At 38.1% G+C, this 57,671-nt stretch carries 44 protein-coding genes (1 of these 44 running past the window's edge); 33 read left to right on the forward strand and 11 right to left on the reverse strand.

Going from position 1 to position 57,671, the window contains the following annotated elements; genetic code table 11:
• Positions 1 to 837 precede the first annotated feature (837 nt).
• Positions 838 to 3,111 carry a catalase/peroxidase HPI gene (katG, locus tag AC13EX_RS21700; RefSeq protein ID WP_482894309.1) on the forward strand — a complete coding sequence of 758 codons (2,274 nt, stop codon included), beginning with the start codon at positions 838 to 840 and terminating at the stop codon, positions 3,109 to 3,111.
• 199 nt (positions 3,112 to 3,310) lie between these two features.
• Here the strand turns inward: katG and AC13EX_RS21705 are convergent, their stop codons facing one another.
• Complete coding sequence (locus AC13EX_RS21705) at positions 3,311 to 4,486, reverse strand: dicarboxylate/amino acid:cation symporter (RefSeq protein WP_482894310.1); 1,176 nt, start codon at positions 4,484 to 4,486, stop codon at positions 3,311 to 3,313.
• 1,208 nt (positions 4,487 to 5,694) lie between these two features.
• Between AC13EX_RS21705 and AC13EX_RS21710 the strand changes: the two genes are divergently transcribed.
• The 21 genes from AC13EX_RS21710 (at position 5,695) to AC13EX_RS21810 (ending at position 30,254) form a co-directional block, all read left to right on the forward strand.
• Positions 5,695 to 6,429, forward strand: a complete 735-nt coding sequence (locus AC13EX_RS21710) for a metal-dependent transcriptional regulator (protein ID WP_482894311.1) — start codon at positions 5,695 to 5,697, stop codon at positions 6,427 to 6,429.
• A gap of 59 nt (positions 6,430 to 6,488) precedes the next feature.
• Positions 6,489 to 7,265, forward strand: coding sequence for a FeoB small GTPase domain-containing protein (locus tag AC13EX_RS21715; protein ID WP_482894312.1), 777 nt, complete (start codon positions 6,489 to 6,491; stop codon positions 7,263 to 7,265).
• Positions 7,255 to 7,608 carry a hypothetical protein gene (locus AC13EX_RS21720; protein WP_482894313.1) on the forward strand — a complete coding sequence of 118 codons (354 nt, stop codon included), beginning with the start codon at positions 7,255 to 7,257 and terminating at the stop codon, positions 7,606 to 7,608. The genes AC13EX_RS21715 and AC13EX_RS21720 overlap by 11 nt, the downstream gene beginning before the upstream one ends.
• Before the next feature lie 60 nt (positions 7,609 to 7,668).
• Positions 7,669 to 8,673, forward strand: coding sequence for a nucleoside recognition domain-containing protein (locus AC13EX_RS21725; RefSeq protein WP_482894491.1), 1,005 nt, complete (start codon positions 7,669 to 7,671; stop codon positions 8,671 to 8,673).
• A 769-nt stretch (positions 8,674 to 9,442) separates the two neighbouring features.
• Positions 9,443 to 11,368: a PAS domain-containing sensor histidine kinase gene (locus tag AC13EX_RS21730; protein ID WP_482894314.1), complete on the forward strand. Its 1,926-nt coding sequence runs from the start codon at positions 9,443 to 9,445 to the stop codon at positions 11,366 to 11,368.
• Positions 11,369 to 11,759: 391 nt separating this feature from the next.
• Complete coding sequence (locus tag AC13EX_RS21735; RefSeq protein WP_482894315.1) at positions 11,760 to 14,099, forward strand: glycoside hydrolase family 20 zincin-like fold domain-containing protein; 2,340 nt, start codon at positions 11,760 to 11,762, stop codon at positions 14,097 to 14,099.
• A 2-nt stretch (positions 14,100 to 14,101) separates the two neighbouring features.
• Positions 14,102 to 15,052, forward strand: coding sequence for a dihydrodipicolinate synthase family protein (locus AC13EX_RS21740; protein WP_482894316.1), 951 nt, complete (start codon positions 14,102 to 14,104; stop codon positions 15,050 to 15,052).
• Between the two features lie 124 nt (positions 15,053 to 15,176).
• Positions 15,177 to 16,376, forward strand: a complete 1,200-nt coding sequence (locus AC13EX_RS21745; protein WP_482894317.1) for a TIGR03862 family flavoprotein — start codon at positions 15,177 to 15,179, stop codon at positions 16,374 to 16,376.
• 682 nt (positions 16,377 to 17,058) lie between these two features.
• Positions 17,059 to 18,780, forward strand: coding sequence for a purine-cytosine permease family protein (locus AC13EX_RS21750; RefSeq protein WP_482894318.1), 1,722 nt, complete (start codon positions 17,059 to 17,061; stop codon positions 18,778 to 18,780).
• A gap of 79 nt (positions 18,781 to 18,859) precedes the next feature.
• On the forward strand, positions 18,860 to 20,344 hold the full coding sequence (locus AC13EX_RS21755; protein ID WP_482894319.1) for a mannitol dehydrogenase family protein: 1,485 nt from the start codon (positions 18,860 to 18,862) through the stop codon (positions 20,342 to 20,344).
• Between the two features lie 44 nt (positions 20,345 to 20,388).
• Entirely contained in the window at positions 20,389 to 21,651 is a 1,263-nt protein-coding gene (locus AC13EX_RS21760; protein ID WP_482894320.1) for an MgtC/SapB family protein, read from the forward strand.
• 93 nt (positions 21,652 to 21,744) lie between these two features.
• Positions 21,745 to 21,846 carry a hypothetical protein gene (locus AC13EX_RS21765; RefSeq protein WP_482894321.1) on the forward strand — a complete coding sequence of 34 codons (102 nt, stop codon included), beginning with the start codon at positions 21,745 to 21,747 and terminating at the stop codon, positions 21,844 to 21,846.
• A gap of 460 nt (positions 21,847 to 22,306) precedes the next feature.
• Positions 22,307 to 23,116: an HpcH/HpaI aldolase family protein gene (locus tag AC13EX_RS21770; protein ID WP_482894322.1), complete on the forward strand. Its 810-nt coding sequence runs from the start codon at positions 22,307 to 22,309 to the stop codon at positions 23,114 to 23,116.
• Positions 23,113 to 24,060, forward strand: a complete 948-nt coding sequence (locus AC13EX_RS21775) for an aldo/keto reductase (protein ID WP_482894323.1) — start codon at positions 23,113 to 23,115, stop codon at positions 24,058 to 24,060. The genes AC13EX_RS21770 and AC13EX_RS21775 overlap by 4 nt, the downstream gene beginning before the upstream one ends.
• A gap of 115 nt (positions 24,061 to 24,175) precedes the next feature.
• Positions 24,176 to 25,108 (forward strand): Gfo/Idh/MocA family protein, encoded by a 933-nt coding sequence (locus AC13EX_RS21780; RefSeq protein WP_482894324.1) that lies wholly within the window; start codon positions 24,176 to 24,178, stop codon positions 25,106 to 25,108.
• Entirely contained in the window at positions 25,098 to 25,874 is a 777-nt protein-coding gene (locus tag AC13EX_RS21785) for an SDR family oxidoreductase (RefSeq protein ID WP_482894325.1), read from the forward strand. Before AC13EX_RS21780 ends, AC13EX_RS21785 begins: the two co-directional genes overlap by 11 nt.
• A complete protein-coding gene (locus AC13EX_RS21790) occupies positions 25,867 to 26,673 on the forward strand; it encodes an SDR family oxidoreductase (protein ID WP_482894326.1) in 807 nt (268 codons plus the stop codon). Before AC13EX_RS21785 ends, AC13EX_RS21790 begins: the two co-directional genes overlap by 8 nt.
• Before the next feature lie 31 nt (positions 26,674 to 26,704).
• The gene (locus AC13EX_RS21795; protein WP_048644263.1) at positions 26,705 to 27,094 is read left to right on the forward strand and encodes a RidA family protein; all 390 of its coding nucleotides are present in this window, start codon (positions 26,705 to 26,707) and stop codon (positions 27,092 to 27,094) included.
• Positions 27,091 to 28,179: a dipeptidase gene (locus AC13EX_RS21800; protein ID WP_482894327.1), complete on the forward strand. Its 1,089-nt coding sequence runs from the start codon at positions 27,091 to 27,093 to the stop codon at positions 28,177 to 28,179. The genes AC13EX_RS21795 and AC13EX_RS21800 overlap by 4 nt, the downstream gene beginning before the upstream one ends.
• Before the next feature lie 30 nt (positions 28,180 to 28,209).
• The gene (locus AC13EX_RS21805; protein WP_482894328.1) at positions 28,210 to 29,574 is read left to right on the forward strand and encodes a hypothetical protein; all 1,365 of its coding nucleotides are present in this window, start codon (positions 28,210 to 28,212) and stop codon (positions 29,572 to 29,574) included.
• 26 nt (positions 29,575 to 29,600) lie between these two features.
• Positions 29,601 to 30,254, forward strand: a complete 654-nt coding sequence (locus AC13EX_RS21810; RefSeq protein WP_482894329.1) for a transcription elongation protein SprT — start codon at positions 29,601 to 29,603, stop codon at positions 30,252 to 30,254.
• A gap of 41 nt (positions 30,255 to 30,295) precedes the next feature.
• Here the strand turns inward: AC13EX_RS21810 and AC13EX_RS21815 are convergent, their stop codons facing one another.
• The 3 genes from AC13EX_RS21815 to AC13EX_RS21825 are packed head-to-tail and all read right to left on the reverse strand — an operon-like array spanning position 30,296 to position 33,635.
• Positions 30,296 to 31,642 carry a DNA recombination protein RmuC gene (locus tag AC13EX_RS21815; RefSeq protein WP_482894330.1) on the reverse strand — a complete coding sequence of 449 codons (1,347 nt, stop codon included), beginning with the start codon at positions 31,640 to 31,642 and terminating at the stop codon, positions 30,296 to 30,298.
• An 11-nt stretch (positions 31,643 to 31,653) separates the two neighbouring features.
• On the reverse strand, positions 31,654 to 32,439 hold the full coding sequence (gene rlmB / locus AC13EX_RS21820; protein ID WP_048644262.1) for a 23S rRNA (guanosine(2251)-2'-O)-methyltransferase RlmB: 786 nt from the start codon (positions 32,437 to 32,439) through the stop codon (positions 31,654 to 31,656).
• Entirely contained in the window at positions 32,412 to 33,635 is a 1,224-nt protein-coding gene (locus tag AC13EX_RS21825; protein ID WP_482894331.1) for a GWxTD domain-containing protein, read from the reverse strand. Before AC13EX_RS21825 ends, rlmB begins: the two co-directional genes overlap by 28 nt.
• A gap of 75 nt (positions 33,636 to 33,710) precedes the next feature.
• Here AC13EX_RS21825 and AC13EX_RS21830 point away from each other — a divergent pair, with 75 nt between their 5' ends.
• Positions 33,711 to 34,487, forward strand: coding sequence for a class I SAM-dependent methyltransferase (locus AC13EX_RS21830; protein ID WP_482894332.1), 777 nt, complete (start codon positions 33,711 to 33,713; stop codon positions 34,485 to 34,487).
• 106 nt (positions 34,488 to 34,593) lie between these two features.
• On the opposite strand, the gene AC13EX_RS21835 is transcribed toward AC13EX_RS21830, so the two are convergent.
• A complete protein-coding gene (locus tag AC13EX_RS21835; RefSeq protein WP_482894333.1) occupies positions 34,594 to 37,572 on the reverse strand; it encodes a glycosyltransferase family 117 protein in 2,979 nt (992 codons plus the stop codon).
• A 399-nt stretch (positions 37,573 to 37,971) separates the two neighbouring features.
• Between AC13EX_RS21835 and AC13EX_RS21840 the strand changes: the two genes are divergently transcribed.
• The 6 genes from AC13EX_RS21840 (at position 37,972) to AC13EX_RS21865 (ending at position 44,317) form a co-directional block, all read left to right on the forward strand.
• Positions 37,972 to 39,162, forward strand: a complete 1,191-nt coding sequence (locus AC13EX_RS21840) for an NAD(P)-dependent oxidoreductase (RefSeq protein WP_048640051.1) — start codon at positions 37,972 to 37,974, stop codon at positions 39,160 to 39,162.
• A gap of 420 nt (positions 39,163 to 39,582) precedes the next feature.
• The gene (locus AC13EX_RS21845; RefSeq protein WP_482894334.1) at positions 39,583 to 40,785 is read left to right on the forward strand and encodes a tetratricopeptide repeat protein; all 1,203 of its coding nucleotides are present in this window, start codon (positions 39,583 to 39,585) and stop codon (positions 40,783 to 40,785) included.
• Between the two features lie 210 nt (positions 40,786 to 40,995).
• Positions 40,996 to 41,478 (forward strand): Lrp/AsnC family transcriptional regulator, encoded by a 483-nt coding sequence (locus tag AC13EX_RS21850; RefSeq protein ID WP_014018107.1) that lies wholly within the window; start codon positions 40,996 to 40,998, stop codon positions 41,476 to 41,478.
• Positions 41,479 to 41,540: 62 nt separating this feature from the next.
• Entirely contained in the window at positions 41,541 to 42,080 is a 540-nt protein-coding gene (locus tag AC13EX_RS21855; protein ID WP_482894335.1) for an NUDIX domain-containing protein, read from the forward strand.
• Between the two features lie 13 nt (positions 42,081 to 42,093).
• A complete protein-coding gene (locus AC13EX_RS21860) occupies positions 42,094 to 43,452 on the forward strand; it encodes an MATE family efflux transporter (protein ID WP_482894336.1) in 1,359 nt (452 codons plus the stop codon).
• A 133-nt stretch (positions 43,453 to 43,585) separates the two neighbouring features.
• Positions 43,586 to 44,317 carry an SDR family NAD(P)-dependent oxidoreductase gene (locus AC13EX_RS21865; RefSeq protein ID WP_482894337.1) on the forward strand — a complete coding sequence of 244 codons (732 nt, stop codon included), beginning with the start codon at positions 43,586 to 43,588 and terminating at the stop codon, positions 44,315 to 44,317.
• On the opposite strand, the gene AC13EX_RS21870 is transcribed toward AC13EX_RS21865, so the two are convergent.
• From AC13EX_RS21870 to sucD, 6 genes are all read right to left on the reverse strand, one after another.
• Positions 44,304 to 44,807, reverse strand: a complete 504-nt coding sequence (locus tag AC13EX_RS21870; RefSeq protein ID WP_482894338.1) for a SixA phosphatase family protein — start codon at positions 44,805 to 44,807, stop codon at positions 44,304 to 44,306. The genes AC13EX_RS21865 and AC13EX_RS21870 overlap by 14 nt on opposite strands.
• 345 nt (positions 44,808 to 45,152) lie before the next feature.
• A complete protein-coding gene (locus tag AC13EX_RS21875) occupies positions 45,153 to 46,628 on the reverse strand; it encodes a PhoPQ-activated pathogenicity-related family protein (protein WP_482894339.1) in 1,476 nt (491 codons plus the stop codon).
• Positions 46,629 to 46,681: 53 nt separating this feature from the next.
• Positions 46,682 to 48,181: a c-type cytochrome domain-containing protein gene (locus AC13EX_RS21880; RefSeq protein ID WP_482894340.1), complete on the reverse strand. Its 1,500-nt coding sequence runs from the start codon at positions 48,179 to 48,181 to the stop codon at positions 46,682 to 46,684.
• A gap of 77 nt (positions 48,182 to 48,258) precedes the next feature.
• On the reverse strand, positions 48,259 to 49,644 hold the full coding sequence (locus AC13EX_RS21885; RefSeq protein WP_482894341.1) for a DUF1552 domain-containing protein: 1,386 nt from the start codon (positions 49,642 to 49,644) through the stop codon (positions 48,259 to 48,261).
• A 188-nt stretch (positions 49,645 to 49,832) separates the two neighbouring features.
• A complete protein-coding gene (locus AC13EX_RS21890; RefSeq protein ID WP_482894342.1) occupies positions 49,833 to 51,791 on the reverse strand; it encodes a DUF1592 domain-containing protein in 1,959 nt (652 codons plus the stop codon).
• A 199-nt stretch (positions 51,792 to 51,990) separates the two neighbouring features.
• On the reverse strand, positions 51,991 to 52,872 hold the full coding sequence (gene sucD / locus AC13EX_RS21895) for a succinate--CoA ligase subunit alpha (RefSeq protein WP_482894343.1): 882 nt from the start codon (positions 52,870 to 52,872) through the stop codon (positions 51,991 to 51,993).
• Positions 52,873 to 53,421: 549 nt separating this feature from the next.
• Between sucD and AC13EX_RS21900 the strand changes: the two genes are divergently transcribed.
• The 4 genes in view from AC13EX_RS21900 to AC13EX_RS21915 are tightly spaced (at most 37 nt apart) and all read left to right on the forward strand, a layout consistent with a single transcriptional unit that may run on beyond the window.
• Positions 53,422 to 54,783, forward strand: a complete 1,362-nt coding sequence (locus tag AC13EX_RS21900; protein WP_482894344.1) for a PAS domain-containing sensor histidine kinase — start codon at positions 53,422 to 53,424, stop codon at positions 54,781 to 54,783.
• Between the two features lie 37 nt (positions 54,784 to 54,820).
• Positions 54,821 to 55,999 (forward strand): hybrid sensor histidine kinase/response regulator, encoded by a 1,179-nt coding sequence (locus AC13EX_RS21905; protein WP_048640042.1) that lies wholly within the window; start codon positions 54,821 to 54,823, stop codon positions 55,997 to 55,999.
• A gap of 6 nt (positions 56,000 to 56,005) precedes the next feature.
• Complete coding sequence (locus AC13EX_RS21910) at positions 56,006 to 56,644, forward strand: ABC transporter ATP-binding protein (protein WP_482894346.1); 639 nt, start codon at positions 56,006 to 56,008, stop codon at positions 56,642 to 56,644.
• On the forward strand, positions 56,641 to 57,671 hold the 5' portion of the coding sequence (locus AC13EX_RS21915) for an ABC transporter permease (RefSeq protein ID WP_482894347.1). It continues 190 nt past the right edge of the window; only the first 1,031 of its 1,221 coding nucleotides appear in the window; its start codon is at positions 56,641 to 56,643; its stop codon lies off the right edge, out of view. The genes AC13EX_RS21910 and AC13EX_RS21915 overlap by 4 nt, the downstream gene beginning before the upstream one ends.

Below are 57,671 nucleotides of genomic sequence, written 5' to 3' on the forward strand. Positions count from 1 at the left end.
TGCTGAAATCGCTTCAAAATCAGCCACTTCGTTGCTGCTTTCAATTTCACCATAGCGGTGCTATGCTAAAATCTCCAAACAGCCTGATTTTCTTGCGATTGCAACACTTCCCGTAAACACGGGACAGGCATCACCCCTGACCTTGTCAGGGCGGAGAAATCCTATTACATAATCCGGGTTTAATCCATTACTACTTGGAAAAATAATGAAATCCGATCTTACAAAAGGGCTTTTGCTAATCTTGAAAAGACTCTAAAAATAGAAAAACTTATAATTAAAACCATTAGGCATGATCCTAAAAGGATAAACTTCGCTAGTAATTTAGAATTGTGGAGTATAATAAAAAATAGCCTTAAAGTGATCCATCAAAATAGTTGTGAAATGCAGTTACTAAAGTAGTATGATTTCGGTCCCTGGATCAAAAAAAATTGAACCAAGAATTGTATAGATTAATACTGAATATGCAATTGGTGTTCTGTATTGAAAAGGGTTTTAAATAACAATTTATTCGATCTCTTGCTGAAATTCTGTAAGAAATTACTATTTTGTAATTGACAATGAACAGCTTAAGGGATTGTACCCGGGAATAGCTTTTTTATATGGGGTACTGTGGGAGTTAAGAATAATCTATTCTAATATTTAACTTCGAAATTGGTGTTTTTAGGTTAAATGTCCTGTCTTTTAATTGGGCCTCACAGGAGTATAAAATTGCCAAGTTGCGGTTTATTTAGAAAACATAAAACCAGAGAAAGTGTTATAAATACTATTTGCAATGATAAATGAGCAAAAACTCAAATTAAGTTTATAAATGAATGTAAAACAATAAACCTTTTGAATATGGAGAATAATAAAAACCCGAAATCATCACAGGAAGAAAGCAAATGCCCGCACCATGAAAAACAGGATGAAGGCGTAACCATTGCTGAAGGCAACGACAATACCTCTGCCAATGGTAGTTCGGCCGGTAAATGCCCTGTGATGCATGGCGGAAATACTTCAGTCAACGCCTCAGTTATGAGTTGGTGGCCAAATGCCCTCAATCTCGATATTCTGCATCAACACGACAGCAAAACAAATCCTTTGGGACAGGATTTTGATTACCAAAATGAGTTAAAAAAGCTAGATGTAGAGGCATTAAAAAAAGACATGCATGCGCTTATGACTGATAGTCAGGAATGGTGGCCGGCAGATTGGGGACATTACGGTGGCTTATTTATTCGTATGTCTTGGCATTCAGCCGGATCCTATAGAATTTCTGACGGGCGTGGTGGCGGTGGTGCAGGAAACCTTCGTTTCGCACCCTTAAATTCTTGGCCCGATAACGTTAGCTTGGACAAAGCCAGAAGATTGCTTTGGCCCATTAAGAAAAAATATGGCAATAAAGTCAGTTGGGCGGATTTAATTATACTGGCAGGAACCATAGCCTATGAGAGCATGGGGTTAAAAACCTATGGTTTCTCCTTTGGAAGGGAAGATATTTGGCATCCTGAAAAAGATACTTATTGGGGAGCTGAAAAAGAATGGTTGGCACCAAGTGATGAGCGATATGACAATGTGGAGAATCCATCAACCATGGAAAACCCTTTGGCTGCAGTGCAAATGGGTTTAATATATGTGAATCCGGAGGGAGTCAATGGTAAACAAGATCCTTTAAAAACAGCGGCACATATCCGTGAAACCTTTGCCCGGATGGCCATGAATGATGAAGAGACTGCTGCCTTAACTGCCGGAGGACATACGGTAGGCAAAACACATGGCAACGGTGATGCAAGCATTTTGGGCCCGGCACCTGAAGCTGCGGATGTTGAAGAACAAGGCTTGGGATGGCACAATCCTACCAAAACCGGAAAAGGTCGCTATGCAGTGACAAGTGGCCTAGAAGGTGCATGGACAACCCACCCTACCAAATTTGACAATGGGTTTTTTGAAATGCTGTTCAACCATGAATGGGAGCCTCGGCAAAGTCCTGCAGGAGCTTGGCAGTGGGAACCGGTAAGCATAAAAGAAGAGGACAAACCTGTAGATGTTGAGGATCCTAGTATCCGTCTAAATCCAATGATGACGGATGCTGATATGGCAATGAAGGTGGACCCTATCTACAAAGAGATCTGCTTGAAATTTATGAATGATCATGAATATTTTTCAGAAACCTTTGCTCGTGCTTGGTTCAAATTAACTCACAGGGATATGGGACCAAAAGTTAGGTATTTTGGCCCTGATGTGCCGGAGGAAGATTTGATATGGCAAGACCCTGTTCCTGCCGGAAAAGCGGATTATGATGTGGAAGCTGTAAAGGAAAAAATTGCCGAATCCGGCTTGTCAATTGCAGAGATGGTGGTTACCGCATGGGACAGTGCACGAACCTATCGGGATTCTGATAAGCGTGGTGGAGCCAATGGGGCCAGAATTCGTTTAGCCCCTCAAAAAGACTGGGAAGGCAATGAACCTGAGCGTTTGGCCCATGTATTGTCTGTACTCGAGCCTATCGCTGCTGAATTTGGGATCAGTATTGCTGATACCATTGTATTGGCAGGGAATCTAGGTGTAGAGCAAGCCATCAAAGCGGCAGGTTTTGATATTACTGTTCCTTTTTCACCCGGTAGAGGAGATGCTACCGATGAAATGACAGATGCAGATTCATTTGATCCACTAGAACCATTGGCTGATGGATATCGCAACTACAGCAAAAAAGACTACGTCGTAAGTTCTGAGGAATTGATGCTCGATCGAACCCAGCTAATGGGACTAACTGCACCGGAAATGACGGTGCTTGTTGGTGGTATGCGTATGTTGGGTACCAATTATGGCAATACTAAACATGGTGTTTTTACCGATAATGTCGGAGCTTTAACAAACGATTTCTTTGTTAATCTGACAGATATGGGGAACACATGGAAACCGAAGGAGCAGGGGCTTTATGATATTTGCGACCGAAATACGGGTGAAGTAAAATGGACCGCTACGCGTATGGATCTGGTTTTTGGTTCCAATTCTATTTTACGTTCGTATGCCGAAGTATACGCACAAGACGATAGCAAGGAAAAATTTGCAAATGATTTTGTAAAGGCTTGGACGAAGGTAATGGATGCTGATCGGTTTGATTTGAAATAATCAAGTTGCTTCAGTTTATAATAAAAATCGGCTTTGATGATCTATCCAAGCCGATTTTTTATTGTTTTACGTAATGATTCTTAGGATTTCCCTATTGAAATCAGCTGTTTATTAAACCCGAAATAGGCAATAGAATTAGTTGTGATTGATTGTGAAGAAGAGGCTCCACCTATATAGAAAGATAAATCTTATTTCAGTATTAAGCGGCCAACTTTTCTTTGGTTACCTTATCCATCACTATAGCTATTGCCCCGTCTCCGGTCACATTGCAGGCGGTGCCAAAACTATCCATGGCAATGTACAAAGCGATCATAATGCCAATCATTTCTTCGTTAAACCCTAACATGGATTGAAGGATACCAACAGCGGCCATAATGGCCCCGCCGGGCACTCCCGGTGCAGCAATCATAGCTATACCTAAAACAAAAATGAATCCGGCAAAGAGTGTGAAACCAAAAGGCATTCCGTACAGAATCATCAATGCCATGGCGCAAGCAGTGATTTTCATAATGCTGCCGGATAGGTGAATGGTGGCACATAAAGGGATAACAAAGCCAGCGATTTTCTCAGAAACACCATTTTTAAGTGCTTGTTCTAAGGTTACCGGGATGGTAGCCGCAGAAGATTGTGTCCCCAATGCGGTGAAATAGGCAGGCATCATTGTGATCAGTAACTTAATAGGATTTTTCTTTGAAACCAATCCTGCTATGATGTATTGAAATAGCAATAGTAGAACGTGCAAGGCAAAAATTACCCCAATAATGCTAATGAATACGGAAAGTATTGAAAAGACTTGTCCGCTAAAGGACATTTTTGCAAAAATACCCAAAATGAAAAGCGGCAAGAGTGGGATGATTACATTTTCAATCAATTGCATGATGATTTTTTGAAAGTCTCTCACCATCCATTTTAGGTTTGATTCTTCCTGAGTAGAAAGACCTATTCCAACTACAAAGGCTAAAACAAGGGCTGACATGATGTCGAGTATGGGAGGAATGCTAATACTAAAGTAAGGTGTTAATTGAGGTCCCTCTTCAGCAATTGGAGCAGCTCCATTGACATGCGATTCCAAGAGCATGGGGAATATCCCGGAAGTAGTAAGATAGGTCATAAAACCTGAGAACAAGGTGGAACCATATGCAATGGCAGCAGTCATTAACAATAATTTTCCTGCACCTTTTCCTAAATCAGCTATTGCAGGCATTATTAATCCCATAATAATTAAGGGTATAGCGAAATTTAGAAACTGTCCGAAAAATGCATTAAAGGTGGTGAAAATTCTATTTATAGATTCAGGTAAATACTGTCCGAAAACAATGCCCAATACTATGGCAAGAAAAACTTTAAAGAGTAAGTTTGAAAATATGCGCTTCATAATTTATGCTAATTGATATGGGATTTCTTCCCGAAAGTATTTTTTACGTTTGCTAATATACAGCCATTGTCAGAAAGGAGCATTTTATGACATGGCTTATTTTGTTTGAAATACTTATTATATGCTCTTGTTTTCATGCCAATTTCTCAATGAGATCGTATTTCTACATTACTTTCATTAAAACCAAAAATTCAATAGACCTTGGGTTATAGGCTGTAAAAAATTATAAGTCAGGTTATTGTATGTTGTTTCCGCTCTGGCAATTAAGCAAGGCGAAACTATGGTTCAGTCCTCAAATGACCTGCTTTTATTGTAGTTACAGTAATTCCTCTGAAGAAAGAACGGGGCAGGCTCAAAAAAGGCAGGAAACTTTATCGGTTCATATAGGTTAAAGAGTGAAAATCAGAAGAAAATCATATTAGGGGATACAATAATAGTTGCCTAAATAACTTAACTTTATAACATTATCGATTAAGAATAGGAGATTGCATACCAATTTGAACAACTGTATTTGGGAAAATTGACAAATTGATAGGATTCTTATTTATCCGGATTATGAAATAGAATTTCTCCGCTCTGACGATAGTCAGGGGAAAGCCCGTCCCCTGTTTACGGGAAGTGTTGTAATCGTAAGGAATTCAGGATGATTGTAGTTTCTTGCACCTAGTAGATTTTCTATTTCATATGTTGGGTTTGAATTCTTCAGAAGTTGACCCTCCTCGCAGTCTGTTTTCTGATACTAATATTGCACCCATTTTAAATCATTTATTTTATTACCGCAAGATTGAAAAGGAGAGGGGTTTTGTTGAAAAAACTGCTTTTACAAGTATTGTTTATAACTTAATCAAAAGTAAGCTTACCCTTGCTAATCATATTAGAGTGTTTAATGTCGAATAGCTCGGCAATTCATTCAAGATTGAAATAGATAAATGGCAATTTTATATTTCTGAAAACCTAATAAGAAATTTTTAATTTAAAAGATGAATTATAACCCTATAACAGCTCTGGCCATTTTTTTCGGAATTTGTTTGGTGCTTTTTTTTGCTTTCAGACCTAAAAAGGGGATTTACTTTGTACTGAAAAGTAGTTATAAACAAAAAGATAAAGTAATCATTGAGGACATATTAAAGTTCTTGTATCACAATCAAATATCCAATAACTCAATAACAACTAGCGATCTGATAAATTCGTTAAATTTTTCCAATTCATTGATTATTGAAAGTCTCAAAAAAATGATGGACAATGCATTGATTGTACTAGAAAAAGACAGTTATAAACTAACTCCAAATGGGAATGAATATGCTTTTCAAATCATAAGAGCCCATCGATTGTGGGAAAAATACTTATCTGAAAAAACTGGTTTCCGTAAAGAAGAATGGCATGAACGAGCAGAAGAAAAAGAACATGAATTAAGTGAATCCGAGATAGACAAGCTCTCTGACCTATTGGGTAACCCTAGATTTGATCCGCATGGTGACCCCATACCAACAAGTAAGGGAAAAATGAAAAGCAAGAGGGGACTGCCCTTATCATCGCTTAAGGTAAATGATATTGGCCAAATCATTCATATAGAAGATGAGCCAGATATTATTTACAGACAGATTTTAGCAGAAAACATCCATTTATACTCCACTATTAGAATTATAGAAAACAACAATACCCGTGTAGTCTTTCATTCAGAGGGCGAACAATTTGTTTTAGCGCCAATAGTAGCTGGGAATATTACCATATCATTATCAGAAAAAGTTGAATTACAAGAAGAAAATATTGCCCGTTTATCCAGTTTAAATTTAGATGAAAAGGCAATAATTGTGGGATTATCGAAAGAGTGTAGAGGAGAAAGCAGAAGGCGATTGTTAGATTTAGGTTTCGTAAAAGGCGCAACTGTAGCCATTGATTTATTAAACCCTTTAGGTGACCCAAAAGCATACTTTATAAAATGAACAGCCATTGCTTTAAGGAAAGACCAAGCGTCAAAAATTTTAATAAACAGAAAAGAGTAATGGAAAATAAAACGAATAGTGCTTGTGAAACTTGTGGCCTTTTTAATGCTGATGGACTTAAAAAACTAGGCGTAAAAACCGATGATTTTGATTTTGTTGTGGCACTTGCTGGCAATCCAAACACAGGTAAAAGTACGGTTTTTAATGCCCTTACTGGTTTACGACAACATACGGGTAATTGGCCTGGAAAAACCGTGTTGAGAGCTGAAGGTGCTTTTGAATACAATAATCAAAAATATAAACTGGTAGATTTGCCAGGAACCTATTCTTTATTATCGACTTCGGAAGATGAAGAAGTTGCGAGAAATTTTATCCTCTTCGGGAAACCTACAGTTACGGTGATTGTTGCAGATGCCAGCCGATTAGAACGAAATTTAAACCTTGTTTTGCAAATTTTAGAAATCACCAATAATGCCATTTTATGCCTGAACTTGATAGATGAGGCAGAAAGAAATAATATTAAAATAGATACCAGAATTTTATCAAAAGATCTTGGGATTCCTGTTGTTCCAACTAGTGCACGGTTTCAAAGAGGTATTCCGGAACTCATTCAAACCATTAGTGAATTAGCCAATGGAAAGATTAAATGCAAACCTCGCAGGATAAAAAACATCCCTAAAAATATTGAGCATTCAGTTCAGAAATTGAGTGAAACAATTCAAAAGGAATACCCCAATATTTCTAATAGCAGATGGATTGCTTTTAGATTATTGGAAGGAGATACTCAGATAATAGAAGCGTTAAAAACAGGCAATATAGCAACCGATGAGTACTAAAAAAATAGATGAGATAATCGCATTATCAGAAGAGTTGCGGTGGGAAATTGGAGATGATTTTCATGATAATTTAGCCGAAAGTATTTATTCAGATGCTTCTAAAATTGTAGAGGATGCAGTTACCAGAGACAATGAAAAATCTAAATTTAGACTAGATGCTAAAATTGACAAGGTTGTTACCAGTAGAATTTGGAGCTTCCCTATCATGCTTTTTATTTTAGGAGTTGTTTTGTGGCTGACTATTATTGGGGCCAATTACCCTTCTTCCATGTTAGCCACATTGCTGTTAGACAATATTCACCCATTCTTGAAAAGTCTTGGCGCCAATGTTGGCTTTCCTTGATGGTTAAACGGGTTTTTGTTTGATGGCGTTTATTTGGCCTTAGCTTGGGTCGTAGCTGTAATGTTGCCACCAATGGCTATTTTTTTTCCGTTATTTACCCTTTTGGAAGATTTTGGATATTTGCCAAGAGTTGCATTCAATATGGACAATCTTTTTAAGAAGTCCGGGGCTCATGGCAAGCAGGCGCTTACAATGAGTATGGGCTTTGATTGTAATGCTGCGGGAGTGGTTGCAACCCGTATTATTGACAGTCCTAGGGAACGTTTAATTGCCATTATCACAAATAATTTTTCTTTGTGTAATGGACGTTGGCCTACCCAAATATTATTGGCCACCATATTTATAGGTGCTGTGGTTCCAGCCTCTTATTCAAGCTTAGCGTCTTTAATTGCCGTAATAAGTATAGCTGTTTTGGGTATTGCCTTTATGTTTTTCTTTTCTTGGGCATTGTCCAAAACTGTGTTGAAAGGGGAAGTTTCAACTTTTAATTTAGAGTTGCCTCCTTATAGACCACCTGTTTTTTGGAAAACAATTTATACCTCACTAATAGATAGAACTTTGATCGTACTCTGGCGTGCAATTGTTTTTGCAGCCCCTGCAGGAGCAGTGATTTGGTTGATTTCTAATATTTTTATTGGTGATCAAAGTGTTGCTTCCTGGTTAGTTGATTCTTTTGATGGATTTGGCTTTTTATTAGGCTTAAATGGCGTTATCCTCCTAGCCTATATTGTGGCCATTCCTGCCAACGAAATCGTAATACCTACCATATTGATGCTTACCGTAATGGTAACAGGTGTTGCTGGAGGCGTTGGAGATGGGGTAATGTTTGAATTGGACTCTATTTCAGCCACAGCAGAAATTTTGAAGTCAGGTGGTTGGACTTTACTTACGGCAGTAAATGTAATGTTGTTTAGTTTATTGCATAATCCATGCAGTACGACAATATATACCATTTACAAAGAGACAAATTCCGTGAAATGGACCGTATTAGCGTCAATATTACCGGTTATTGCTGGCTTTATTGTAACTTTTTTAGTCGCTCAAATTTGGAGGATTCTGGTTTAAACCTAGCTTTTAAAAACAGAGTAATTAGAATTTAGGGTCTCTTTGGATTATGTGATAGAGTAAAATATTCAAGAAATGGCAGGGTGTTCCGACTCAAGTGAAAGCCTCTTTAGTTTGGGCATAATGAAAGGTGTTTTCCAAGTCATTGAATACATGGGTAATTGTATGGAAATAAAGTCAATTTGATTGTTTTTAGGTTAAGGAAAGTGATACCTAAATAGCATTAACCTAATGAGGGCGATTGGTGTAGGGGCAAAGTTACAAGATTTAGGAAGAAGTAATAAAATCAGTAGGCCAGGGTAGTTATGTTGAAAATAGTGTTTGAATGTTACAATTGGATAAATCAACATTAAGAATTATATAGTACACCCTTTTTTTGTGGATTTTCTGATATTTCACTCTAAAATACTGGCTATTTATAACTGGATATAACCATTTTACTGCCTAATGTAGTTTAGCCTTACTTCCAATTGATTCAATATATTGTTTTTTTTAAATGTTAAAATCATTATTTTTAATTGATTTAGTTGGTAATGTTCGTCATTTGTTAAATATAATTGGTTTTTGTAAATTATTTTTTATAAAATATTGAAAATGAATATGAACTATGGTGATTTTTTTGATGATAAATTCTTATTATACAATCCATTATATTAGAATAAACGCTACCTATAGGGTAAGAGGTATTTATTCAGGGATTCTTTTCAGGAAAATAGATCGTTTTGGAAGCTATTAATAATTTGTAATCTCGATTTACTTTTATAACTATATGATCACAAAACTTAATGCTAGGAAGGCAAAGAACTTAAAAAATATAGGCTTAATAACATTGGCGTTTAGTATAGCTGTTATATTGTTGTGGATACTTGGATTAAATTCGATATCAGGCCTTATTCTTGGTAGTCCACCAATGGACCTTATTACTGCATTTTCTTTCTTTTTATTAAGTCTGGGCATATTGGCTTCTCAAAGAAGATCCTTATTTTTTATTTTCCTAAACAGAGCAGCCATTATTGGTGTTTTGATTATTTCTCTAATAACCATTCTTGATGTCTTTTTAGCTAATTCAGCTATAAGTGTAGGTTATTTTGTAAAAGTATCAGGAAGTATGACAGTAGCAACTGCGCTCTCCTTCCTTTTGATGGGGGGGGCTGTTTGGGCAATTTATTCTAAATCTGAACGAGTAAAGCTAATTACCCAATTTATTTTATTCGCCATACTATTACTAAACACTGCTTCGGTTATTATTTTTGTTTTAAATATCCCAGGGGACAGTGCCAGTTTTCTGATACCCATACCATTTTTCACCTCTTTATTGTTTTTCTGGCTTTCCGCGATCTTGTCACATAAAAATGCCCCTCAAGCGTTTAATGATTTGCTATTTGGCAATTATGCAGGTAGCAAATTGTTAAAAGTGGTAGCCCCTTATAATTTTTTCATGATTGTAGTGATGACCTTCACACTGCTGTATCTAATTAATAATAATGTAGTTGGTCTGAATAGTGGGGTTATTATTTATGCTGTAATTGCTGTTTTTGTTTCAGTAAGTTATGTATTTGTGGTAGGGATTCAATTTAATAAGAAAGAGCAGGAGAAAGAAAAGTTTGAAAGAGCATTTCATGCTTCAACCAAAGAAATACAACAGTACAAAGAGGCTTTGGATAGTAGTTTTCTAGTAGATATTACTGATGTGAATGGCAAAATAATTTCCGTTAATGATAAATTTTGTGAAGTTTCAAAGTATGACCGGAATGAACTGATTGGTAAAAAACATAGCGTTAACAAGTCTGGTTATCATCCGGAGGATTTTTTCAAAGAATTATGGGCTACCATAAAAAGTGGTGAAATATGGCTTGGAGGAATTAAAAACAAGACCAAGGATGGAAAATTTTACTGGGTCCATACTGCTATTGTCCCATTTAAAAATGAACGGAATGAAATTTATCAGTTTTTAACCATTAGGCAAGATATTACCCAACACACCCAAATGGCTGTTCAATTTGAAAGTCTTAAACAAAGAAACAAGGAGCTTGAACAATTCACCTATATAGCTTCCCATGATTTGCAGGAACCTTTGAGAACAGTCAGAAGTATAATTGATATTTTAAATGATGAATATTCCTGCAAGTTAGATGAGGATGCCAGACTATCGCTTGAATTTATGATTGAGGCGACTGATAGAATGAGCGAATTAATTAAAGGGCTTTTGGATTACTCCAGAATTGGTCGAACAAAAAAAATAAAAATTGTTGATAGCAATGAAATAATTCAGGAAATAATTATTGACCTGACTACTGTTATCAAAGGAGAAAAGGCGGTGGTTACATCAGATAAACTTCCTTTATTAAAAGCTTATAAAATTGAACTACGACTACTGTTTCAGAATTTAATTAGCAATGCGATAAAATTTCAAAAACCAGGAACTTGCCCAAAAGTTCATGTATCAGTTCAAGACAGTTTAGATTATTGGAGATTTTCAGTAAAAGACAATGGTATTGGTATTCCGGAAAAAAACAAGCAGGATGTTTTTGCTATTTTTAAACGGCTCAATAAACGCAGTAATTACGAAGGAACTGGTATAGGTTTGGCGCATTGTGAAAAAATAGCACATATGCATGGTGGGGAAATATGGGTAGATTCCATAGAAAATGAAGGAAGTACTTTCTACTTTACAATACTTAAAAATTTGATTTGATACTTCTGTTCCATTTCTTCTTTTTTTGTCTATAGGTAAATCTAATACCAAGTGACCCATCCAGTCCCAAAAGAGCAATTTTACCCAAATTTGAATGCTAATATGGTAGGGAGTAAATTTTAATTTCTTTGTATTTTTGTGAAAAAGGCGAAAAGTTGTCCGCAACGGTTTCATTTTGATTTGGTTACTATTAGTCTCAATAGACAATAGTTAGGTATTACCTGTTTTTTGGAAGATGTTTTACCTTTTTCAGCTTCTCTCATTGGTAGGATTGGTCTAATCAAGAGTATTAAATATTGGAGTCTAATAGGTTTATGCAAAACCCTAGTTAGAGAACAGCTTTGGGAGAGCTGAAACTACCCGATTCAATAAATTAAATGGTTGAGAAATAATGAAAATAAAACGAGCTATTTTGCTGATATTATTGGTTGCAGGTACTTTAATGTCCTGTACACCTGAAGGGGCTAAAGACCTAAATCTAACTTCTGCAAAGATTTTAATATCGCCCAATATTAAATCCTCCATACAAGAAACTTCAGCAACTGTACTTATTGAAGAAATTGAAAAACGCACGGGGATTTCTCTGGAAAAAAATACCAATTGGGATTCTAATATCACCATTGCCCTTGCCCTTTCATCCGATAATCAATTGTTTGGAAAAGAGCTACCTTTTAAAAGTGCTGAAGATGCTCAGGAGTTAAAAAAAGAAGGTTACCGCATTTACCATGCGTCTAAGGACGGGCATAATACACTATGGATCCTTGGAGCAGATGCGAGAGGGGTTCTTTATGGTATTGGAAAATTGCTAAGAACAGCCAAAATGAAAAAAGGAAATATTTCCATTGATTCTAATATTGATTTTTCAGAAGCGCCAGAATATGCCCTACGTGGTCACCAGTTTGGCTATCGAAATACTGCCAATTCCTGGGATGCCTGGACGGTGGAGCAATTCGATCAACATTTTAGAGAACAGGTACTTTTTGGTGCCAATAGTTTTGAAAACATTCCTTTTCAGGCAGCAAATTCGAGCCCCCACTTTAAGATTGATCCACAGATCATGGAAGTGGAACTTAGCAGAATTTGCGAAAAATACGATGCCGAATATTGGGTTTGGACACCTGCACCAAATGATTTGACTATAAAAAATGCCCACTTGCAGGGGCTTGAAGAGCAAGAAGCATTTTATGCTAAATGTCCTCGATTAGATGGGGTATTTGTTCCGGGTGGAGACCCAGGAGAAAACCATCCGGCCCAATTAATACCCTATTTAAACGATTTGTCGGAAATATTGAAAAAGTATCATCCGGATGCAGGTATTTGGGTTTCTTTGCAGGGGTTTAATAAAGAAAAAGTTGATTATTTTTTCGAATACTTAGAGAAAAATAACCCTGATTGGCTCAGAGGATTGGTTTATGGGCCCAGTAGTCCTCCAATTCATCTGGAGAGAAAGTTATTGCCTGAAAAATACCTACATCGTTTTTATCCAGACATTACCCATACGGTAAGGTGTCAATATCCTGTAGATAACTGGGACCAGGCATTTGCATTGACTTTAGGAAGAGAGCCTACTAACCCACAACCACTAATGTATACCGAAATTTTCAACAGAGATTCAAAATATACTGATGGTTTTATCACCTATTCTGATGGTTCTCATGATGATGTTAATAAGGCGATTTGGAGCCAACTGGGTTGGGATGCGAGTAAAGACCCCCAAGAAATTGTTCTTGAATATTCTCAATTTTACTTTGGCCCGGAAGTGGCAGAAGAAGCAACTCAAGGCATATTTGCCTTGGAAAAAAATTGGGATGGTCCTGTCCTGAAAAACACCTCAATCAAAGAAAGCCTGGCCTTATGGAAAAGGTTGGAAGGAAATAATCCCCAATTGGTAGATAATTGGAGGTGGCAGCAATTGGTGATGCGGGCCTATTACGATGCCTATATTCAGGATAGGCTTGCCTTCGAAAAAGGGCTGGAAGTGGAAGCTTATGAAATACTGGCCAACGCCAACTCCATTGGAGCGGACAAAGCCATGAAAGAAGCCTTGCGTCATCTTGATAAAGCGGATTCTGAAATGGTCTCACAAGAACTGAAAAAGGAGGTTTTTTCCTATGGAGAAAAACTATTTCAATCCATTGGTGCGCAGACCAGCGTTGAGAAATATCAGGCAAGAAGTGCTGAGAGAGGTGCCGTCTTGGATTTTATTGATTACCCCTTAAACAATAGGTGGTGGTTAGAAGATGAGTTCAATAAAATTAAGGCATTTGATTCTGAAGCAGAAAAATTAGACCGATTGGAATTCATAAGCACCTATGAATTTCCTGGGGAAGGTAGCTTTTATGACAATGTATCCAGTGCTGATGCCAAACATGTTACTTCCAAAACAGATGATGCCATTGACTTTTTATGGGAGAATGAGGGCCGAAGTAGAAAAAGATTGTCTACCCAACTGTTCCAGTTTACCCCAGCCCTAGCATACAATGGTTTGGACCCAAATGCCAATTATATGATCAGGGTTTCCGGTTTTGGTGAAGCGCTTTTAAGAGCCAATGGCCAATTGTTGGAACCTACAAAATATGAAAAAGGCTTTGAAGAATTTAAAGAATTCCCACTTTCTAAAGCGTTGATCAAGGATGGTGAATTAAAATTAAGTTTTGATAAACCGGATGAAGAACATCTAAATTGGAGAAAGCAATCACGCGTTACCGATGTATGGCTGATTAAACAATAAATATGCAAGCCTATGACAAATCATCGGTTGAAAAAGAGCTTTATCCTTTAAAGGGGATTGTAACAGTGCTCAATACACCATTTACCAAGGAGGATTCCATTGACTTTGATGCTTTAAAAGTTAATGTACTAGAAGCTTTGGAGGCAGGTGTTGCAGGCGTTTTGGTGCCTGCCATGGCCGCGGAAGTGTATAAATTATCCCATATAGAACGTCAGAATATGTTGTCTATGGTTTTGGAGACTGTAGAGGGCAAAATACCTGTTATCGGTGGGGCAGGGGAACAGGACTTATCCAAAAGCAAGGCCCTAATAAAATCTTATCTTAAGCTTGGTTGTAAAAATATCCTGTTTCAAATTCCATTTGTTAACGAAAATCAGTTTAGAAATCATTTTATGGAATTGGCTGAGCTTGATCCAGAAATGATCATGCTTCAAGATTGGGATGCTACAGGATATGGCTTGTCGGATGAGCTAATTTGTGAGCTATTCGAAAACGTGCTGGCTTTCCGTTGTTTGAAAATTGAAACCATTCCCGCAGGACCCAAATATTCACGGATTTTGCAATTGACCAATGGAAGGTTGAATATAAGTGGGGGTTGGGCAGTATCTCAAATGATGGAAGGGCTGCAACGTGGTGTCCATGCCTTTATGCCTACTGGCATGAATTATATATACACCACTATCTACCGCCTTTATGAGGAAGGAAAATCTGAGGATGCAGAAGCTCTTTTTGAGAAGGTCCTTCCTGTCTTGGCTTTTTCCAATCAACACCTGGACCTCTCCATACATTTTTTCAAACGTTTGCTTTTCCGGCAAGGTATTTACCCAACACCCAATGTGCGAAATCCCATTCTTCCTTTTGATGTCCTACATCAAAAATTGGCAGACAAACATATAGATCGTATTTTGCGCATTGAAAATGAGTTAAAAACCCAAAGGTCAAATAAAACCTGATTTTGGAGTTGAAACTATTCCACCAATCACATTAGATTTCTACAAGTTTACCGGTTAGGACCGAACTCAATAAGGCTTACCTATGAACATATTGTCCCACATTAAAAGCCACTAATTTTATTAGATGAAGCGTTTAACGATTATAGGAGGAGGTGCCGCAGCGCTTATGCTTGCAGCACAGTTAGACACAAAGAAGTATAGCGTAAAACTTTTTGATAAGAAAAAAACGGTGGGGCGTAAATTTTTGGTAGCCGGTGATGGAGGATTGAACCTGACTTACAATACCACCTTAGACGACCTCATAGATCAATACTTTCCAAGAGCGTTTATGGCTCCTGTCATTAGTCAGTTTACCAATCAAGACCTGGTGACTTGGTTGAAGAGTCATGATATCTCTACTTTCACAGGGTCTAGCAATCGGGTTTTTCCTGAAATGGGAATAAAACCTATTGAAGTCCTTAATAAAATCACCGCCATTATATCAGCCAAGGAAATAGAATTTCAGTTAGACACCAAGTGGGAGGGCTGGAACAAAGAGGGACAGTTGTGTTTTGAACATATTGAAGACGTAGCAACCGATATCGTTGTATTTGCTTTAGGAGGGGCAAGTTGGAAAGTGACTGGTTCTGATGGGAGCTGGAAAAATTGCTTTGAAAAGAAAGGCCTTAGGGTGCAGCCATTTCAGGCCGCCAATTGTGCTTTTGAAGTTGATTGGAATGAGAACTTTATTGCTATTCACGAAGGAAAGCCATTGAAAAACATTGCTCTGAGTTTTGAGAATCAATTTTCTAAAGGTGAGTTAAATATTTCTAAATTTGGCCTTGAAGGGAACGCCATTTACCCCTTAAGCCGAAGAATTCAAGAAAAACTATTTGAAGGGGAAAATGTTGTCATCAACTTGGATTTAAAGCCTACTATGACAATAGATCAGTTGAAGGCTAAATACAAACGTTCCCGACAGGCTAAAGTGACTGGTATTTTAAGCAAAGATTTAAATCTGGACCGAACTTCTATTGGCCTTTTAAAGCAATTCTGTGACAAAAATACCTTTTCAAATCCTGAGCTGCTTGTACCTACCATCAAATCCGTACCAATTATTATCAAATCCGCTGGAGAATTGGATGAGGCAATTTCTACCATTGGTGGCATTGCCCTGGATGAACTAGATGAGCATTTTCAGCTTAAAAAAATACCCAATTCATATGCAATAGGTGAAATGCTAGATTGGTATGCTCCTACAGGTGGTTATCTTTTGCAGGGCTGTTTTAGTATGGGATTTGTGTTAGCGGAATACTTGAATGGCTTAGAAGCTAAAGAGGGCTAAGCTGATACACTGGTGATTAAACCTAAGGTTAAAAGCGGTTTCTCAATTTCAAGCTTCAGTGAAATTTGAGCTTTTCCATTAGTAACTGTAACCAATCATTGAGATTTAAGTTATAGATTCTAAGGTGTTCGTGAAAGTAAGGAAATTATCAACTTTACCAATTTGTTATGAAAGGACTGTTTGATTTGCTACTTAGTAAAGCTGAAAATAAAGGAATGGCTACTGTGCTATGTGATTTGGCTGCGTTATTATATATCCAAAGTCTTTTATATATTACATATTCAATGTGTAGAAAGAGAGGGAAAACGCTTTCATCGGTTGGGAAAGGGTGGTTACAATTTGAAATCTATTATATCGTGCCTTATGAATCTTTCAAGCGAGGATTCTTTTAGGTGGCGAATTTTAGGATGGAGTACTATCAGATAAATGCATTGCCATAATTTTGGTAAGTGATTTGCGAAAGGCTTAAACATGAAATATGCAATAGACATTCTATACGTGCTGAAATCGCTTTAAAATCAGCCACTTCGTTGCTGTTTTCAATTTCACCATAGCGGTGTTATGCTAAAATCTCCAAACAGCCTGATTGTCTTGCGATTGCAACACTTCCCGTAAACACGGGACAGGCTTCACCCCTGACATTGTCAGGGCGGAGAAATTCTATTACATAATCCGGGTTAAAATGTCATTTCCTTATCTAAAAGAATGCGAAGCTGTGATGGATTACATCCATTTTCAAACAACAATTGAAACCCAATCTTATAGTTTAATGACCGACAATTTTGATCAGTTTGAAGACATAGAAGAAGAACAATTACCAGTTGACAAAAATAAACTCCCCGATTGGACCCATTTTGCAGGACTGTATGCTGCAGAGCATGTGGCAGCAACAGAGTTTGTCATTGGTGCAACTTTTGTTGCATTAGGAGCCAAAACAATGGACATCATGTTGGGGCTATTGATTGGTAATGTCTTGGCTGTTCTCAGCTGGACATTTATTACTTCGCCCATTGCGGTGGATACTAGACTAAGCCTCTATACCTATCTCAATAAAATTGCCGGAGATTCGATGACCAAGCTCTACAATTGGGCCAATGTTATCATCTTTTCGGTTATTTCTGCTGCCATGATTACGGTCTCAGCGACAGCCGTTCGTTTTGCTTTTGATATTCCCGCCCAGTTGAACTGGTACCCTACCAATGCCTGGTTTATATTGATTGTTTTTGCGGTAGGAATTGTTGTGGTCACGATTGCTTTATATGGTTTTAATGCCGTTTCTGAATTTTCAAGTATTTGTGCACCCTGGTTGTTCGTGATGTTTACAAGTGGAGCAATGGTGCTTTTGCCTGCATTGAGCCTTGACGTTTTGGACAAGACCTTACCTGCTGGCTGGGATGATTTTATTACTTTGGGAAATCAATCCATTTGGACAGGAATAGATAGTAACGGAGAGCCTGGTATTGGATTGGTTGAAGTCATTGGTTTTGCCTGGGCAGCAAATACCATTACCCATTTTGGGCTTATTGATATGGCACTTTTACGTTTTGCGAAGAAGAAGTCTTATGGACTGGCTACAAGTACGGGGATGATGTTTGGGCATTATGTTGCATGGATCGCTGCGGGGATTATGGGGGCTGGTGCAGCTGTCATTTTAGGGAAATCAATAGTAGAACTAGACCCCGGAGATGTGGCCTATTATGCACTCGGTTGGTCTGGATTTGTAATCGTGATTGTGGCGGGATGGACTAACGCTATTACCAATCTTTACAGAGCTGGCTTGGCTGCTCAGGCAATTTTTTATACACATTCGCGAAAGAAAACAACCATAGTAGTGGGTTTGGTCACCATCGTTATCGCTTGTTTTCCTTTCGTATTCTCACAAATACTTCCGCTCCTTACCTATGCAGGGTTGTTGGTTGTCCCAGTAGGGGCCATCGTATTTGCAGAACACCAAATTTTTCCCAGAATAGGGTATACCCGGTATTGGCTGTCCTATCGCCAATTGGCATTCAGTACACCTGCCGTAGCTGCTTGGGGATTGGGTTTAGTGTTTGGATTTGGACTAAATGCACTCAATGTAATGTCCTTCTTTTACTTATTTATTCCTACATGGATATTTACAATTCTGATTTATACCATCCTGGCAGCTCGCTATGGTGCCAAACAGAAATACCCAGAGGCTGAGGAAAAGGAAAAATTAAGGAATGAAAATATTGCTAAATTTCAGGAGGAAAAATCAAAATTAGAATTCCCGCATAAAAGTGATAAATCAATTTTCTCAAGCGTGTTAAATGGCTTAGGTATTATAGCACTTCTTATTACTTTGGTTTTGGCTTCTATTGTCCTTTTTGGTAGTGCCAATGAAACTATCTATTTAGAGAACAGAGAAGTATTTTATCGTTAGGCATTTATTTGTACTGTAACCTATTTTGTTGTGGCCTATTGGGCTTTATTACGAGGAAAGCAAAAAAATCAACTTTAAAATGAAAAATCCTATAGCACTAAATCAAAATAACCTAAAAACTATAGCCAATCGTATTCCAAGCCCTAACTATGCCAGAAATGAACTGAAAGCAGGCATGGTGCATGTTGGTGTTGGCGGTTTTCATCGGGCCCATCAAGCTTACTATACCCATAAACTCCAGGAAAAAGCCTTTTCCCCTGAATGGGGGATTTGCGGTATTGGCCTACGAAAAGGTGATCAAAAAATTCATGATGTACTTAAAAAACAGGATGGGCTTTACACCCTAATCGTAAAACATCCTGATGGGAAAATTGAACCCCAAGTAATAGGTTCAATAATTTATTTCAACGTAGGATTCGATAGCCCGGATGAGGTTATAAATAAAATGGCTCACCATGACACCAAAATTGTTTCACTTACGATTACCGAAGGTGGATATAATTTTAATCCATCCACTGGACAATTTGACTTTGAGAATCCTGATATTCAACATGAATTAAAAGATTCTGGGCGTCCTAAAACCATCTACGGTTTTTTGACTGCGGCGCTAAAAAAGCGTCGTGATTCTGGCCTGCCGGCATTCACCGTTATGTCTTGTGACAATATTCAGCACAATGGAGATGTTGCCAGGGATATGTTACTTTCCTTTGCCCGAAGGCAAGACAAAGACCTGGCGTTTTGGATTGAAAAAGAGGTGTGCTTTCCGAATAGCATGGTTGACCGAATTACCCCGGTTACCAACCAATCCGATATTGATTATTTAGAGGAATCCGTGGGTATACAAGATGAGTGGCCGGTAACTTGCGAGCCATTTATTCAATGGGTGGTGGAAGACAATTTCTCAAATGTGCGTCCTGAATTTGAAAAAGTAGGCGTTCAATTTGTTCCTAATGTAAAACCCTATGAGAAAATGAAGCTTCGCCTTCTAAATGCAGGACATTCTGTTTTGGGTATCTTGGGTGCTATCCATGGACATAAGACCATCAATGGCTGTATGGAAGACGATACATTCGTTACCTATTTAAGAAAATTTATGGATGAGGAAGCCACACCAATACTTGATGAACTAGAAGGGATAGATTTAAATTCCTACAAAGACAGCTTGCAGGAGCGTTTTGCCAATCCCAATATAAAAGACAGTGTGAGCCGTATCTGTTCTGAAAGCTCGGCCAAATTGCCTAAATTTTTGATTGCTACACTTCAGGAAAACTTGGATTCAGGGGGAAGCATTCAATATGCCACTATGGTGATTGCTGCTTGGTGTTATTACAGCGACAAAGGTACAGATAAAAATGGTCAGCCAATAGAAATTATTGATGCCATGGCTGCTGAACTAAGACAAAAAGCCCAACAGACCAAAGCTGATACTCTGGCTTTTATTAAACAAGAATCCCTTTTTGGTGATCTTAGTAAAAATGAGCGCTTTGCTAAATGTTATTCAGATTTTGTACAACAAATTTACAAGGATGGAAACATTAAAGCGCTAATGCAAACCATGATTTAATTACCATCATAAAATAGACTTACAGCGATTTATAGAAATAATTTATGGGTGAACTATTTTACCATTTTGGTGTGGCACTGGCTATTGGCTTGCTAATTGGGATGGAACGTGAATTTAAAAAGTCCGATGAGGCACAACAATTCCTTTTCGGCGGGATTAGAACCTTCCCTTTGCTTGCGCTTACAGGTTGTTCTGCAGCCATGTTGGGTGATTTAATGAATTCACCTTGGGGCTTTGTTCTTCCTATAGTTATTACAGGGGCTTTTTTAGTGGTCGCCTATTTAGGGACTGTTAATAAAAGAGACTTTGGAATGACCACCGAGGTAGCTGCATTATTGACGGTAATTATAGGAGTTTTTTGCTATTATGGACAAATAGAACTTGCTGTAGCATTGGGAATAATTGTTCTGGTTTTACTGTCTTTTAAAGTGAAGCTGCATGAATTTAGTAAAATGCTTACTCGGGAAGAAATTGTCAGCTTGGCCAAATTTGGCTTAATGACGGCCATTGTACTGCCTGTACTTCCAAATGAACCTACTTTACCTGCTCCCTTTGATGTTTTAATATTAAGGAATATCTGGTTAATGGTTGTTTTAGTGACAGCCATTGGAATGGTTGGGTATTTCCTAAAAAAGCTTATTGCTAACCGAAAAGCAATAGTTTTAACTGGTTTTATAGGTGGATTAGTTTCTAGTACAGCGGTAACTTTATCCTTTTCCTCGCTAAGCAAAGGACATTCCACACTTTCCAAAGCCTATGCCGTTGCTATAATCGTTTCATGGATTACTATGTTTCTCCGCATTGTAGCAGAAGTTGCTGTTGTCAATACAAATTTGGTAAAAGACATGTGGATACCTATGACTTCGGCAGCCATTGCAGGGGGATTGTATTGTTGGTTTTTGTACAATAAAGATGGCAAGCATGAAGCCATAGCGGATAATGTTGAAGTAGAAAAACCATTTTCCTTGAAAAAATCACTAATTTTTGGAGGTCTTTATGCGGCTGTTATTGTTATTGCGAATATTGCTCAGATTAACTTTGGTGACAAGGGTATTTATTTATCGGCTATAGTTGCCGGGTTTACTGATGTAGATGCCATAACCCTTTCGATGGCCGAAATGAGTCGCGTTTCTGGAAGTGTTGATCCAGATGTCGCCATACAAGCCATTTCATTGGCTGCCGTTTCTAATACCCTGGTGAAAGCATCAATAGTATTTACCACTGCTCATAAAGTTCTTAAGAAAGAGATTTTGCCTGGGCTGTTATTGATTGTTCTCGCAGCTTTGGCAACTGTCTTCTTTATCTAAAGTTTGATAAAAAATGGAGTGAATACTTTAATAAGCAGTTTGGCTACGGTTTATTTAGGTTTAAACCTATAAGGAAATAATGATTTTTAGAAAATGTGCAGTTCGGGGGTAAAAGCCAATGTGGCAAAATACCAGGGGGATGCTTCAAAAATAGTACTTATTGGCTATTCTGCCGGAGGACAATTGGCCACTTGATTATGTAATAGGATTCGTTATGAGTGGTGTAATCACAATAAAATCAGGCTATTTGGAGATTGAGTCATAGCACCGCTATGGTGAAGTCGAAAATAGCAACGAAGTAACTGATTTTAAAGTGATTCCATCACATAATAGAAGGTCTATTGCATATTTCGGGTTTAAAGTATCAGGCTATGTGTACTTCCATCTATTAAAAACCAGATAAGAGGATTTTGAAAAGGCAAGGCTATGGTTTGAAATTGAGCAAATTCCTTGACTATTGAATACAAGCAGTATTTCAGGTTTACCTATGGTAAATTGGTATTTACCCTGAGTTTTCTGACAACGATTTTTATTACCCTAAAATACCTCTTTCCCAATTTCGAAAAATAGTATCATTATTTAAAATAAAAGTAATAGAGTCTCTATGTGAGTGGTGGTATATTTGATCAAGAAAAAAATGAATATGACTATAAAAATGAGAGAAAGCCTGGTCCTTAATAAATTAAGGGCGGGAGAAAACGTTTGTTCTTTTAAGGTAAACCTAGCAGATGCTCGGGTAGTGGAAATTGCTGCACAGGCAGGATTTGACTGCTTGTGGTTGGATCAGGAACATATCGGTCAGGATTGGTCTATTTTGGCTTCTCAGATTTGGGCTGCCAAATCTCAAAATAAAGATACGCTAGTAAGGGTTCCCAGGGGGAGTTATAGCGATTATGTAAAGCCATTGGAATTGGATGCCAGTGGTATAATGGTGCCCCATATTATGAGCCTGGAAGATGCCAAGAAGGTAATTGAAATGACGCGTTTTCATCCCATCGGCAAGAGAGCCATTGATGGAGGGAATGCAGATGGTGGCTATGCTGCTGGTAATTTCAAAGATTACCTTCGGGATGCCAATCAAAAGCGTTTTGTGATTTTTCAGATTGAAGATCCAGAACCTTTGGAGGATTTGGAAGCCATTGCACAGTTGGAGGGGTTTGACATGTTGTTTTTCGGCCCTGGAGATTTCAGCCAGGCCATAGGAGCTCCAGGAGATATGGATCATCCCAAAATTCAGGAAGCAAGGCAGAAGGTGGTGGAAGTAGCCAGGAAATATGGGAAGTTTGCAGGCACCACGGGTCCATTGGCCAAAGTTGCTGAATACCAAAAAATGGGCTATCAGTTTATGAGTATTGGTGCTGATGTTTTGACATTGACCCAATATTGTAGTGATCTAGTGACAGGTTTTCAAGAAGGACCTGAGGTTAATGATACTGACAAAGGTTATTACGACACAAAAAAATGAACCGTAAAACCTTAGGAAATACAGGATTGGAAGTATCTTCCATTGCTTTTGGAGGAGTGGAAATAGGACTACCTTATGGGCCTGGTATCCACTCGGAAAATGACATGCTGCAGGAAAGTGAGGCAATTTCTCTGCTTCACCTAGCATTGGACCGTGGTGTGAATTTTTATGATACTGCAAGAATGTATGGAAAAAGCGAAACCTTAATAGGGGAGGCTTTTGCCCATCGACGTGAGGAAGTCGTGATTTGCACAAAATGTCAGCATTTGAGGGATGCTACAGGGAATTTACCAGAAGAATCACAACTGGTCAAAATGATCAGGGACTCTCTGGAAAATAGTCTGAAGGCATTGAGAATGGATGAAGTGGATGTGTTGATGTTGCATCAGGCAGATCTGGAGATTTTAAATAACGAAACAGTTTCACGCACCTTTGAGGATCTGAAAAAAGCAGGATTGGTTAAGGCAATTGGAGCTTCTACTTATTCATTGGAGGAATCAAAAACTGCTATCAACTCAGGGATTTATGAAGTAATCCAGTTACCCTTTAATTTACTGGATCAGCGTCAGGGAGAAATTTTTGAACTAGGTGCGGCTAAAGGAATTGGTCTTGTAGTACGCTCTGTTTTGCTAAGAGGAATGCTTAGTGATCGTGGGAAAAACCTTAAAGAACCTTTGGCTGAAATTGAAAAACACATATTAAAATACGCAATGCTTGCTGCGGAAGAAGGACTTACATTGCCGGAATATGCAACAAGGTTTGTCCTAGACCAACCCAATATATCTTCTGTGTTGGTTGGTATAGATAAACCGATTTATTTAGAAAAAGCATTGGAAACAGCCGAATTACCCAGTTTGAGTGAAAAATTACTTGCTGGGGCCATTCCTTTTCCTGATCCGGAATTTATCGATATACCCAAGTGGGACAGGATGGGCTGGCTTTAATCTGAAATAGCCTTCTCTGACTTGTCTAAGGGAGTGATTCCTTTAATGGATAAGTTGTGAATTGACAGAGTCGTGGACTAAATAATGAACCAAGTTAACTACTAACAAAAATCATATGTTAAAAATAGGAATGATAGGAATGAGTCCGGGAAATGCCCATCCCTATTCCTGGTCTTCAATCATTAATGGAACATTTGATGGCGAGCTTATCAGCGCCATTGGTTATCCGGCCGTGTCAGATTACCTTCAAGCCAATATAGATACCTTGGGTATTCCCGGGGCTTCGGTTAGTCATGTGTGGAGTCAGAATACTGAAATTAGCCAGAGCATTGCGAAAAATGCTGGAATTCCTTTTGTTGTGGACAAACTTGAGGACATGATTGGCGAGGTGGATGCGGTTATCTTAGGTAGAGATGATCCTGAAAACCATGTAGGAATGGCCAAGCCTTTTCTGGATGCTGGAGTGCCTCTTTTTATTGACAAGCCTTTGGTCTATTCTAAGGAGGATCTTGATTATTTTATTCAACAACACCATTTAGGAAAAGTTTTCATGTCATGTTCTTCGATGCGTTATTCGCAGGAATGTCGAACCGTGAAAACAGGCATTAAATCGTTGGGAAAAATTCATTTGGTCACTGCTGTAGGTAAAAAAGACTGGAAAAAGTATGGTGTACATCTTCTGGAAGCACTATTTAGTACACTAGATGATCCAAAGCCCGTGAAGGTGCAGCATATTGGGGAAGTTGATGAGGACATTGTATTGGTTACTTTTGAAAATGGAATAAAAGGAACTGTACATCTATTCAAGGATATATGTGGGACTTTTCAACTCAGCTTTTTTGGTGAAAATGGATGGAAAATCGCAGATATTCAAAATTCTTATTCCATGTTTAGGGACAATCTAATTGTATTTATTGATGCCCTAAAGGAAGAGAAGCCTTATTTAGATTTTGCAAAAACCGCAGCCATCATGCAAGTAGTGATAGGAGCAAAAGAAAGTTTTGAAAATGGTGGGAAGGTTGTTAATTTAGAAAAACATGGACGTTAAAGAATTACTAAGCTTAAAAGGAAAAATAATTGTAGTCACTGGTGGTTCCGGTCTATACGGAAAATGTTTGGTGGAAGGTTTGGCCGAAGCAGGTGGTACTGTTATTACTACCTCCAGGGACATAAAGTCAGCAGAAAAAACAGCAGCTTTTTTTCAAGAGAAAGGGCTGGACGTTTACCCTATGGAAGTAGATCAGGGAGAAACTGAGTCTGTGAATCGCTTTACCAATAACCTAAAAGAGAAGTTTGGGAAATTGCATGTGTTTGTAAACAATGCCGTTTCCAGACCAATGAAGGGGTACAATGCACCTTTGTCGGATTTCGATGAATCAATGCGCGTAAATGCTACAGGAATGTGGGATTTGTTAAAGTCCATGTCTGACCTCATCATTGAAAGTGGAGGAGGAGCAGTGATCAATATTAGTTCGATGATGGGCATGAAAGGCCCCGATTTGTCCAATTACGATGGCACCAGTATGGGAGATTTACCACCAGATTATTTCTTCCACAACGCTGGTATGATTAATCTTACTCGCTTTATGGCCAAAATGAATGCTGGTAAAAATATTCGCTTCAATTGTATTTCTCCGGGTGGGTTGTTCAATAACCAGCCTGAGAAATTTGTTGAAAATTATAACAAAAAAGTACCAATGAAGCGGATGGCCAATAATGACGACATAAAAGGGTTAGCTGTTTTGCTAGCTTCTGAAGCTGGCGCCTATATAAATGGTGAAAACATTTTAATGGATGGAGGATTAAATGCCTGATCCAAATATTTATAGTGCCATAAAATCACCTTTTTCCCTAGAAGGGAAAACAATTTGGGTGGCTGGTGGTGCTGGATATTTGGGACAAGCAGTGGTGAGACTGCTTTGCACTCAAGGAGCCAGGATTTTGTGCATTGATAAGGAAGACAGGGCTTTTGCCTTTGCCGATGAAGCCAAATTGGGTCCGTTATTGCAGCCTTCTCGTTTTGATCTTGCCGATACGGATGGCATTGGTGGTTTTGTGCAGGAGAATTGCGAACAACTTGGCATACCGGATGGAATGGTCAATATGGCCTATGCGGCTAGTGGGAAGTCATTTGATGCATTAGAAGCGGCAGACTTCGATCAAGCAAATCATGCGGGGATAACAGCCACTTTTATTTTTGCAAAAGCTGTAGGAGATAAAATGTTGGAAAAATCATCAGGAAGTCTACTTCTGTTTGGGAGCATGTACGGAATGCAGGCACCTGACAAGAACATGTATGAACCACCAATGTTACCAAATCCAATAGAATATGGTGTTGGGAAAGCAGGTATTATTCAGATGACCAAATACCTGGCCATGCAATTTGGCGCAAAAAATATCAGGTGCAATAGTATTTCTCCAGGGCCATTTCCAAATGAGAAAGTACAAGAAGATTATCCGGGATTTGTAAAGAAGCTTGAGCAAAAAACCTTTCTAGGAAGATTAGGTGAGGCCAATGAAGTGGCAGGAGCTGTTGCCTTTTTACTTTCAGATGCTTCCACTTATATTACAGGTCATAACCTGATAGTGGATGGTGGATGGACTGCCTGGTAATAAAATATTTAAACAATTAAAAAAGATTAAAATGAAAAAGATAGTACACCCTAAGAGAGATTTAAGTTTTGATACTGGCGCTTATTCTGACGCAATTTTAACGGATGGCTTTTTATTCGTATCAGGACAAGCATCAGTAGATTTTGAAACCTCGGAATTCAAATTGGGTACCATTGAAGAAGAGACCCAAAGAACACTTGAAAATATTAAAGCCATTATTGAAGCTGCAGGTGGGACAATGGACAATGTGGTAAAATGTACCGTTCATTTGTCTGATATTTCTGAATTTGACCGATACAATAAAGTGTACGCAAGTTTCTTCAAAAACACCAAACCTGCCCGCATCACGGTTCAATCGGTGTTGGCGGAAAACCTTAAGGTGGAAATAGACTGTATCGCCAAAATACCCACCTTGAAATGAGTAAACGACTGATTCTAGATGCGCATTTGGACTTGTCCATGAATGCCATTGAGTGGAACAGAGATTTGAGTAGACCACTTTCGGAAATTAGGCAATCAGAAATGCACATGCCTGACAAACCCGATAGAGGCCGGGGAACTGTTTGTTTACCTGAGCTTAGAAAAGGTAAGATTGGGATAGTGGTGGCCACGCAATTGGCCCGATATTCTCCGCCCGACTCCGCCCTTTCAGGCTGGAATTCTCCTCAACAAGCATGGGCTATGACACAGGCTCAGTTGGCTTGGTACCGTGAAATGGAGGCTCAGGGAGAAATGAAGCAGATTTTAAATCGGAAAGATTTGGATGAGATGGTGGACTTATGGGTAGATGATTCTATTCCAGATGAAACAAAGCCAATAGGCTACCTGCTCAACCTTGAAGGTGGGGACTCTTTGGTCTCTCCAAGCTATCTGGATAGAGCCTATGGTTACGGATTAAGGGCTTTAGGGCTTTCACATTTTGGTCCTGGAAGGTATGCCCCGGGAACAAAGTCAGAAGGACCTATTACTGAATTGGGTAAAGAATTGCTCCAGAAAATGGAGGGATACCAAATGATATTAGATGTTACGCATTTGACGGATCAGGGATTCGAACAGGCCATGGACTTGTATTCTGGACCACTTTGGGCCAGCCATCACAATGTGCGTAAAATTGTTCCGAATCAACGGCAACTTACCGATGAGCAAATCAATAAGCTGGTGAACCGTGGTGCTGTTATTGGAGGTATGTTGGACTGTTGGGCCATGGATATTCGATTTATTGATACCATTTCAGATCCCTGGCAATTGGATATCAAATTGGAGCATCTGGTAGACCATTGGGACCATATATGTCAATTGGCAGGAAATAGCGAACACATAGGTATAGGTAGCGATTTGGATGGTATTTTTGGTACCGAGCAATCTCCCTGGGACCTTAATTCCATAGCCGACCTTCAAAAATATGAAGCGATTTTAGATAGAAGAGGCTATTCCTCTGAAGATATTGATAATATATTCCATGGTAATTTCCTGCGGTTTTTAAGAAACTCATTGCCCGAAAGTTAAATTTTGATCCATTACTAATTCCTTTAATCAATGTCCAATAATTTTCAGGCTGGTGCTGCCAGTGTCGATACGACTCCTCCATTAGGAACAATCATTAATGGAGACTTTGTCACCCATTATGCACAGAAAATCCATGATCCCCTGCATGCCAAAGCTCTTGTGCTTAAAAATGATACACGAACCCTAGTTTTAGTGGTGGTAGACATTTGCATTTTGGGCAAAGAATTGCTGGATGGTACCAAAGCTATTATCGAAAAGCAATTTGGCATTCCATCTGAACAGGTTTTGATCTCAGCCACTCATACCCATGCTTCTGGAGCTGTTGAAGATGTACATATGGTACCGGCAGATTTGGCATACAGGAAGCGCTTGCCGGGACTTATCGTGGAGGCAGTTGGGAAAGCCATTGACAAATTGAGACCTGCTCAACTGGCCTTTGGGACGGCTGATGCACCAGAATATGTGGTGTGTCGTAGGTATTGGATGAAAGACAGCTATACTCCCTTAAATCCTGTAACAGGGAAGGCTGATACGATTAAAACGAACCCTTTTGGGGTGGAAGAGGAGATTATAAAACCACTTAATACGCCAGACCCAGAACTTGGGTTCCTGGCGGTTAAAGGTTTGGATGATAAATGGATAGCCATTTTAGGTAATTATTCCCTTCATTATGTTGGGGATTGGGAAAATGGAACCATATCAGCTGATTATTTTGGTAGGTTTGCTGCAGCCTTGAAAGAGAAGTTGGATGCAGGCCCTGATTTTGTGGGGATAATGAGCAATGGTACAAGTGGAGATATCAATATCTGGGATTTTAGCGGACAGAAAGAATTCCCTAAAGGAGAATTGGCTAAAAGTACAAAAATAGCCAATGATTTGGCCGACAAGGTTTTGGAGGGGTTGGAAGGTGTACAGTGGGATCAGGCCCCCTATCTGCATAGCAGTTTCGCAAACATTAAGGCTGGTAGAAGGATGCCAGACAAGGATGAACTGGAGATTGCCAGAGGGATTTTGGCTACTGGTGGACTTGAGGATTTGAAGCCAGACACCCAAGGTTGGCGCAAGCTTTATGCGAGAGAACAAATGTTGCTCAATGAATTTGCTGATGCAGCGGAAAGTGCTGTGCAGGTTTTGCATATTGGCGAAGGGAAAATTGGTGCATTACCCGGAGAGTTTTTTGCTGAAACAGGGCTGAAGCTCAAAGCTGAAGTAAAATGTCCTTATTTCACTATAAGTTTAGCCAATGACAATGTAGGCTATGTACCGCCAGCACATGAAATCGAGAAGGGGGGCTATGAAACATGGAGATGTAGGATAAGCAATCTTTTACCTGATGCGGAAGACTTGTTTAGAAAAAAACTGCTTGAATTAATTCACGATGATAAAAATTCTTAATTTTGATTTCAGCTTAAAATTAAGAAGTGAAAAAAGAAAAGTGGTTGGAACAATTAAAGGGGAAGGTGCCTGAAAACGCCTTGTCTTATTGTTTTTCCCTTTGGGAAGAAGAACCTTTTGTTATTGAAATCACCAAATCGAGAAGGTCAAAGTTGGGTGATTTTCGGTATAGAAGAGACAAAAGCATACAGAAAATTACTATCAACCATGATCTGAATCAATACCAATTTCTGATTACCTATATTCATGAGGTGGCTCATCACCGTGTGTTTAGTCAGCATAAGGAAAGGATAGGGAAGGGTATCATGCCTCATGGCATAGAATGGAAGCGATCTTTCAAGTGGTTGATGGCGCCCGTTTTGCATGAGCGGGTATTTCCAAAGGACGTTTTAATACCTCTCAAGCTACACATGAGCAATCCAAAGGCTTCCACAGGAGCTGATCTCTTCCTGATGAAGGAGTTGCGAAAATACGACAAGGATGCGGTTAAATTTGAACAACCTTTCCTTGGAGACCTGCCACAACATGCACATTTCGAATTAAGAGAAAGGGTTTTTAAGAAAATTCGTTCACAAAGGTCCAGAGTATTGTGTCAGGAGATTTCGACGGGGAGAAACTACTTGATATCCAATAATGCCCTAGTCAAGCAAGTGGATGGCCCGGGTGATGTTCCTTTTTAGTATGGATTTGTGGAGGATCATTAGTAAAGAGGCCTAGGCATTTATTGCTCTCCTGAAATTTTGTTTCGGGCATTTACACCCAAAGTCCTGAGTTTTTCAGCTTGGGAAAGAAGATTTCCTTTGCCAGTTTTAAGTTGCTTGATGGCTGTATTATAGCTATCCTGGGACTTGTCAAGATGTTTTCCTACATCTTCCAAGCTGTTAACAAAATTAGAAAGCTTGTCATAAAGTTTTCCTCCTCTTTCGGCTATTTCCAAGGCATTTTTAGATTGATCATCTCTTATCCAAAGGTCCTTGATCATCTTAAGGGCTGCGATTAGATTGCTGCTACTGATTAATAATACTCGCTTTTTGTAGGCATATTCCCAAATCTGGGGGTCGGCTTGAAGGGCTACTATATAGGCCGCTTCTAGAGGTACGAACATGATCACAAAGTCTAGGGCCTTTGCATAACTTTCATATTGCTTAGCAGAAAGCTGGTCTATATGGGTTTTTATAGCCTTAAGATGAAGATCAAGGGCTAACTTTTGCTCGGTTTCCCCAATAGTACTGCTGTATTTCTCATAAGCTATAAGTGATATTTTACTATCAATGATAACTTTTTTGTCATCGGGATAATGGATAATCACATCAGGTTGCATTCTCTTGCCATCTGGCCCGATTAAAGGGTGCCCATTTTCATCTTTCAAAAATCCCTGAATGCTATAATGCCTGTCTTTTTCCAATCCGGAATTTTGAAGAATGGTTTCCAATATGGCCTCACCCCAATTTCCTCTGATTTTGGCATTGCCTTTCAGGGCATTGGTTAGGTTTTTGGCTTCCTGGCTGATTTGCTGATTGAGCACTGCAAGTTCCTTGACCTTTCCTTCCAAAGAAAAGCGCTCCCTTGATTCCATGGCATAGGCTTCCTGAACCTGCTTTTTAAATGCTTCCAATTCTTTCCCCAGAGGCTGGAGAATGTTGCTGATGTTTTCCTGATTCTGGTTGGTGAATTTTTTGGACTTTTCCTCTAGAATTTTGTTGGCCAACAATTCGAACTCTTGTTGAAACCTAGTCCCCATTTTGTCAAGCTCCTGTTTTTGAAAAATCAGTTTTTCCTTCAAAAAAAGCAATTCACTCTCCAATTTTCCTTTGTCCAAGGCAAGCTCATGATTTTCTTTTTCAAGGGACTTGACAGAAATCAAAAGGGCTTCATTTTCTTGTATTATCCCCTCTTGTTGGTCTTGAAGGAGTCGGGTTTTTTCGCTGTAGCGCTCCTTTTCCAAGTTTAGGGCGTTTAGACTTTTATCCAATTGGTTGCGCTTCTGTTGAGTTTGATACAGAATTATGGCCAGTACGGCTATGATTCCTAGCATCAAAAATAAAAGCGCAACCAGTTCAATTGCCATTTATACGTAAATTAAGAATCTGCCTGTTTTCTTTGGCGAATGGCTTCGTAAATAACAATTCCAGTGGCTACAGATACATTAAGACTCTCAATCTGGCCATGTACAGGTACTTTCACGAATTCATCGCACAATCCCAGTAATTCATCAGAAACCCCATCTTCCTCAGACCCCATTACCAATACAGTAGGAGTCGTAAGATCTGCTGCATACATCATTCGGTCAGTTTTCTCAGTTACTCCCACCACTTTTAGGCCTGATTTTTTTAGGTCTTTAAGTGTGTAGTAAAGGTTTCTTACCCTACTTACAGGTAGGAAATTTAGGGCTCCTGCAGAAGTTTTGACCGCATCAGAATTGATCTGAGCACTGCTTTTTTCTGGTATAATGATGCCGTGTACACCTGCAACTTCAGCCGTACGTGCTATGGCTCCAAAATTCCGAACATCAGTAACCCTGTCTAGCATCAAAATAAGTGGAGCTTCGCCTTTAGTAAAGGTACTGTCCACCACGTTTTCCCAAGATGCGTAAGCAATCGAGGAGATATAGGCAATAACTCCCTGATGATTCTTCCTGGTAATACGATTAAGTTTACTTTCCGGCACTTTGGTTACCGGGAGTTTTTTCTCTTTCGTTAAAGCAAGTAACTCTTTAAGAAGGTCACCTTTCAGTTCCTTATTGACCAGTATTTTGTCTATTTCCCGATCTGCATTCAAGGCCTCCATAATGGGCCTGATGCCAAAAATAAAATCTTTTTGGTCTTCGTTTCTGTCGATTAAAAAACCATCCTTCCGTTTCTCCATGCTGTGATTGTTTTGAACCATACCGGCTGATAAGCTCTGGATCGGTTCAATGTATAATATTGTGGGGTTAATATATTTTTTACCCGTGCAAAGGTAAAGGTTATTTTTGAATTAGAATCCTGAGCGAGGTAAACCCAGGTCTCTTTATCTAAATTAAAGTAAACTTCCTGTGGAGGGCCCATTATAATATACACCATTCCACGGTCCGTAGCCCAACCTTCTTTGAAATCGGTGAATAGAATATTTGCAAATTCTACCTGTCTAAAATATTCTTTTATTAAACTTTTGGCAGCATCCTCATCTCTGGTCATTCTTATCCAGTATTCATCCAGTGCTATTTTTTTGTTTTCGGCAGCCAGGAGAGTTTCATGTTCTTTTCTAGTGGAAATATAAGCCACCATTTGGATCATCTCTTCCCAAGTGGATACCTTAGGGAAAGCTTTCCCTGCTGTTTTGATCATCAGTCCGGCTGCTGTAGTGGTGTCCTCCTGAATAAAATAATAGCCTGATTTTTCAAAGGGGACAGGGACATTAACTAAGAAGTCACCTTCATTTATTACTTGTGTTTCCTTAGCGATCTCTGGTGTTTTGGTTTCCATTGGAGGTAAAGGAATTGCAAAACTCTGAGGGTAAAAGTACCTGTATAGACTTACGCTATTCTCACTTTTGAAGAGCAAAGATTCTTCAACATTCAAGAAATTTTGGTCATAAGGAATGTCATTTCCGAAATAAGCCCCAAAGGAGGGTTGATCGGCTACAAATGGACTTATTAAGTCGGCATGATACACATATTCATCTTCCTGACGTGTGTCTGTAGCCCTAAATATTACATAAGCCTGATCAGAAGAGGAAGGTATATCTACTGTTTCTTCAAAATAAAAATGACCATCTGTGTCTTTTTTTAATAGATCCTTGTCTAATGCAATTACATTGTCATCATCAATTTTCTGTTCAAAACTATTGACAATGGTGTATGAGAAAAGGTAATCATCAAAATTGGCTTCATCTTCTATTTTTTCCACCAGCATTTGAAGCTTAAAAGTTCTTTCCAAAATTTTGATTGGGATGACTTTTAATGAGATTCTCGAATACCTGGAATACCTTAAACTCTGGTTTATACTTTGCAGATTGTTTTGAGCAAAGGTGGAAAAGGATAGCAGGGTTAAAATAAATAAAAACCCAATATTTCGTTTCATATGCAATGACTTTATTTTTTCCATAGTTGGTTTTAAAAATTAACCTTAATTTTGTTGAAAATAATAAAATTTTAGATGGCTACCTATACAACGGAAATTACTTCCGATAAGTTGATCAGTGACAACCCAATTCATCAACGCCTTTTTAAGGCATACATTGTTGCTAAAGAATATGTTTCAGGCAATCTTTTAGAAATAGGCTGTGGTGAAGGCAGAGGTGTACATGTCCTTGGCCCTTTGGTTGATCATTACCACGGTTTGGACAAGATAGGAGAAATCTTGGACAGACTAAAGGATAAATTTCCTGAATTTACTTTTGAACAGGCAATTATTCCACCAATGGACAATCTAAAAGATGACTCCTTCGATACTGTAGTGAGTTTTCAGGTAATAGAGCATATCCAAAATGACAAAAAGTACCTTGAAGAGATTTACCGTGTGCTAAAGCCTGGAGGTATGGCATTGATATCTACTCCAAATATTCGATTTTCATTGACGAGAAATCCTTGGCATATCCGGGAATACACTCCCGCTCAATTAAAGGAATTATGTGCATCTATTTTTGATAAGGTGGAGACTAAAGGAATTGGTGGGAATGCTAAAGTATGGGATTATTACAATGCCAATAAAGAATCTGTAAATAAAATCACCCGCTGGGATGTGCTTAACCTTCAGTATAGGTTGCCCGCTTGGATGTTGAGAATACCCTATGAGATTCTTAATAGAGCCAATCGGGATAAGCTACACAGAAAGCAAGGGAAGGCTGTAGAGCAAATAGAGCATTCAGATTATTTGTATGTTGATGACCCTGAAAATGCCCTTGACCTTTACTATATTTTACATAAAAAATAGGTATAAAAAAACCGGCTGCTCATTGTGAATGGGCAGCCGGTTCTGTTTTATTAATTCGTTAAAATTCTCTTTTATACTTCTAGTTGCTTTTCTGTGTGAACTGAATTTATCTTCTTTGAATTCGTGAATTGCCACTCATGGCACCGAAGATGCGCTCATAATTCTGTTGAAGCTCTGTGGATTTTTCTTCATAGCCTTGTTCTTTTAATACCGGAACAAAGTAACGCAACATTTCCGCAGAGATCTGAGCTTCTCTATCTAGTCCTCTACCAGTTTCTTGGTAAAAATCCAGCAATTCAATCGATTTTTTAGACATCTTGTCAATAATATCCAAAGCTTCTTCTTTCATTTCAAGTTCAAAGAGTACAGGTACAGCTTGTCCACTGGCCAAATCATAAGGTATGGCCTCCCCAGGAAGTCTTTCCAAGCTGAGTCGCATAACATCTTTTGCCCTCTCCTTGTCATCTTCTTCTATTAAAGCAATGGCTATACTATTTAACACACTTCTATGGTTGGAAGTGAATCTTCTAAATTCATCATCAAAATAGTTGTCAGGGTTGTCCATTCCTCTAAAGGCAAATTTCTCCATGACATTCTCATATGCCAGGTCAGTATTGATTAATTCATCCTGGTTGTCTGGCTTTTGAATAGGAAGCAATCGGTAGGTAAGTCCTTCCATTACAACATGGCTACTTACGTCAAATCCTATTGTTGCCAATGATGTATTGTTGAAATAAATCGGCCTTTCCCAATTGTTGGTAGCAATTAAATCCAGAAGCATTAGATTACCCTTGGTTACATAGTTACCTTTTATACGAATGTTGATATTCGGTATTTTCAAGTCCTCAAATTCCTCTGGTACAATTCCAGCCTTATCAACCACTTCTGAATCAACTGGCAATGTCAAAATTCGTGATGGTACTGTATTGATGTCACTGTTTGAGCGATTGCTAGTTAATTTTAGCAAGTCACTGTTTTCTTTTAATAATTTGAGGTATTCTATTAAAGGCAGACTTTCGATATTTCTTTCCGTTACATAAAGTACGTCATTGGTGCCTTTTTTATAATTTTCATAATCCAGGGTAAAGTTTAGGGCTGCAGACTCATTTACAGGTCTCGCCATTTGCTTTATGTACCAATCTGTATCGAAATAGCTTAATACAATTACCCTTACATCAGTTCGGAAACCTTCGACTTCCTGAACGTACCATAGGGGGAATGTGTCATTGTCTCCTCCAGTGAATAATATGGCATTTGGCGCACAAGAAGCAAGGAAGTTTCTTGCTGAATCCACAGAGAAATACCTGTCAGACCTATCATGGTCGTTCCAGTTTTCTGCGGCCATTAAAATGGGGACAGGTAAGGCGATTAGGGCAGCATATACCCCTGCCATCACCATGCCTTTTTTCAATTTCCTAAGTTGATGGCTGATAGCCATGACACTAAAGCCAATCCAGATGGCAAAGGCATAAAAAGACCCTACATATATATAATCTCTTTCCCTTGGTTCCACAGGGGGTGAATTGAGGTAAAGCACCAGTACTACCCCCATCATTAAGAATAGCATTAGGGTAAGCCAGAATGATTCAGGGTCATGTTTTGCTTGGAAAAACATTCCTATCAGTCCAAGTATCAAAGGAAGCATATAATAATTATTATGGCCTTTGTTTTCTTTGATATAGTTAGGGAAGTCAGTTGTGACTGTATTCCAAATGCTTAAGAAAGGAGCATTACTGAGGTCACTTTCTCTACCGCTGAAATTCCACATAAAATACCTCCAATACATATGTCCAAGTTGGTGTTCAAACATGAAATAGATATTGTCAAAAAAGGTAGGGTCTTGGCCTTCTCTTAATCCAAGTTTGGATCTGTAGATTTGTTTGTGGCGCTCTTGTGTAGAGTATATTCTTGGCAGTAGGGTTGTTTTTTCTGGATCATAGATGTTTTCCAACTGGTAATCCACTATCTCATATTTTTCTTTTCCTTTGGCATAGACAGGAGCTCCTTCTACCTGATCCACAATGTCTGCTGTAAAATATTGACCTTGCATTAAAGGTCGGTAACCATATTGCTCTCTTTTAAGGTAGCTAACAAAACTTATGATGTCTTTAGGGTCATTTTCATTAATTACCGGTTCAGCATTGGCCCGTATCACGATTAGCGCATAAGAGCTATAGCCTATAAGTATAAATGAGAAACACAGTAATATGGTATTGAGAATGACTTTCTCTTGACTGTAGGAGTAGATAACTGCATACACAAGCCCTCCTAAAAAGGCAATGGAAAAGAAAACTATGCCAGATCCAAAGGGTAGGCCAAGGCTATTGACGAAGAATATTTCCAAAGACCCGGCTATACTAGGTAGACCCGGGATAATAAAGTTATTGATTACAACCAGGGCAACTCCACCTAGTAGGAATGCGATGATTCCTCCTTTGAGGTTATGGTTTTTGTATTTCTTAAAATAGACCACTAAGGCAAGGGCAGGAAGTGTTACCAGATTTAAGAGGTGAACACCTATTGACAAACCTACTAGGTAGGCAATAAATATCATGTACTTATTTTCCTCCCTTGGATCTTTTATTATATCCCATTTTAAGAAAGCCCAGATTACTATGGCCGTAAAAAAGGATGACATGGCATAAACTTCAGCTTCTACTGCTGAAAACCAAAAACTATCCGTAAAGGTATAGGCCAAAGCTCCTATAAAACCAGCACCAATTAAGGTGTAAACTTGGTCTGTATTTGGCTCCTCACTGTTTTTAAGCAATAACTTTCTACCTAGAAGTGTGATGGTCCAGAAAAGGAACAAAATAGTGAAAGCTGAAAGCAAAGCACTACCCACATTCATCCAATAGGCGATTTCAAGACCATCTCCGAGTGCTAAAAAGCTAAACATTCGGTAGATAAGTAAAAAGAATGGTGCGCCCGGGGGATGAGGGACTTGTAATTTATAGGCTACTGCTATAAATTCCCCCGGATCCCAGAAACTGGCAGTTTCCTCGATGGTGAGTAAATAAGTAATAAATGCAATAAAGAAGGTGGTCCAACCTGCAAGATTGTTAACCCTGGCATAATTTAGCATGTTACCTGAATATTTATGAAAGGCGAAAATAAAAAAATTATCATGAATTATAGTTGAATTGCTTTATTTAAAAAACGAAAGTAGTATGACATGCCTTTAATTATAGGGGAATATTGAAGAATTTTCAGTTTAAAAGAAAAAATAATAAAATAATTGTTCTCGGAATTAAATTTTTTAAAATTACTTTTTTACATTTTATTATCTCTATTTTTTTCTTAAAGCTTAATAAAATATAAGGTTTTAGGGTTTTATTAGTAAAAATAAGGTTAGGTCTGAATGGATATTTTAAAATATTTTTTATGTATTTTAAATACAATAAAATGGTTTTTAAATTTTTTTAATTACCTTTACATCGTCATGATTAAACATCAGACAAACAGCAAACAAAATTTTTAGATTATGAAAAACATAAACGGCAAAAAACTAAAGATCGGTATAGTGGGCACCGGTGGCATTGGGAGAGGCTTAGCTAAGCTCATTGCAAGAAGAGAAGATATGGTCATTTCAAAAATATTGACCAGAAGAGAAGGGGTGATTAGTGACCTTGGGGTTAGTCAGGAATTTTTAACCACTTCACCTGAAGAGGTTCTAGATAGCTCGGATTTAATTGTGGTAAGTACAGGAGATCCCATTTATTCAACAGAAATTATTGATAAAGCATTTGTATATGGACTTCCAGTAGTAACAATGGACGCCGATACTCAAGTGCTTACTGGGTCATGGTTGTCCAAACGCGGAGTGATTACAGAGGCAAATGGAGATCAACCTGGCTGTTTGGCCGCTCTTAACAAGGAAGTGATCCAGATGGGATTTAAGCCTTTGGTTTATGGAAACATTAAAGGTTTTCTAAACAAAAAACCTTCGCTTGAAGACATGTTGTTTTGGGCACAAAAACAAGGATATAGTCTTAGCTCTGTTACATCTTTTACAGATGGAACAAAACTTCAAATTGAACAAGCGTTTATAGCAAATGGCTTGGGTTTAGATATCGTTAAAACAGGTCTTGTTGGCTATGAAACTAGCGATTTTGAAAGTGGTGCTTTCGCTTTAGGCGAAATTGCCCAAAAACAAAACGCTGTCATCAGTGACTACATTATCTCTAAAGAATCGCCTCCAGGCGTTTTTATTACCGCCACCCATCAAGAGGATTTGGCAGAGGAGTTGACTACCTATAAAATGGGTAAAGGTCCATTTTATTTGCTATACAAACCCATGCACTTGTGCTTTTTTGAAATACCTAATAGTATTTTGAATTTGGTAAATAATAATGAAATCTTGCTTGATAATGGAGATGTACCTTCAGTAAGTGTAGGGACGATTGCTAAGAAAAACTTAACCTCAGGATCTTTTATTGACAAAGGAATCGGTGGAATGGAAGTTAGAGGAGAGGCTATCAAAATAACTGACTGCACCAATCATGTTCCTATTGGTTTAATGAATAAAGTTCAATTAAAGAGAAATATTGAGGAAGGAGAAATAATTACATTTGATGATATTAATATACCAGATTCTTTGGCTTTGGAAGCATGGAAAAGCACGCTTTCAGATGTAGCTGTAAAAAATCGATTAAGTATAAAGGTAAGCTGTTAATTTTTTTATCTTATTGCTGTTTACAGATCCATTGACCTAAATCACATTAATGTGGTAGTGGTTTAATGGGTCTGTTTTTTTATACCCATATTACTTTATTTTGCAGGATTCTAAAACATTGTCTCGTTCTTTTAAAAAGTGGGCTATGGTTTGTCTAGGTCCTTACTTTTTATTAATACTACAGAGTAATAAGCGAAAAGTACTATTCAAAGGTATTGAGGACAAATAAACATTAAGAAACTTACCTAGGAATAAGAAGACCCTTCTTGCCACATGGATTTATGCTTGGAAATACTCTTAAATAATTACTTTACGCCTTATTTTTATTAAGCCAAAATAAATTTTTCGAGTTTTCGAAATTAATTATTGTCATAAAGCGTTTATGCTGTATAATAAGGAGTTTTATAGAAGACAGTCTTAATGAAATATACCCAAATTGCATTATCTCTTTTACTATTGATAAATTGTGTTGTTCTAATTGAGGCTCAGGCTCAGATGGAGCCTGTAACAGATGTGCATAAGAAAGAAAGTGGTTACCTTCTGCTTGATAAAGGGCTTCAGTTTAGGATTACTGACGCTATTAATAGCATGTATAATTTTGACTTTGAGAATGCCGAAAGGGGTTTTCAAGTAATGCGGTATACTTATCCAGAACATCCACTTCCTTATTTTTTAATGGGATTGAGCCAATGGTGGAAAATTGTTGTAGCTGTTGACAACAGGAGTTATGATGCGCTTATGTTAAAATACATGGATTTGACAATAGAGAAAGCAAAGAAACTCATTGAGGAAAATCCTGAAAATAAAGAAGCAGCATTTTTTCTGGCCGGGGCCTATGGGTTTCAAGGGCGTTTACATAGTGAAAGAAAAAATTGGACTAGTTCAACCTTCGCAAGTAAAAATGCGTTAAAGTATCTGGAATTAAGTAGGGGAGAGGAAGAGTTGAATCCGGAATTATTATTGGGCGATGCATTGTTTAATTATTTTTCTGTTTGGATACCTGAAAATTACCCTTTATTAAAGCCAATAATGTTATTGTTTCCTAAGGGAGACCAAAAGTTGGGTTTGAAACAACTGGAAGAGGTAGCGGAAAGCTCTTTTTATGCTCGAATAGAAGCGCAATATTTTCTATTCCGATTGTATGCCACCGAGGAGAAAAAGCCTTTTAAAGCCTTAGAAATTACTAGTTACCTTCATGGAAAATATCCAAATAACCCCTATTTCCATAGGCATTTTGCAAGGCAATTGTATGCTGTAGGTAGAGGGGGAGAAGCTAGGGATGTTTCTTTGGAAATTCTAAAGCGAATAAAAGAAGGTTGGACAGGTTATGAGGCTACAAGTGGAAGGTACGCTGCCTTTTTTGTCGCTCAAAGTTATGACCGAATGGGGCAGCCGGAACGAGCCATGCCTTATTATTTGCAATCCATATCTTTTGGAGATGAGTTGGAAGCACAGGAAAGTGGCTACTACTTATTTTCACTTCTTCAGGTTGGAAAAATTCTATTTAAGAAGGGAAACAAAAAGGAAGCCAAGCGGTATTTGGTTACAGTCAAAGACAATTCGAAACGAAGACACCCGGCTAATAAGGAAGCGAGAGAATTTTTGAAAAAGAATAAACTTTGATAAGCACTAAATTGTTCATTATTAGTCTAATCGAGGGGAAATCCACGTTTTTAATGAAATCACGAAACACTGAGTGTAATAATTTTAAAAATTATAACAATTAAACAACAATATTTCGTCCTTGCTTGCGTTTTTTTCGTAAATGTCTTTAAAATAAATATAAAATAGATTACCTTTGTGCCACATATAATTCGGTAAATTCTTTACAATATGGATAATAGTATAAAAGTGAAATTTGACAAAATTGACCGTAAGATTTTAGAAATTCTACAAGGCAACGCAAAAATCACCAACGCGCAGCTTTCAAAAGATATAGGATTGTCACCAGCACCAACTTTAGAGAGGGTGAAAAAATTGGAACAATCAGGAATAATAAAAAGCTATCATGCCAAATTAGATCCGGAAAAAATCGGACTTGGTGTTAGTACTTTTGTATTGGTAGGATTGATTGGTCATAATAAGTCCAATATAGATGCCTTTATGAAGGAAATCAACCAAATTCCAGAAGTGATAGAATGTCACCATATCACAGGAACGGGAGATTTTATTTTGAAAATAATCTCTAAAGATATTAATTCTTATCAGAAATTGATGCTAGAGCAGGTAAGTGAGATTAAGGAAGTAGATTCAATGCAGTCTATGGTTATCCTTTCTACTTTTAAGGACAGCAAAGTATTGCCTATCCCAGCTTAAATTAAAATTATTTAAAGCATTTGAAGGGTGGCTATCGGCCACCCTTTTTTTATTTATTTTTTATGGAAAATCCGTGGACAACAATTTCTAAAAAAGAGGTGTACGACAACCCTTGGATCAAGGTAGAAGAACACCAGGTAATAACTCCGACCAATAAACAGGGAATATACGGGAAAGTTAGTTTTAAAAACCTCGCTATAGGTATTCTTCCGCTTGATGAGAATGAGTATACATGGTTGGTTGGGCAATACCGCTATACCTTAGATGAGTATACATGGGAGATACCAATGGGAGGAGGGCCAGCCGATCAGACATCCCTAGAAAGTGCCCAAAGAGAACTTAAGGAGGAAACGGGACTATTGGCAAATGAATGGACAGAAATATTAAAGATCCATACCTCCAATTCAGTAACTGATGAAGTTGGATATGTTTATTTGGCTAGAGACTTGATACAGGGCGAAACAGAGTTTGATGATACGGAAGATTTGAAGATTCGGCATTTACCCTTTAAGGAAGCCTATGAAATGGTTTTGAATGGTCAAATTACTGATGCCATCAGCATGGCCGCAATTTTAAAAACTTCAATTTTATTGAAAAAATAAATATCAATAAATAATGTTTAAAGGGTTTAAGGACAATTTTGATAAGACATTTACCCTGGCTTATCCTGTAATGTTAAGTCAACTCGGCCAAGTGATGGTTGGGGTAGCAGACAATATAATGGTAGGTAGATTAGGAGCCGTCCCACTAGCAGCTGCTTCTCTTGCCAATAGTATATTTTTCGTTGTCCTAATGTTCGGGATTGGTATTTCCATGGCGGTAACTCCTATGGTTGCGGCGGCAGATGGAGAAGGAAAGACTGGGAAAATCGGGAGGTTGTTGAATCATGGGTTTGTTATCAATACAGTGTCCTCCTTTCTACTTTTCCTATTTATCCTAGCTGTCTCTCCAGTACTGAAGCTTATAAATCAGCCTCAAGAAGTAGTGGTGCTAGCTATTCCATATCTGTTGATCATTACCTTTTCTTTATTGCCGTTTATGTTTTTTCAAACGTACAAGCAGTTTATAGAAGGGCTTTCTCAGACTAAACAAGCCATGTTTATTACTGTTGTTTTTAATCTATTGAATATTGGTCTGAATTGGTTGTTAATTTATGGTAATTGGGGATTTCCAGAATTGGGATTGAATGGTGCTGGATGGGCGACTTTAATATCCAGGGTATTTATGGCTTGGGCTCTGTACATTTATGTAACCAAATCAAATCGATATAAAAATTATATACGTGGCTTACGCCTCAAGCAAATAAGGCTGACTATCATTAAGAAGATGCTAGGCATAGGTATTCCTACAGGCTTGCAATTTATTTTTGAAGTAGGGGCATTTAGTACTGCAGCCATTATGATGGGGTGGATTGGTGTCAATGCCTTGGCAGCCCATCAGATTGCCATTAATCTTGCTTCAATTAGCTATATGATGGCTTCGGGCTTATCAGCAGCAGCAATGGTTAGAGTAGGTAATCAACTTGGAAAAAGAGATATTTCAAAACTCAGAGAAGTTGGCTTTTCTATATTCGGAATGGTGACGGTGTTTATGTCCGTATTTGCCATCCTCTTTCTTTTGTTGAAAAATTACATGCCTTTACTCTATATTGACGACCCATTGGTAATAAAGATGGCTGCAAGTCTGTTGATAATTGCTGGAATTTTTCAAATCTCTGATGGATTACAAGTTGTTGCTTTAGGAGCCTTGAGAGGGCTTTCAGATGTGAAGATACCCACCCTAGTAACACTTCTTGCCTATTGGGTGGTAGGCTTACCTCTTGGCTATTTCCTCGCCTTTAAGTTGCATTGGAATGAATTGGGTATTTGGATTGGGTTGTTGATTGGTTTAACACTTACGGCCATTATGCTTCTTTACAGATTTAATTCCCTTAGTTCCAAATTACGTAGACAATTTGATAAACCTAAAATTTAGGCCAAGAGCAGAGTGAACTGAGCCTTGCAGCTTCCTTCTAATTCTCTTTGGTTCCGACCAAGTGGCTGATCAAGTAAAATTTGGTATTTTAGCTTTTTCGAGTTTTATCAAGCCACTGTAAACTCAAATTAAAATGGAAAGACAATCTCTTTATATCCTCACAGGGGCCAGTAAAGGCTTGGGTGAGGCCCTTAAAAATCATTTGGTTCAATTACCAAACACAATGGTAATAGGAGTCTCCAGAAGCCCAATTAAGGCCGAAAGGAATTTTATACCTTTACAAATTGACTTGGCAGACACTGATGAGTTGATCAGTAAAATACCTGAAATTTTTCCATCTGAGGATTTTGATAAGGTAGTCTTAATTAATAATGCTGGATGGATAGGTGAAATTGCTCACAATGGAAATATTTCTCCAAGTTCTATAAAAACAATTCATTCAGTAAATGTAATCGCTCCAGCAATTTTGATGAATGCCTTTGTTCAAAAATACAATGGTATTAGGGGAGATAAGATAGTAGTAAATGTGAGTTCAGGTGCTGCGGTGAAGATAGTGGATGGGTGGTCAGGCTATAGCTCATCTAAAGCTGCATTGAATCAGATGACGATGATTGCCCAGCAAGAATCTGACCTAAAAAACCTTGGTTTTAAAATGTTCGCTTTGTCTCCTGGGATTATTGATACGCCCATGCAGGAGTCAATTAGAGCTGCTTCTCAAAATGAATTTAGTGGTCTTTCCAAATTTCAATCTTTTAAGGACAATGGGGAATTGAGTACTCCAGATGAAGTTGCAAAAAAGGTATTGTTCCTGATCAATAACCCTTCGGATTTCGATGGTGTTTTACAAGATGTTAGGAAGTTTTAGGTGATGGGTTTTTAGGGAAATCATACATCCAAAATCTTGCGTTAGTAGCGTTGATATTCTCCCAACTATTTACTTCAAATTTGAAACCCATATAGGCAGCTGTTGGAAGGTTTTCCAATGGCTCTCCCAGATAATTGATTAATTCAGTCATTCCTGGATTGTGACCAAAAATAAACAAGGTATCGATCTTATTGCTTGTCTTTTTGATCTCAACCAAATGCTCTTGAGCAGATGCCATATAGAGGGCCTCTGATTCTTCATATTCAACATTCATTTTTTCAAAAGTGGCTAAATAAAATTCTGCGGTCAATTTTGCACGCAATGCCTTTGAAGAAAGTATTTTCTCAGGGAAAACATGATTGGTTTGCATTCTGTTTGCCATCATCGGAGCATCATTTAATCCCCTTTTTGACAATGGTCTCACACGGTCATTTAAGCGCGGGTCTTCCCATGAGGATTTGGCGTGTCTACAGATTACTAATTTTTTCATAAGATTCAATTTCAGTACTTAATGACCTGCTAAAAGTATACTTCAGATCTATTATTCAATTGAAATTTACATTTTTCTTATTACTAAAACTCAGAATGGAGCAGTTTTCTATTTTTGTCAGGAAACCTTTTACAAAATCTAGGGTTTCCAGCTTAGAATCCATCGTTCCTTAATACTCCATCACCCTTTTAGTTGGTTTATCCTCGCAATTAAAGAGGAGTACCTAAGAACTGTTTATTCTGTTGACGGAAAATAATAGGTAGTAACCGCAGCAGGAGGAGGTAAAAAAGCTGCTCCCTCGGCGATTACTACATTGCTTTTGCTTTATTGCTTTAGAATAAAGATTTATTCTACTGGTGTACCATTTCTTTCTTTAGGTACATACAATTCATGTTCGTAAGTGTCTGGAAGTATTTTTATTCCGGTTGTAAATTTCAATGGTGCATCTCCGGCATAAGTAAGCTCAACATAATGACCTGACCAGCCTTTAGATGGTGCAGCTATTGGAATTACATATTCTCCATCAGCTTCAAATGGGATATTGGTAGCTTTCCATTGTGGACCCAAAACATCAATCCTGAAATCCCTGGTGTTTTCATTGGTTGCAGACCAAAGTTTGACAGCTACAGGAGGATTATTGATGTCAGTTTTAATATGTATGGCATCTTCTTTAACTTCCCAACTATAGGATGGACGTTTTATATTATTGATGATATGAGAATAGAAGCCTAAAAGAATCTGAGGGGCGTCAGAGTTTTTCAGTCCATGACCAGCATTAGGAATATAAGCAATGTGACTTTCTCCTTGTAATTCCTCCCAATAATACCTCCAACTGTCAGGAAGGAAGAATTGATCCCCAGATCCGTTGATAAGCAATTTAGGAATGTCTTTGTATTCTTCAAGAAACTGATAAGGTTCTACGATCTCTTCCAAACGTTTGAATTCTTTACTATCCATCCAATCAAAAATACCTTCAAAAGTATAGTCATTTACAGCCGGTGCCCAAAATCCATAGGTTTGCCAGTGATGCTTAAATGAAGGACTTAAATTAAGCATGTCTATTACGATAGGAATCATTCCTATTACCCTGTCATCCACTGCAGCAGTGGTCCATGTGGTCCATCCTCTTTTTGAGGCACCTGCCACTACATATTTGTCTAATGATATATCCAGGTTGGTTTTAGAATAATCTACAACAGCATCCATGGCTGAAACCACAGCTTTTGTCATTGGAAATCTAGCTAGCCAGATAGCATCTTCATCCTTGGCACCACGTTCCATAAACTCTCTCCAACCGTAGGCAATCAATCCATCTTCAGTTCTTAGTCCTGAAGTATCTCCTACATACTGTAAAGGCTGAAAAGGGATATTATGGACCTTGATAGCCGTGGAACCTGTTGACAAGGCTGCCTGAAGAATCATGTCGTCTGGTTTTTCAGGAACAGTGGTGTTTTTGCTACCTCCAGAAATAATAAGTAATGAGGTATTGTGCTTGAGTTCATCTGGAACTACAAAGGAAACCCAATGCCACCAGGTGGTTTCCGTTACTTCTTTTTCAGTCAACCAGTTTTGGGAAATGACTTTAAGTACATAGTAGGAGTATCCATCTCCTTTGGATTCAAAAGCCAATTCGTAATCATATACGTCTTGGTCCTTTTCTACGTAAGCTTTTAAAAGGTCAATACCTCTTACCTTTTCTTCTACCGTTTGTATTTCAGTGGTCGAACTGGTTTTCGACTGACAATGTGGGAAACAAAAAAGGCTTATACCAATTAATAAGGCCAGTTGCAGCGTTTTATGAATTTTGATTATCTTGAACATATATTATAGGAATAGTTTATAGGTATATTACCTAAAAGAGTAAAAAAAGACCATTAATAGAAAGGCCCTTCTTCTAAAATAATTTCTAATTCTGGTCTATGCTTTTGTATTGCTTCAAATACTTCTGGTTCAATAGGAGTGCCAAAGAGATAAACTTTTTGAAGTGACTTGAAATCAAGTAGGTGAAGTAAATGTCCTTTATCCAATGGCGTAAAGGAGAGGTTCAGTTCTTCCAGATTAGGAAGGTCTTTCAGGTAAGGAAGTCCTTCACCATTTATATTTGTCTTTTGCAAGATCAGTCTGCGTAACTGTGGCATTTTTCCTAAAAGGAATAGGGCGTCATCATCTATATTGGAAGAGGCTAGAGAAATGCGTGATAGGTATGGGAAATAGGGTGAAAATTCTTTTAATTCCTCATTGCCAAATGGGCCGGGTGGGAATTTCATCTTTAGCCCAAAGAATTTCCCATTGGACAATTCATCAGCCGTTACTTCAGCATCCACTTTTTTACCTATTTCTTGTAATTCTAGCAAAGCAGTATTAAATGCCTCCTTCTCTTCAAGTATCTTATATTGGGCTTGTTGAATTGTTGGCATCAGTTCCTCGATTTCTGACAAAATCTTCTCATTTTTAATGTCTCCATATTTTAGACTGTCTGAAGCGCCATTTTCAATCCAGTAAGTAAGAAGAGTGATTTCATTTTCTGTTAAGCCAGGCTTTCCTTCCGGAGGCATTCTGTCGTCATGGTCTAGTGGTAGTAAAACCCTTACCAAAACTTCGCTATTGGCTGTGTCGGAAGGTATAATGGCATATTTTTCACTTTTACCTGCTTCAAAAATTTCCTTATAACTATTAAGGATAAGGTTTCCTTTGGATTTGTTTTCATTGTGGCAAGAGACACATTTTGTTTCAAAAATCGTAGCAACCATGTCCTCATAAAGCAGCATGTCTTCAGGTGCCTTGTCAATTTTTTTTGCAGGAATTAGAGCAGCTAGTGGTGCGGAGAGGAAATCGTCACCATGAGTGAGTGAACCTCCAAGATGACTGGTGTAGGCCAGTGAAAGGTTAGCTATTCCAAGAATCAAATAAAAGCCAAATCCTCCCTTTAATTTTCTTTGTAGGATTGATTCATAAATAATTAGGCAAATTGAAATTGAAATGCCAGTTATCAAAGCACCATTTAGGTGATTTTTCACCATAACTCCTGAATAGCCTTCGGCAATATATAAAAGGTACCCGGCCAGTATGGTTAAATAGGAGAAAAACACCGATGCCCACAGTAAAGATCGAATAATGATGGGCTTGTTAAAACTTGGATTGAAAAACCCCATTAAAATAAAGCCCGTGGTAATTAGGATCAATACTATTGGGAAATGCAGGACGAGGGGATGGAACCTGCCAAAAAACACGAGCAAATGGTTCTCTGCTGCCACGCTAATGGGTACCAGAAAAATTGCGAGGTAGGTAGTGACTAGAAAAATGGGTAGAATGAATTTTTTATTTAATAAAAAGTCCCACTTTAAGTTATTTTGTGGCAGATCGTTGTTGTCCATATGAATCCTGTATATCAGGCGAAAAATGCCTGTTATAGTGGTGTGCTATTAATTGATTGTCTTTGATCGTAATACTACTAAGCTAAAATTCCGTCAAGGGTGCCAGTACTGTCTGCAAATTGTGTTTGTTCAATACCTATAGTTTGCATCCAAGAAGTATAAAGATTGGACAAAGGAGTGTTTTTAGGATAAATAAGGTTTTGACCTGATTTTATTTTATTACCCCCATGTCCTCCGACGATAATAGGAAGATCAAATGGAGAATGCCTGTTACCGTCTCTTAAGCCAGAAGCAAACATTACTAAGGAATTATCCAGTAAAGTACCGTTTCCTTCTTTGATGGATTTTAGCTTGTCTAAAAAGTAGGCATATTGCTCAAGGTGCCATTTCGTAATCCGATCATATTGTTCCAAGTTCTTTTGGTGATTCATGTGATGAGAAAGCGAATGATGTGCACCGTTTACTCCCTCAAGGAAGGAAAAGTTTCTGTTGCTTACCGAGTTGCCAAACATAAAGGTGGCTACTCTACTTGCATCACTCCACATAGCTAAGGCGATGATATCAAACATCAAGCGGGTTTTTTCTGTAACATCAACACCGCTGTACACTTCAGCATATTCTTCTATGTCTTGGTTTACCTTAATCAATTCTCGTTTGATGTCAGGGGTAATATTGCTTGCGAAATCCTTGATACTATCTTGGTTATTGATCCTTTTTTCAATGGACCGGATAGATTCCAAGTATTCTTCCAATTTATCTTGATCAGATCGGCCTAAATTGTTTTTAAGGGATTTAGCATCCATTAGTACAGCATCTAGGATGCTGCTTTTGTGTGGGTTTTCTATTTTATTATTCCCAGGTATAAAAGTTCTAAACAGCCGGTCAAAGGCCATTCTAGGGTCGATTTCCTTTGAAAGAGGGGTCAGGGCATTTTTCCAGGAAATACTACTTGCATACAATCTGGTGAATCCTACATTGATGTCAACCCCAGTCTGTATACGATCCAAGCCATATTCTAATGAAGGAAAAAGGGTTTCATTTTTATAGTGGTTAGCAATAAGCTGATCTATTGAAATACCCCCACTATTAATATTGTCTCCAACTGTTTTTTGAATTGGGAGGCAAGTCAGTAGGTTGGCAGTTTTGGCATAGTGTCCATCAGATCCTTGAAATAATGAATGCTTATTCCATAACTGGCCAAGTACCAAAATGTCGTCTTTCAGATGTGCTAATGGTTCTAAGGTAGGGGAGAGCGTATAGTTTCTCCCTATTCCTTTAGGAGTCCATCTATCGGGGTGAACACCATTAGGCATAAACATGAAAGTGGACCTAATAGGAAATCCATCATTGCCAAATTTTTTAATATTTAGCGGTGAGGCCATAGCCTCCATGAAAGGTAGTGCAATGGCAGCACCTACCCCTTTCAATAATTTCCTCCTTGATATTTGCCACTTCTTATTCATAAATAGTAACGTTTTAAAGCAAGCTTTTAAATATTTCTTTAACTAACCAGCAAAACTTGAAACAGACGGTAATCAATATTAATCAGATTGTATTTATTTGAATCTTAGAAAGTAGGATAGATTTTATCCTACAAATTTATTTTTCGTCCTGAATTCAACTATTCTTCAAGTTAATCTATTTCAAATTATTAATCAACCTCATTTACTCTTTTCTGAAAATCCTTAATCTTCATCCTAAAAGGATAGCTTTGAACCAAAGCGGTAACGAATTTATCAGGATTAAAATCATTCTCAATCAAGGAATCAGACAATTCCCGGATGGCAATTTCATCAGTAAAAGTCGTACCCCTTCCTATAGCATAAGACAAAGTCTTTTTGGAAATGTTCCGTGCAAATTTTTCTTTCTCCTTCATAAGTAATGCTTTCAATTCTGCAGGACCTGCAAAGGTCTCACCTGAGGTAAGAACACCTGTAGGATCAATTGGAGTGTTCCCATAACTTTCTCTCCATTTCCCATCTGCTCCAAAATTCTCCAAACCTAGACCAAGTGGGTCCATTTTTTCGTGACAAGATTGGCATGCCGGGTCCTCCCTATGCTTTTCTAATAGAGCCTTCAATCCAAGGTCCTCATGTAAAGACTCATCCTCAGGTAATTCTGCAACATCTGGTGGTGGAGGGGGAGGAGATGTACCTAATATTTCTTCTAAAACCCACTTACCTCTAAGTACTGGACTTGTCCTGGTGGGCAAGGAAGTTACGGCTTGAACACTGCCTAAACCCAAAAAGCCTCCTCTGCTATTGTTGGCTAGCATTACTTTTTTGAAATCGTCTCCCTTTACACCTTCAATTCCATAGTAATCAGCCAATTCTTCATTGAGAAAGGCATAATTACTATTGATCAAGTCAAGGAAGTTTTTACTTTCGGTCATTACATAATGGAAAAAGGAAGTGGTTTCTTTGAACATGGCCTCTCTTATAGAAGGGGTGAATTCAGGAAACCTAACCAAATCAGCTAAAGGTGCATTGTCATCTTTAAGCTTATTGATTCCTAACCACTGGCTTACGAATGATTCTGAAAATCTTTCCGACTTGGGGTCATTGAGCATTCTTTTTACCTGATTTTCTATTTCTCCTGGTGCTTGCAGCTTACCTTTCATGGCCAGGTCAAACAATTCATCATCTGGCATGCTTGACCATAAGAAGTAAGATAATCTGGTAGCCAGTTCAAAATCTCCTAAGGCAATAGGGGCAGGGCCTAAGGGTTCTTCCTCCATTTTGTAAAGGAAAGAGGGGGAAATTAAAATAGCTTTAAATACTTCTGCAATGGATTTGTTGAATTTCTGTGGGTTGGGTTCCTCTGGAAGTGAGTAATAGACCGTATTAAAAAGGTCAATAAACTTTTCTTTTTCTTCAGATTTTAATAGCCTTCTATAAGCTTTGCTGGCAAAAGGGAAAAGTACTTTTTCGGCTGCTTTTTCAGGTGGATTAAGGGGCTTGAAATTACTACTGATTTTAGGCATTAACCAATTTATAAACCTTTCCCAGATGTTTTGATGATAGCTTTCGGGAACAAGGTCTGACCATTTTTCTAGGTCTTCATATAGAGATGTGACAATCTCTTCAGCAGCATCATAATACCTTTCCATCTTAAGGGGCGTGAAAAACAATGAACCACCTTGATTGTCAAAACCGCCACCACCCGAACCATCTGCTGGGAAACGATTCATGGCGTCAAAACTCACCCCTGTCAGGTCTAATACTGTGTAATGGTATTCAGTATGACTCAATCGTCGGATGATAACTTTTCCAGGAGTTCTTTTTTCTAGAGACTTGATGAGAATCCCATTGATTCCATCGAGTAAGGTATGGTATTCCTTATCATTCAACTCTGGCTTACTGGACGGGGGCATTTCTTTTGACTTAATTTGGTCTAATACTTTTAGCCAAAATTGTCCATCTTTAATAACACGTCCCTCTTCCTCATATATTTTTAGGTTCACTCCTCCTTTAGGGTTTCCGGTATTGTGACAGGAATAGCAGTTTTTGTCCAAAACCGGGATAATATCGGTAGTGTAATCTAAGGCCTCCTGTGCAATGCTTGCAAAAAAACTGAAGACAGCCATAACCAGTAAAATATACGATTTCATTAATGGCATAGGTTTTATTTGGATTCAGATATAGGTTATGCCTTAAATTTAAGGTAATTAATTCATTAATTCCAATACTATTTTGATGGAAGGTGAGTAGTTTGGTTATGCAGGATTGAAATAAGTCAAAAAAAAAGAAGACCATCAGGTCTCCTTTTAAAATTGCTATAATTATGCTTTTAGCATTCTGAAGCTTTTATTAAGCGTCTACACCTAAAGCTTTAGCCATCACCTCTCCTATTTCGGCTGGTGATTCTGCTACGAAAATACCATTTTCCTTCATGATACGCATTTTGGCGATGGCTGTATCATCTTTTCCACCAATAATGGCACCAGCATGTCCCATTCTTCTACCTGGAGGTGCTGTTTGGCCTGCGATAAATCCTACAACAGGTTTTTTATTACCATTTTCTTTGATCCATTGTGCAGCTTCAGCTTCATAATTCCCGCCAATCTCTCCTATCATCACGATAGCATCTGTTTCGGGATCTTCCATTAATAGTTGAACAGCTTCCTTAGTGGATGTACCGATTATCGGGTCACCACCTATTCCAATGGCTGTAGAAACACCTAATCCAGCTTTTGTGATTTGGTCAGCTGCTTCATAAGTAAGCGTACCTGATTTGGAAACAACTCCTACCCGTCCTGGTTTGAAGACAAAACCAGGCATGATGCCAACCTTAGCTTCACCTGGAGTGATTACTCCCGGGCAATTTGGGCCTACCAAAATGGCTCCTTTTTTCTTAACATACGGCTTGGCTTTCATCATGTCCTGTACAGGAATTCCTTCAGTAATGGCGATGATTACTTTAATACCTGCATCCGCCGCTTCCATAATAGCATCTGCCGCAAAAGCTGGAGGAACAAAGATTATGGTAGTATCAGCTCCTTTGGCTTTCACTGCATCTTCTACAGTATTAAATACTGGTCTGCCTAAATGAGTATCGCCACCTTTTCCAGGAGTTACACCCCCAACTACATTGGTACCATATTCTATCATCTGTTGGGCGTGAAAAGAACCTTCAGTTCCTGTGAACCCTTGTACAATTACTTTGGAATTTTTATTTACCAATACGCTCATAAGTCTGCTTTTAATTAATTTGCTACAAAAATAGGAGATAAAGAGTGATCACAAAAAGAAATTGCAAACAATATCGATTTAATTTATACTATAGATAACTTTTTATATTTTTATGGTTCCTACTTAACCCTACAAATGAATAATTCTAGTACTTCAGAAGCCTGTTTTAGCCCTAGGCTAAGGCTAATATAATATTAGGAAATAGACACTAAAATTATTTCATCAAAAATTCATTTCCTGTTTTTTTAAGGTAAATTAGGGTTTATTTGGGTAGATTTATAAAATAGGATACAAAAAATTGCTAAAAGTACCCTCAACGATTATGAAATCAACATCTTTGGATTTCAACGAGGAGTGGAATCAGGCAAATATAAAATCCTTTAAGACAGCTTAAATCAAAAAAAATGTTAGAGACTAATTTTAATATGTTTCAACAGGTGCTATTTTAATCTTTGTTTGTGAACTTTTGAAGAAAGAGATAAAAGTTTTATCGTTCCTTTAGCTTGAAATAAAATATTAAATAAATCGATCCCCTAATGGGAGAGAGGTATGGGAAATTCCGGAAAAAGTAAGGTTTTGTCGAAAAAAATGTCCTCGGATAGCTACCAGTTGGCCTTGATGCCCTTATTGGCTGTAAATTCTGAACCTGTGACTGGGCAGACCGTGGTTGATTTTTCAGTTTATAATAATTATTGGTTATTAGCAATTGCTTTCATTTTTTTACTTGCAATCATTTATGGAGTATGTATTTTTATTCAGCAGACAAAAGACAGAGGGATATTAAAAATCACACTTCAAAAGAAAAATAGAGAGATCGCAGAAAGGGAGGATCAATTTAGAATAGTCTGGAACAATTCTCAAGAAGGCATGGTACTGTCTGTTTTTGGAGGGAAGGTTATTTCTGCTAATCCCACCATTTGTAAAATGGCAGAGGTGAGCGAGGATGAGTTGATTGAAAATGGGCTTCAGCATTTGTTTCGCGACACAGATTTCTACGAAAAGGTAAGGAATGAAATAGCTGATGAACTTAACTCAAATACCAAAAGTACCGTAATACGAGAATTTGAAATGCCTTTGAAATCGGGAGATAGGGAGATAGAAGTTTCCATTTCCAAAATGAAGGAAAACTTTGAAGGGAATATGTTGTTCTTGAATGTTTTTCGAGATATTTCGAAGAAAAAATCTTATGAGAAGGGCTTGGAAATAGCCAAAGATAAGGCGGAGGAGGTAAGTCGATTGAAAGGGAATATCATTTCTAATATGAGTCATGAAATTCGCACACCCTTAAATGGTATTCTTGGCAGTACTGAATACATAAGCCAAATTAGGTCGGAAGACAAGGAACTTTTGGAGCATTTGAATATTATTAAGGAAAGTGGAGAACGCTTACTCAATACCATTACCAATATACTGGATTTGTCTTCATTGGAGTCCGATGAGCTGAATATTGTTTTAGAAAAAACCAATGTAAATGATTTTGTTTCAAAAATATTGATAAATCATAAATCCGTAGGGATTAAAAAAGGTATATTAGTCACTTCAAAATTTTTAACTAAACCCTTTAACGCAAAAATCGAGAGAAAGTACCTTCAAATTATTATCAATAATATCGTTGGTAATTCGGTTAAATATTCAGAAAAGGGACTTATTCAAGTTGTAATTGAAAACTTTGAAAATCAATTGATTATAGTAGTACATGATCAAGGTATAGGTATTAGTAAAGATTATTTGGACAAATTGTTTTACCCTTTTGAACAAGAAAGTACCGGTTTTAACCGTAAATTTGAAGGATCAGGCCTTGGATTAGCCATTACCAAACACTTGGTTGAAAAGTTAAATGGTCAAATTCAAGTTGAAAGTGAAAAAGGTAATGGTACTTTAGTGCGGATTTCAATACCACTTTGTATATAAATTATTTTGGGGCACGTTATTATTTAATTTTGTAAGTATGTTTTCTCTTAAAATATTGATAACCGAAGACGATACCGTCTCGGCACTTTTATTAAAAAAAGCACTTGAAAAGAACCACCATCAGATTATTGGAATGGCTGATTCAGGTGAGATTGCCTTGGAAATTCTTGAAAAAAACCATGCAGACATTGTCATGATGGATATTAATCTCTCTGGGAAGCTGGATGGAATTAAAACCACGGAAATTATTAATGAAAAATACAATATTCCTGTAGTTTACCTTACAGCTAGCTCAGATAGTGAAACCCTACAGAAGGTCGCTGTTACCAATCCTAGTGCCTATGTTATCAAGCCCTTTAATATTAGGGAATTGAATATGGTTATTGAATTGGCCATTTTTAAAGATAAAAAAGAGAAAGAACTTCAGAGCTTAAACAATGAGCTGGAAGAAAAAGTCAAAAAAAGGACCGCTGATTTAAATGAAGCAAACAAGGAGCTTCAGAAAGCTTTGGAAAAAGAAAGGGAGCTAAGTGAATTAAAATCAAGAATTGTTCAAAACGTTTCCCACGGTTTTAAAACTCCTTTAACATCTATTTTAAGTTCTGCACAATTATTGAAATTGTATGCGGAAAAAGAGCATCCTTTTAAAGCCAAATTGGTAAAGCATGCAAATAAAATTGAGAATTCAGTACGGAATCTTAATAGTCTTCTGACAAGTGTTTTATTCTTTGGGAAAGCCGATGCGGATAAGATGAACTACAAACCAGTGAGAATTTACACTTCAGCATTCCTCAATGAGGTGGTGGACATGGTCAAAGCCGGGATTGATAATAATGTAAAAATCAACGTGGAGTTCGAGAAAATCCCTAAAATGATCACCTCTGATATGGACCTATTGTATCAGATTTTAGAGAATTTACTATCGAATGCGGTTAAGTATTCGAAAGATGGTGGCTCTGTTTACTTCAAAGTAAAACATGAAAATGATACACTTTTCTTAAATATTAAAGATGAAGGTATTGGTATCAATGAAGCTGAACAATCCCAACTTTTTGATCGGTTTTTTAGGGCTAAGAATGTAGGCTTAAGAGAAGGTTCAGGGCTAGGTTTGTCCATAGTGAAAAAGTGCATTGAGGTTATGGGGGGAAAAATTGATTTCAAAAGTAAGCTCAATAAAGGAACTGAATTTAATTTGGAAATACCTGCAAAAAAGTAACTGGCAATGATTATTGTTAAGGAGATTCAGTTTTCTTACGAAAATCAACCAAAAATTGATGTTCCTGACCTTGAATTAAATAGAGGTGATGAATTATTGGTTTTAGGGAAATCAGGGTCAGGAAAAACAACCCTTCTAAATATAATTGGGGGCTTGCAGGCACCGAACAAAGGGGAGGTTTGGATTGATGGAGTATCACTATATGAACTGAAAGGGAATGATTTAGATAAGTTTAGGGGGAGTAATATTGGTATAGTATTTCAAAAACCTCACCTTCTAGGTCCATTGACGGTGTCTGAAAATATCTGTCTCCCGCATTTTTTTGCCAATAAACCAACAGCAAATAAACTTGACTATTACCTAGAAGAGCTGGGGATTCAAGATAAGAAGGATGCCCGCATTCAAACTTTGAGCGAAGGAGAAGCCCAGAGGGTTTCTATTGCCCGGGCAATGGTAAATGAGCCTAAAATTATTTTGGCCGATGAACCTACAGCTAGCTTGGATGATGACAATGCCAAGATGGTTGTAAATCTTCTTAAAAACCAAGCAAAAAAGCTTCAAGCAACCCTGATAATAGTCACCCATGATTATCGAATAAAAGATCAGATTGATAGAAGTATATCCATAAAATCAGGAAGCTTATGAATATATTTAAATTGAGCTGGAAGTACTTAATGGATAAACCTTTAAGTACAGGTCTAAATATACTTCTTCTCGCTTTGGGCTTGTCCATTATAACTGTTCTTTTGCTTATTGAAGAGCAGTTTGAGAATAAAATGAACAAGGATGCCTCAGGGATTGATCTTGTCATTGGGGCCAAGGGAAGTCCTCTACAGTTGGTGCTTTCCTCTGTTTATCATATCGATTTTCCAACAGGGAATATCCCTCTAGATGAAGCAAAGTCTGTTTCCAGAAACCGTTTAATAAAGAAAGCCATACCTATGGGGCTTGGGGATAATTTTGGGGGATTTAGAATTGTTGGTTCTAACCACGATTACCTTAAGCTTTACGATGTTAGTTTTAATTCAGGAAATGCCTGGAACAAACCATTTGAGGTAGTTTTGGGAAGTCGAGTGGCAAAGGAGAAAGGTCTAAAGGTAGGAGATACTTTTGTAGGCTCCCATGGAATAGCCTCTGCAAGTCATGAACATGATGAACAAGCATATCTTGTAGTGGGCGTTTTAGCTCCTTCTTATAATGTGATCGATCAACTCATATTAACCAGTATAGAATCCATTTGGTATTCCCATGACGAAGATTTTGGCAAAAAAAAGCTGGAGCAGGAGGTTGAAAAAACAGGGTTTCCTAAAACCGATGAGGCAAGAGAATTGACCATTGTACTAATTTCTTACCGAAATCCAATAGCGGCTGTCCAACTTCCCAGACTGATTAATAGTAGAAGCTCATTACAAGCGGCATCCCCTTCTTTTGAGATTTCGAGACTTTTCGAATTGTTAGGAATAGGGATTGCTTTGGTTCAGGGCTTGGCACTTGTTATTATATTGATAGCTGGATTGGGCATATTTATTGCCTTATTCAGTTCACTTAAACAAAGGAAGTACGATTTGGCTGTAATGCGTGCAATTGGTGCTTCCAAAGGACAATTGTTTTTGTTAATTCTGCTAGAAGGAATCCTACTTACCTTTATAGGCGCATTAGCAGGATTATTTCT

Source organism: Cyclobacterium sp. L-R, assembly GCF_056859355.1.

Coding starts and splice junctions, on each gene's coding strand:
- AC13EX_RS21815 (WP_482894330.1), bottom strand. CDS start 31,642: ATGGCAATTGAACTGGTTGCGCTTTTATTTTTGATGCTAGGAATCATA.
- sucD (WP_482894343.1), bottom strand. CDS start 52,872: ATGAGCGTATTGGTAAATAAAAATTCCAAAGTAATTGTACAAGGGTTC.
- AC13EX_RS21735 (WP_482894315.1), top strand. CDS start 11,760: ATGAAAATAAAACGAGCTATTTTGCTGATATTATTGGTTGCAGGTACT.
- AC13EX_RS21885 (WP_482894341.1), bottom strand. CDS start 49,644: ATGAATAAGAAGTGGCAAATATCAAGGAGGAAATTATTGAAAGGGGTA.
- AC13EX_RS21715 (WP_482894312.1), top strand. CDS start 6,489: ATGGAAAATAAAACGAATAGTGCTTGTGAAACTTGTGGCCTTTTTAAT.
- AC13EX_RS21825 (WP_482894331.1), bottom strand. CDS start 33,635: ATGAAACGAAATATTGGGTTTTTATTTATTTTAACCCTGCTATCCTTT.
- AC13EX_RS21745 (WP_482894317.1), top strand. CDS start 15,177: ATGAAGCGTTTAACGATTATAGGAGGAGGTGCCGCAGCGCTTATGCTT.
- rlmB (WP_048644262.1), bottom strand. CDS start 32,439: ATGGAGAAACGGAAGGATGGTTTTTTAATCGACAGAAACGAAGACCAA.
- AC13EX_RS21910 (WP_482894346.1), top strand. CDS start 56,006: ATGATTATTGTTAAGGAGATTCAGTTTTCTTACGAAAATCAACCAAAA.
- AC13EX_RS21740 (WP_482894316.1), top strand. CDS start 14,102: ATGCAAGCCTATGACAAATCATCGGTTGAAAAAGAGCTTTATCCTTTA.
- AC13EX_RS21730 (WP_482894314.1), top strand. CDS start 9,443: ATGATCACAAAACTTAATGCTAGGAAGGCAAAGAACTTAAAAAATATA.
- AC13EX_RS21840 (WP_048640051.1), top strand. CDS start 37,972: ATGAAAAACATAAACGGCAAAAAACTAAAGATCGGTATAGTGGGCACC.
- AC13EX_RS21785 (WP_482894325.1), top strand. CDS start 25,098: ATGGACGTTAAAGAATTACTAAGCTTAAAAGGAAAAATAATTGTAGTC.
- AC13EX_RS21770 (WP_482894322.1), top strand. CDS start 22,307: ATGAGAGAAAGCCTGGTCCTTAATAAATTAAGGGCGGGAGAAAACGTT.
- AC13EX_RS21765 (WP_482894321.1), top strand. CDS start 21,745: ATGTGCAGTTCGGGGGTAAAAGCCAATGTGGCAAAATACCAGGGGGAT.
- AC13EX_RS21790 (WP_482894326.1), top strand. CDS start 25,867: ATGCCTGATCCAAATATTTATAGTGCCATAAAATCACCTTTTTCCCTA.
- AC13EX_RS21755 (WP_482894319.1), top strand. CDS start 18,860: ATGAAAAATCCTATAGCACTAAATCAAAATAACCTAAAAACTATAGCC.
- AC13EX_RS21835 (WP_482894333.1), bottom strand. CDS start 37,572: ATGCTAAATTATGCCAGGGTTAACAATCTTGCAGGTTGGACCACCTTC.
- AC13EX_RS21865 (WP_482894337.1), top strand. CDS start 43,586: ATGGAAAGACAATCTCTTTATATCCTCACAGGGGCCAGTAAAGGCTTG.
- AC13EX_RS21890 (WP_482894342.1), bottom strand. CDS start 51,791: ATGAAATCGTATATTTTACTGGTTATGGCTGTCTTCAGTTTTTTTGCA.
- AC13EX_RS21845 (WP_482894334.1), top strand. CDS start 39,583: ATGAAATATACCCAAATTGCATTATCTCTTTTACTATTGATAAATTGT.
- AC13EX_RS21860 (WP_482894336.1), top strand. CDS start 42,094: ATGTTTAAAGGGTTTAAGGACAATTTTGATAAGACATTTACCCTGGCT.
- AC13EX_RS21750 (WP_482894318.1), top strand. CDS start 17,059: ATGTCATTTCCTTATCTAAAAGAATGCGAAGCTGTGATGGATTACATC.
- AC13EX_RS21830 (WP_482894332.1), top strand. CDS start 33,711: ATGGCTACCTATACAACGGAAATTACTTCCGATAAGTTGATCAGTGAC.
- AC13EX_RS21760 (WP_482894320.1), top strand. CDS start 20,389: ATGGGTGAACTATTTTACCATTTTGGTGTGGCACTGGCTATTGGCTTG.
- AC13EX_RS21720 (WP_482894313.1), top strand. CDS start 7,255: ATGAGTACTAAAAAAATAGATGAGATAATCGCATTATCAGAAGAGTTG.
- AC13EX_RS21855 (WP_482894335.1), top strand. CDS start 41,541: ATGGAAAATCCGTGGACAACAATTTCTAAAAAAGAGGTGTACGACAAC.
- AC13EX_RS21805 (WP_482894328.1), top strand. CDS start 28,210: ATGTCCAATAATTTTCAGGCTGGTGCTGCCAGTGTCGATACGACTCCT.
- AC13EX_RS21870 (WP_482894338.1), bottom strand. CDS start 44,807: ATGAAAAAATTAGTAATCTGTAGACACGCCAAATCCTCATGGGAAGAC.
- AC13EX_RS21905 (WP_048640042.1), top strand. CDS start 54,821: ATGTTTTCTCTTAAAATATTGATAACCGAAGACGATACCGTCTCGGCA.
- AC13EX_RS21800 (WP_482894327.1), top strand. CDS start 27,091: ATGAGTAAACGACTGATTCTAGATGCGCATTTGGACTTGTCCATGAAT.
- AC13EX_RS21780 (WP_482894324.1), top strand. CDS start 24,176: ATGTTAAAAATAGGAATGATAGGAATGAGTCCGGGAAATGCCCATCCC.
- AC13EX_RS21875 (WP_482894339.1), bottom strand. CDS start 46,628: ATGTTCAAGATAATCAAAATTCATAAAACGCTGCAACTGGCCTTATTA.
- AC13EX_RS21850 (WP_014018107.1), top strand. CDS start 40,996: ATGGATAATAGTATAAAAGTGAAATTTGACAAAATTGACCGTAAGATT.
- AC13EX_RS21705 (WP_482894310.1), bottom strand. CDS start 4,486: ATGAAGCGCATATTTTCAAACTTACTCTTTAAAGTTTTTCTTGCCATA.
- AC13EX_RS21725 (WP_482894491.1), top strand. CDS start 7,669: ATGTTGCCACCAATGGCTATTTTTTTTCCGTTATTTACCCTTTTGGAA.
- AC13EX_RS21795 (WP_048644263.1), top strand. CDS start 26,705: ATGAAAAAGATAGTACACCCTAAGAGAGATTTAAGTTTTGATACTGGC.
- katG (WP_482894309.1), top strand. CDS start 838: ATGGAGAATAATAAAAACCCGAAATCATCACAGGAAGAAAGCAAATGC.
- AC13EX_RS21775 (WP_482894323.1), top strand. CDS start 23,113: ATGAACCGTAAAACCTTAGGAAATACAGGATTGGAAGTATCTTCCATT.
- AC13EX_RS21900 (WP_482894344.1), top strand. CDS start 53,422: ATGGGAAATTCCGGAAAAAGTAAGGTTTTGTCGAAAAAAATGTCCTCG.
- AC13EX_RS21880 (WP_482894340.1), bottom strand. CDS start 48,181: ATGGACAACAACGATCTGCCACAAAATAACTTAAAGTGGGACTTTTTA.